This is a genomic window from Flavobacterium panici (genome assembly GCF_024499525.1).
GTDB lineage: Bacteria > Bacteroidota > Bacteroidia > Flavobacteriales > Flavobacteriaceae > Flavobacterium > Flavobacterium panici.
The window spans coordinates 5,190,429-5,248,099 of record NZ_CP100437.1 but is presented as its reverse complement, the minus strand read 5'-3'; the positions used below and the strand labels follow the sequence as shown (position 1 = coordinate 5,248,099).

Sequence of the window (57,671 nt, the reverse complement as noted above, 5' to 3'; positions counted from 1 at the left end):
AATTTGCGCATCCTTCAGAAGCGATGAATTGTCCGCTTACTTTAGTGATATTCGAAACATCGGTATCACATAAATCAGAAGCAGTTGGGAATAAGGCTTGTGCTGATGTCAAAGCTTCAGCATTACTGCATTCGATAGTTTGGTTTAAAGAGCCAGCTTGTGTTGTCCAAGCTGGAGCAGTTGTATCCTGAATGGTAATGATTTGTGTGAAAGTATCAGAAGTATTTCCGCAGTCATCTTTTACCGTCCAGGTATTGGTGTAAGTTCCAGAATTTGCGCATCCTTCAGAAGCGATGAATTGTCCGCTTACTTTAGTGATATTCGAAACATCGGTATCACATAAATCAGAAGCAATAGGGAATAAAGTCTGAGCTGTTGCTAAAGCTTCCGCATTACTGCATTCAATAGTTTGGTTTAAAGAGCCAGCTTGTGTTGTCCAAGTTGGTGCGGTTATATCTTGTACAATAATAGTTTGACTTACGGGAAGCGAAACATTTCCACAAGAATCAGTTGCTGTCCAAGTTCTGGTTTTTGTATACGAACCAGTACAATTTCCCGGAACAATAGCATCTTCATAAGTTAAAGAAGCAATAGTTCCAATGTCATCTGTTGCAGTCGCTTGTTCAAAAACTGGCTCTGCAGGACAATTGATAGTTGAGGTTTCTGGTAAAGGATCAATTATTGGTTTAACCGAATCTCCATCAATAATAGTAACAGATTTTGTAACAGTACACAAATTCGCATCGGTTACAATAACAGAATAATTACCTGCTGCTAGTGTAGTAGCCGTAGTCGTAGTTTGCGCAGGATTTGTATTCCATGAATAAGTATATGGACTTGTCCCTCCAGTAGCAAAAACTGTTGCAGATCCTGTATTTCCTCCACCGCAAACAACATCAACTTGTGTCGTTGTGGCGCTAAGAGCTTCTTGAGGCTGAGTAATTGTAACACTGCAAGTTGTAGTATAACCCAATTTATCAGTAACAGTAACAGTATGTAATCCTGCATTTAAAGAAACTGCCAGAGCTGTCGTTTCATTATTGTCCCATAAATAAGTATAGTCACCGTTTCCGCCAATTGCAGTTACAGTAGCTTGACCGTTACTTTCTCCAAAACATTTAACGGCACTATCCTGAGTAATACTGCAAGATAAAACGTTAGGTTCTGTAATTGTTATACTGCAAGTTGTTGTACAGCCTTTTTCATCAGTTACGGTTACAGTATGTAATCCAGCATTAAGTCCAATAGCTTTTTGTGTAGTTTCATTATTATCCCATAAGTAAGTATAATTTCCGTTTCCACCAATTGGAGTTACAGTAGCCTCTCCGTTGCTTAAACCATTTGCCGTTACAGCTTTATTTTGTGTAATTGAGCAAGTTAAAGCTGCGCCCGGTTGAGAAATTGTAACGGAATTTGACTGACTGGAGCAATCATCAGAAACGGTCAAAGTATAAGTTCCCGCAGGAAGATTCGGAACAGAAGCGGTATTTCCAACAACAGTATTTGAAGAGTTTGTCCATGAATAGGTTATTGCTCCAACTGCATTGGTAACGGTTCCTGATGTTACTGTCCCAGTACTTTCTCCAAAACAAGAAGCATCAGTTTTAGAAGAAGCAGAAAGTGCTAAAGCTGCACTAGGCTGCGTAATCGTAACAGAATTAGATTGAGAAGAACAGTTATCAGAAACCGTTAAAGTATAAGTTCCTGCTGGAAGATTGGATACAGAAGCAGTATTTCCAACAACAGCATTTGAAGAATTTATCCAAGTGTAAGTTACAGTTCCAACAGAATTGGTTACTGCACCCGCAGTCACAGTTCCAGTACTCGCGCTATAACAAGTTACATCAGTTTTGGATGAAGCTGCCAAAGCCAAAGCTGCACTCGGCTGTGTAATCGTAACTGAATTAGTTTGTGAAGAACAATTATCAGAAACCGTCAAAGTATAAGTTCCTGCTGGAAGATTGGATACAGAAGCAGTATTTCCAACAACAGCATTTGAAGAATTTATCCAAGTGTAAGTTACAGTTCCAACAGAATTGGTTACTGCACCCGCAGTCACAGTTCCAGTACTCGCGCTATAACAAGTTACATCAGTTTTGGATGAAGCTGCCAAAGCCAAAGCTGCACTCGGCTGCGTGATCGTAACAGAGTTAGATTGAGAAGAACAATCATCAGAAACGGTCAAAGTATAAGTTCCCGCTGGAAGATTTGATACAGAAGCTGTACTTCCAACTATAGTATTTGAACCATTTGTCCATGAATAAATTACAGTTCCAACAGAATTGGTTACAGTGCCCGCAGTTACCGTTCCAGTACTTTCTCCAAAACAAGAAACATCAGTTTTAGAAGAAACAGAAAGTGCTAAAGCTGCACTAGGCTGTGTAATTGTAACAGAGTTAGATTGAGAAGAACAATCATCTGAAACCGTCAAAGTATAAGTTCCTGCTGGAAGATTGGATACAGAAGCAGTATTTCCAACAACAGCATTTGAAGAATTCGTCCATGAATAAGTTACAGTTCCAACGGAATTTGTTACAACGCCCGCAGTCACAGTTCCAGTACTCGCGCTATAACAAGTTACATCAGTTTTGGATGAAGCTGCCAAAGCCAAAGCTGCACTCGGCTGCGTAATCGTAACTGAATTAGTTTGTGAAGAACAGTTATCAGAAACGGTCAAAGTATAAGTTCCCGCTGGAAGATTCGAAACAGAAGCTGTAGTTCCAACAGTCACATTTGAAGCATTTTTCCATGAATAAGTCACCGTTCCCACAGAATTTGTAACCGTTCCCGCTGTTACCGTTCCGGTACTTGCACTATAACAAATTACATCAGTTTTAGAAGAAGCTGCCAAAGCTAAAGCCGCACTAGGCTGAGTGATAATAACAGAATTAGATTGTGAAGAACAACTGTCAGTAACATTCAAAGTATAAGTTCCCGCTGGAAGATTCGAAACAGAAGCCGTAGTTCCAACTGTAGTATTTGAAGCGTTTTTCCAAGTATAAGTTAGAGTTCCAACGGAATTGGTTACAACACCCGCCGTTACACTTCCGGTACTTGCTCCAAAACAAGTTACATCAGTTTTAGAAGAAGCTGCCAAAGCTAAAGCCGCACTCGGCTGTGTAATCGTAACCGAATTAGATTGTGAAGAACAATTATCAGAAACAGTCAAAGTATAAGTTCCCGCCGGAAGATTCGAAACTGAAGCTGTAGTTCCTACAGTCACATTTGAAGCGTTTTTCCAAGTATAAGTTACTGTTCCAACGGAATTACTTACCGTTCCCGCAGTTACCGTTCCGGTACTTGCACCAAAACAAATTACATCCGTTTTAGAAGAAGCTGCCAAAGCTAAAGCTGCACTAGGCTGCGTGATCGTAACAGAGTTAGTTTGAGAAGAACAGCTGTCAGTAACAGTTAAAGTGTAAGTTCCCGCCGGAAGATTCGAAACCAAAGCTGTAGTTCCAACAGTAACATTTGAAGCATTTTTCCAGGTATAAGTAACCGTTCCCACAGAATTGGTTACAACACCCGCTGTTACTGTTCCAGTACTTTTTCCAAAACAAGAAACATCAGTTTTAGATGAAGCAGCAAGAACCAGCGCCGCACTTGGCTGTGTTATTTCAACGGTCAAAATCCCAGTAGCACATCCATTACTATCTGTAGCTGTTACTCTGTAAGTTCCAAAACTTAAATTCGTTAAATCTTTTGTAGTGGCAAAATCGACATTGTTTTTTGTCCATTTATAAGTATATGGCGCTTGTCCGCCCGTAGGAGTGTTTAAAGTAATAGCCCCGTTGTTTCCTCCAAAACAAGTTACATTTGTTTGTGATGCCAATGTTATAACAGGACAAGGAACATTAGTAGTAGGAGAATTTATATTCTGAAATGTGGTGACACAAGCAGCATTTTGAAAATCTAGTCTTGATGTACTTACTAATTGATTTCCGCAAGTATTTGGTTTTGGAGTTAATCGGTATTTTAAAGTGATAGTTTCAACATTCAAAAAGTCAATATTCCAGTTAATTTGCTGTCCCACAATTGTTACCGTACCTTTTGATGGAGTTACCGTTCCAATTATAAAATTACTGTCAACGGTCTCTTTTTCAAAAGCTGTTGAAGGTATTTGTTTCGCAACCCATGATAATTGCGTAAAAATCTGGCCATAAATTCCAGTTAAGTCAGCTGCATTTTCTGTGAAAAAAGAACCTCCAGACTGAATCTGATTTAAAGCATATTGCGCATTAGTCTGTTCGCTGCCGGAAATAGCACCGAATAAACCAACAGAAAAAATTTGATTATTATAGCTCGTACCAGAAACCGTTACCGTTTTTGCAGCCGTGGCTGCTGTTATAGCACTTTGAATACAGGTTCCCTGCTGACCATCAGAGCAGCTTGAACCATTCGTTCCTGTTGCGTTAGCAACTCCGTCAGTTAATAAAACAATACTTCTTGCAGTAGCGCAGTCATAAGTAGCGCCGTCTAAAACTGTTTTTGCTTTTACAAGTCCGTCCTGAATATTGGTGCTTCCATTTGCAGAAAGCCCATTTATAACAGATATTAAATCCGCCTGTCCAGAAGCCAGCGTTAAATTTCTTCGTATTGACGCTGTAGTACTATAAGTTACAATAGCTACTCTGTTTTTGTTGGTTGTATTATTTGCAGGCAAAAACATTTTGTTGATAAAATCAATAGCAGCATCTTGCGCTCGGGATAATGGTTTAGGATTGTTTCCATCTCCCATACTTCCTGATACGTCAATTACTAAAACAACTTCTAAAGGTCTTGCCACCGGGTTTGATCCCTGAATTTTTAGTTCGACATCTAATGCACCGCAGACTCCCGGAGCTACAGTAACAATTTTTGTTGGTGTAATGGTTTGTGCAAAGCCTATTATAGAAAAAAGCAAAAACAACAACAGATAAAATGCTTTGTTAATCTTTTTTGTAAACTTGAAAGAGAGTAAAGTTTTTTTCATTTTATGCAAGTTTAAATTGAAAAACGCCTAAATATTTTTTCAGGATATTTAATTTTCAGAAGGATTGTTTACAATCGTATGTACCACAGTGTTAACTGTGTAGTTAGAGCAGTTTGTAGACACAGCATTTATTTGCGTGCAATTCCATTTATTGAATGACGTACCTTGTGGAACTGTCAGATGAATTGAAAAAAATGTAGTTTGATGTGATGGAACTGTAATAGAAGTTATCAGAGATGAATTGTTATCTAAAAAAGTACTATTTAGGTTAACATTATCAGATGTACCGGTTCCATCGTTATTGGAGCAGGACGAATTTACATTAATGGCATTCAAGTTATAAACATCTGTTGAATTACCTTCATTTGTTAAAACAAGAGTAAAGTAAGCACCATCTTCGCCAGCATTACTATAGTTTCTGTTTTTCTCAACTTCTAAAGTCGTTTTGCATGCACCTGATTGTGCGAATGAGATGCTGGAGATCAGTAAGAGTGTTAATGAAAAAATGCTTTTTTGGAAGATATTTTTAGACAGTAAAAAAATATACTTACAATTGCTCACAAATTTTACAGCCTTTTTAAGAGTAGATTTACTTTTCATAACTTAAAGAATTTAGTTTGTGATATTCTTGAAATTTTAACATAATCAAAATTATATTAGAGTTTTTCTAATTGATTTTTTTTATCTGTAACTAACCTAAAAACTCGTTTAACTACTCTTTTTTTATTAAAAATTGCCTCAAAAAAAGATTTTTTTGATTAGTTCGGTAAAAATTTATTACTGATTTTTCTTTCTTTTTTATCAAAAACCACGTTACTTGATCGATGTTAAATGGTTAATAATCAATTATTTGGTTAATTTATTGTCAATATCAAAATCTCGACTAAGTGCAGTTTTACTAGACGAAGAACATTTTTTTAAGAATAGAAAAATCAAAAAAGTGGATTGTTAACGTTTTGAGGATTATTTATTCTTGTTAAAATTTCCATTTAATGTTAACAGAAATAAAAAAAAGGGGAGTATTAAAATATCTTTTGTAAATTAGAACTTAAATAAAATCGTAGTCATTTTTTGCGGTTTTTTAAACCTCCTGTTTATGAAAAATTTAATTTTAATACGTCATGCTAAATCAAGCTGGGAAGCCCCTTTAAAAGATTTTGACAGACCTTTAATGAAGAGAGGGATTTTAGATGCTCATGAAGTTTCGACAAATATTTCAAAATATCTTCCTAAGACTTATATTATATGGAGCAGTACAGCAGCACGTGCTTCAGAAACAGCTTTAATTTTTGCACAAAATATTTCGTATCCCATAGAAAGTATCATTTATAAAGACGATCTGTATACTTTTGATGAGAGACAACTCGAAAAAGTTATCAAATCGTGTGATAATAGTTTAGAAAGCGTTATTCTTTTTGGACATAACGAGGCTATTACAAATTTTGTTAATAAATTTGGGGATGTTTTTATCGATAATGTACCAACTTCAGGCTTTGTTTCATTACAATTTGACTCAGAAAGCTGGGAATCAATCAATAAAGGCAAAACCCATAAAACATTATTCCCCAAAGACCTAAAATAAATCAAGTGTACGAACAGAAATATATCGATAGAGAAAAAAGCTGGTTAGCGTTTAATGCAAGAGTACTTCAGGAAGCCGCAGATAATACGGTTCCACTTTTAGACAGATTGCGTTTTGTTGGAATTTTTTCAAACAATTTAGATGAATTTTTTAGAGTTCGATATGCCGCAATTCGCAGATTAAGCCTTTCAGGAATTTCCGGCGAAAAATATTTAGGCGGAGTTTCTGCCCATCAATTAATTAAAGATATTACAGAAATTGTAATTCAGCAGCAATCAGAAAGTTTACGTATTCTTGGAAATATCGAAGCAGAACTTGAAGCAGAAAATATATTCATAATAAACGAAGATCAGATTACGCCAAAACAGGAATGTTTTCTAAAGGATTTTTTCATGCAGAAATTAAGTCCGGAGTTAGTTACCATTATCTTAAATGACCTTGCTGTATTTCCGGTATTAAAAGATACTTTAGGATATTTAGCCGTTCGCCTCGAATTAAAAAATGATGAGGTTCGTTACGCTTTAATAGAAATTCCTAAAACCATAAACAGGTTTGTTGTACTTCCTTCAGAAGATGATAAACAATACGTAATTCTAATTGATGATGTTATTCGTTACAAACTAAAAAACATCTTTAATATATTCGATTACAAAAGTGTTTCGGCACACATGATCAAGATTACGCGTGATGCACAGTTAGATATAGACAGCGATTTGAGCAAAAGTATGCTCGAGAAAATCGCTACATCTGTAAAAGACCGTCGTATAGGAGAACCAGTTCGTTTTATTTACGACAGTTTAATTGAAGATGATACACTGCGTTTCTTTTTGGATAAAATGAAAATCGTAGAAACAGATAGTATAATTCCCGGAGGAAGATATCACAACCGTCGCGATTATATGGATTTTCCAAACTTAGGCCGTTACGATTTACTTTATAAACCAAACGAACCTTTACCAGTTCCGGGTTTAAGTCTTGACGGAAGTATTCTGGAAAAAATCAATAAAAAAGATTATCTGATACATACTCCATATCAGTCATTTTCATATTTGACAAAATTTTTGAGAGAAGCGGCCCTGGATCCAAAAGTAACAAGTATAAAAATTACGTTATATCGTTTGGCGAAGAACTCACAAATTATAAGTTCGTTGATTAATGCCGCTAAAAATGGTAAAAAAGTAGTCGTTCAAATTGAACTTCAGGCACGTTTTGATGAAGCTTCGAATATTTCCTATGCCGAGCAAATGCAAACAGAAGGAATTGAACTTATTTTTGGAATAAAAGGACTAAAAGTACACAGTAAAATATGTGTAATCGAAAGAACCGAAGACGGAAAAAATCGTCGTTACGGATTTATTTCAACAGGAAACTTTAACGAGTCGACCGCTAAAATTTATACCGATGTAACACTTTTTACCTGCCATCAGGGAATTTTAAAAGACGTTTCGAAAATATTTGAATTCTTCGATATCAATTACAGAATTCACAGATACAAACATTTAATAGTTTCGCCGCATTATACAAGAACAAAGTTTATAAAACTGATAGACCGTGAAATTCTCCATGCATTAGCAGGAAGAAAAACATTTATCAAGTTAAAAATGAATAGTTTATCTGATTTTAAAATGATCGATAAGCTATACGAAGCAAGTAATGCCGGAGTTAAAATTCAATTGAATGTAAGAGGAATTTGCTGCCTGATTCCGGGGATCCCGGGAATGAGTGAAAACATTGAAGCCATAAGTATTGTAGATAATTATTTAGAACATACAAGAGTATATATTTTTGGAAATGCAGGTCTAAACGAAGTATACATTTCTTCGGCAGATTTTATGACCAGAAACCTTGACGGAAGAGTAGAAGTAACTTGTCCGGTTTACGATCACGAAATCAAAAAAGAATTAATCGACAATTTCAATATTGCCTGGAAAGGAAACGTAAAAGTAAGATATCATTCCTATAAATTAGATAATAAATATAAGCCTAGAAATCATCATGCCCCATTTAGAGCACAATTTGAAACCTATAAATATTATCAAGACAAGATTGCGGTACTAGAAGAGGTTCCTCAAAAAGTAGACTAAATAATTACAATTCAATTACAAAAATCATAGAGTGAGCATGATTAATATAAGGAAATTTGCAGCAATAGATATCGGTTCAAATGCCATGAGGCTTCTGATATCGAATGTTGTGGAACAAGATGGAAAAGAACCGCAGTTTAATAAAAGTTCACTTGTTCGTGTGCCAATTCGTTTGGGACAAGACGCCTTTACCGTAGGCGAAATTTCAGAAGAAAATATAGATCGAATGGTGGATGCCATGAAAGCATTTAACCTTTTGATGAAAGTACATAAAGTAGAGCGCTATATGGCATTTGCAACTTCTGCAATGCGCGAAGCTTATAATGCAAAAGAAGTCGTGGCTTTAATCAAGAAAAAAGCCGACATTAAAATCGAAATTATTGATGGTAAAAAAGAAGCAGCAATTATTGCTTCTACAGATTTGCATCATTTATTAAAAAGAGACGAAACCTATCTTTTTGTTGATGTTGGAGGCGGAAGTACAGAATTTACTTTGTTCTCTGACGGAAAAATGATTACTTCAAGATCATTCAAAGCCGGAACTGTTCGTTTACTGAATAATATGGTTCACGATGTGGTTTGGGATGAAATCGAAAAATGGATTAAGGCCAATACAGCAGATTACGATGAAGTTACCTTGATTGGTTCTGGAGGAAACATCAACAAGTTGTTTAAAATGTCTGGAAAACAGCAGGAAAAACCGCTTTCGTATATTTACATCAATTCACAATACGCCTTTTTAAATTCATTGACTTACGAACAAAGAATTGCTGAATTAGGTTTAAACTCTGACCGTGCCGACGTTATTATCCATGCAACGCGTATTTATTTAAATGCGATGAAATGGAGTGGAGCACGTCAGATTTATGTTCCAAAAATTGGACTTTCTGACGGAATCGTAAAAGCAATGTATTACGGTAAAATTTAAGATTTTTAAGCCACTAATTACACGAATTTTCACTAATTTTTTTATTCAAAAGTGTAAAAATAATTCGTGGAAATTCGTGTAATTCGTGGCAAAACCTTCATAAATGAAATCAATTTTTCAGGCCATACAGGATTTCTCCGCAGAAGAATTATCACTTTTAGATGATTTAATAACTTTTCGTACACTGAAAAAAGGAGAGCTTTTATTGACAGAAGATCAGGTTTGCAATGAAATTGTATTTATAAAGAAAGGAATTTTGCGTTCCTTTTTTTTGAATCATAAAGGTGACGAAATTACCAATTGTTTTGCTTTCGAAAATGAATTCATGGCCTCATTCGCCAGTTTTATAACAGAAGAAAAAGCAGAAGAAAGCATTCAGGCTTTAGCCGAAACAGAACTACAGATTTTAGATCGTAAAGGTCTGGAGAAACTCTATCAATCAAGTATTAACTGGCAGGAAACAGGAAGAAAATTAACAGAATTAGAGTTTGTAAATCTGCATAAAAGAATGGTTTCTTTTCAAAAATTATCCGGAGCCCAGCGTTATGAAGAATTGTATAAAAATCATCAAAAATACATACAGTTAATTCCGTTACAATATTTAGCATCTTATTTAGGCGTTACCCCAAGACATTTAAGCCGAATCAGAAAAGCAGTTATAAGTCTTTAATTTTAAAGATCTAAAAAGAAAAATTCTAATGTTTTACAGATAAAAAACAGTCATTCAGATTAAAAAAAATCATTAAAATCCTTTTAATCTGTGGCAAAAAAATCAGGACATTTGTCCAGTAAAATAAATAACCCGAATAGTATTTTTGAAAAAACATTAATATGAAAAAAATACTGATTATAAACGGACATCCAAATCCTGACAGCTTTAATTTTGCTATTGCCGATGAATATAAAGAAGGAGCACTTGCTTCTGGAGCAGTTGTAGAAACCATTACCGTTGATGATTTAAACTTCAGCCCAAATCTAAAATTCGGTTACCAAAAGCGAACCGAATTAGAACCAGATTTATTAGAATCCTGGGAGAAAATCAAAAGAGCTGATCATTTGGTTTGGGTACATCCCGTTTGGTGGGGCGGACTTCCGGCAATTACAAAAGGATTTATAGATCGATTATTTTTACCAGGAATGGCTTTTCAATACAGAGAAAATTCAGTTTGGTGGGATAAATTGCTAAAAGGGAAAACAGCACATATTATAACTACTTTAGATCAGCCAAGCTGGTATTACAGATTGTTTTTTGGAAGACCCAGCGTAAATCAATTAAAAAAATCAACTCTGGAATTCTGCGGAGTAAAACCCGTAAAAGTAAGCTACGTTGGAATCATAAAAGGATCTAACGATCTCCAAAGAGCAAAATGGCTCGATAAAATCTACGATTTCGGATTGAAAAATAAATAGTTTTTAGCCACTAATTTCACGAATTTCCACGAATTATTTTTTAGAATTTCAGCATAAAGAAATTAGTGAAAATTAGTGTAATTGCTTCGCCTGTTCACTATCGCTCGAGTCGTGGCAAAAAAAAACATATTAAGAAGGTAATTCCAATCCAAATGTAGAACGCAAAAGTTCAATGTTTGGATTGATTTCATGCAAACGATTGTATCTGTCCTGATCGTTTAAATTTCTTTTAGTTTCAACTTTTTCATTTACTATTACTTCAATAGTAATATCATGATTGTGCAGGTGGCCTCTTAAATGCCCTAAAAGCGCATTCATCTGACTTTCAAATTCCAGTTTAGAACCTTCGTTAGGAAGTTCGTAAGTAATGTTAGTTCCGTTTAAAACAGGATCATTGATTAATAAGATAGACTCCATGATTTTCAAACCTTTCTGACCTAAACGTTCGGCATATTTATTCCATTGCACTAACATTTCTGTTTCTGTAAACTCTTCAGTAGGCAAAACAGATGAAGATGATGGTTTAACGTAAGATTTACTGCTTAATTCTAATTCTTTCTTCTTGCGAATACTCGCCAAAGAAAACGCAGAAACTTTAGGTTCACCGCCTATTTCAACTCTTGGAGTTGGAGTTTCAACTTTTGGAGTTTCAGCAGCAGGAGTTTGCGTGGTAGTATTTACAGCAGAATTGCCATTGTCATTTTGATTGACATTGACTTTTTCTTCAGTTTGACTTTCGACTTTCGACTTTGGACTTTGGACTTCAACAATAGAAAAACTTCCGTTTTTAAAATAAGTAGGCGGAATTATGAATTGCTCAACTTTTTTTTTTCTCCATCAAAGTTGATAGAGGCCAATTGCATCAAACATAATTCGACTAAAAGACGTTGATTTTGACTCAGTTTGTATTTTAAATCGCAGTCGTTTGCAATGTCAATTCCTTTCAGTAAAAAATCCTGAGAACATTTTTGAGACTGAACGCCATACATTTGCTGTGCCTGTTCTCCAACTTCTAATAAAGCAATAGTTGCAGGAGTTTTACTCACTAACAAATCTCTAAAATGAGACGCTAATCCGGCAATAAAATGATGTCCGTCAAAACCTTTAGAAAGGATGTCGTTGTATGCAATTAAAAGATCCGGAATTTTATTTTCCAGAATCAAATCTGTAACACTAATGTAAGTTTCGTAATCTAAAACGTTTAGATTTTCAGTTACAGCCTGACGCGTTAAGTTAGTTCCGCAATACGAAACCACACGGTCAAAAATAGATAAAGCATCACGCATTGCACCATCAGCTTTTTGAGCAATAATGTGCAAAGCATCATCTTCAAAATTGATTCCCTGACTTGTTGCAACTTCTGCTAAATGTTCTTTAGCATCTTTTACCGTAATTCTTTTGAAATCAAATATCTGACAACGAGATAAAATCGTTGGAATGATTTTGTGTTTTTCTGTTGTAGCTAAAATAAAAATAGCATGTTTTGGCGGTTCTTCTAATGTTTTAAGAAAAGCATTAAAAGCAGCCGAAGACAACATATGAACCTCGTCAATAATATATACTTTGTATTGTCCGGTTTGAGGCGGGATTCGAACCTGATCAATAAGGTTACGAATATCATCAACCGAGTTGTTTGAAGCAGCATCTAACTCAAAAACGTTAAAAGCAAAATCTTCAGTTGGATCATCATATCCGGGCTGATTTATTTTACGAGCCAAGATACGTGCACAGGTAGTTTTTCCAACTCCACGCGGTCCGGTGAATAAAAGAGCAGAAGCAAGGTGGTTGCTGTCAATAGCATTCAACAATGTGTTGGTAATGGCTTTCTGTCCCACAACATCCTTAAAGGTCTGCGGGCGGTATTTACGAGCCGATACTACAAATTGTTCCATATTCTTTTTTATTCGATAGCAAATATAGGCTGAAAATTACCAAATCACAAATATGAAAATCATAAATATTAGAGAAGATTTTGAGTGGTTTGAATGTGAGGAAGTAACAATATATTTATGTCCAATATGATTTTTTGTTATATGATTTTTGGATGTTTTTTTTAATGCAAACTTGATAAATGCCCATTTTGTAATCTAAAAAGGATTATTTTAGCATCAAGAAAAATCTAACTTCAATGGATTACTACTGTTTTAGGATATGGTTTTTAGAATTTATTCTTTATCTTTTTTAAAAATTATTATATGAAGCCAAGAGTGTTTGTGAGTTCTACTTATTTTGATTTAAAACATGTTAGAGAAAGACTTGAAAGATTTATTGAAAATTATTATTTTGATCCTGTTTTATTTGAAAGTGATACAGTAACATTTGAGCATAATAAGCCATTAGATATTTCTTGTTATAATGAAGTAAAACTTTGTCACATGATGATTCTAATTGTTGGTGGAAGATATGGATCAATAATTTCAGGAGAAAATATCAAGGAAAAGAAAGATTTTTATAACAATGACTACATCTCTATCACTAGAAAAGAATTTGAAACAGCTGCTAAACTAAATATCCCCATTTTTATTTTTATTGAAAAAAATGTTTATGCGGAATATCATACTTACAATAAAAATAAAAATCTTTTTGATAAAGAAAATAAAGAATTAGAATCCTTTGCTTTTGCTCATGTAGATGATATAAATGTTTTTAAATTTATAAATATAATCAAAGGTAATGCTATTAAGACATTTGAAAAAATTGAAGATATTGAAAATTATTTAGGTAATCAAATTGCTGGGATGCTTTATTTATATTTAGAAAAATTGCAAGATAATAAAGAAGAAGAAACTTTACTTGATTCTGTTTCAGAATTGAAAAGTATTTCTAAAAGAATGAATGAAATGTTACTTGCTGTAGGTAAAAACGTAATTCAGGATGATTCTTCTTTCGCAAAAGTTATCTTTGAGCAAAATAAAATTTTAATAGAGTTTTTTGTTGATCAAGTAATTGATAATATTGGTGCTAAAAGTGATTTAGATATTAGCTCAGAAAAAACTTTAAAGGTATATGAGATATTTAAGGATGTAATATTAAATTTTGAAACAATTTCTTCAATAGAAAGAGAGAGTGATTATTTCAAAAAACAAATAAAGAGAACAGAGATTGAAGAAAAGTTTAAAAAAGAAATACTTACAGTGGACAGTCGTCTTCAAATAGAATACTTAAACTATTTTAAAATATGTGACAGTTATAGAAAAAAAATCTACCCTATTATATTAAATAATCCAGAGCTTCAAAACTTTCTTGATTCGAAATTATCTTATGAGCTCGAATTGTTAATTACCGGCTTACCTTTTTAAATAACCCAGTTAATCGATTTAATAACGACACATTTTGGTTAGTGAATATAAATAAAATTAATCTCTTAAGATTCGAGTAAACCTATATGAAACAATACACTCTAGAATTTAATACTCTAAACTTAAAAGTAAAAAAATCGCCTTTTATAATTCGGCTAATTATGTTTTTTTTGGCTTTTTTGTTTTTTGTCGTTCCCGTATTAGGAGTTATTTTAAGTATTGCCAGCGGAAGCGGATTACATATAGGTTATTTCATTGGAATTGGTGTATTTGGACTTATAGGATTTTATCTTTTGCGAGTTTCATTATGGAATACATACGGAGAAGAAATTATAGATTTTTTACCCAATAAAATTATTTATGAAGCCAATTACGGCTGGTTTAAAGATGCTAAAAAAGAAATAGAATTAATTCTTCCTCAATATTCATTTAAGTCCGTTGGTTATGAAGAAGATAATGAAGCTGTTTTAGTTATAACTTGTGAAAACGCAGAAATTGAAACCGCTGTAAAAATGCCAATGGCTCAAGTTGAAGAATTGATTTTGATTTTAAAAAACAGTAAAATTTCAGTTGGAGTTGAAACTGTAATTATATAATTTCAAAATTAACCTATGAAATCTTTTAGTATTTCAAAACCAATTATTCTTCTGATGATATTATTCAGTTTTGTAAAATCAATATCCCAAACGATGACTTCCAATCAAACTAATTTCTTGAAAATTACAAGTCAATTCTCAATAGAAGATTTTGAAAAAGTCAAAGAATTTATTTTAGAAAAAGGAAGCAGAAAAACCTATCGAAACTTCGATAACAATAATCCGTTTTATAATTTCGGAAAATTTCAAGGTTATTTAGGAGCCGACATTGGACAGCAAAATATTTACAATGACCCTAAAATATCTGATTTTAATGAATTGACCTTAAAAGATAATGATCATTATTATAAAATTTTGATCGTCAGAAAAGGAGATATTCAGGCTTCTAAGAAAGGAATTCAAAACGGAATGCTGGAAAATGAAATATATCTTGTGGATGTTTACCAGACAGGGTCCAGTAAAATTTCAGGTCTTTTTTTAGATTATTTAAAAACTCTTAAAAAGATAAATTAATTACTTTACTGGAAAAGATATAAAATCTACAAGAACATCCTATAATGTTTTGGTAGTTAATCTGTTTAATTTTAAATAGTTAATTATTAAAATGTAGTGTTATGAAAATTCAGTCAATTTTATTGGGAATGGGATTTGCATTTTCTTTATTCGCTTGTACTCCAAAAGATGCAGATATCGAAAAACAAATCAATGAAAAATTAAGCGATACACCAGGAATACATGTCACAGTGCACGAAGGTGTTGCTACTATAGTTGGGACTTGTGATGATGAAGCTTTCAAGAAAAATATTGAGAAATCTGTTAAATCAGTTCAAGGAGTAAAAACAGTAGTAAACAATTGCCAGATTCCTGAACCAAATGTAGAGCCTGCTGCGGCAGCGGTTATAATTAATTCAGATGCAGATTTAGATGCCTCAGTTGCTAAAGTAGTTAAAGCTTATGATGGAGTAAGTGCTACTGTCGTTGGCGGGGTAGTAACGCTTTCGGGAGAAATCAAAAGAGATCAGCTACAATCTTTAATTCAAAGAGTCCAGGAATTAAAGCCTAAAAAAGTTGATAACAAATTAACTATTAAATAAGCAGTTATGAGTTTACAAGATAAATACAGAGAAGTAACTGATCTAGCAAGCGAATTACAAATAGATAATTTGCAAGTTAGAGAACAGGATAATGTTTTATATATTGACGGAACAGCAAAATCTGCAGCAGACAAAGAAAAACTTTGGAACGCTTATAATAAAATTGATCCGGATTATAGATCAGCAGATGTGGTGATGAATATTGAAGTCGAAGAAAGTGTTTCAAGAGAATATACGGTTGAAGTAGGAGATTCTCTTTCGAAGATTGGAAAAGCTTACGGAGTTTCATGGCAGGATATCTATGAAGCCAATAAAGATATAATTACAAACCCCGACTTAATTCAGCCCGGCTGGAAATTAAAAATACCAACAGTATAATTTTACTGTTTTGAAAAGCCTGTCTTAATTGATGGGCTTTTTTGTTAGTTATTGCGGGGAACGAATCAATTTCAGGAAGAAATTTTCCACATTTTATGTCATTTCGACGAAAGGAGAATCGCACTAGAAATTCCGTACAGTTGATCTTCAATCTTCGTCGAAATGACAAAACTGGATGTAATCATAATTACCTTCCCCTAATACTTAAATCAAATAAAAATTTGGCAGTTTCCTGATCTGAATCGGCGGAAAAACCTGCTACATAAACGCCCTTTTTACCGTTAACGGACTTAATTCCGTATACAACTGCCTCATCGCCAGGGTCAGATTCCCCTTCGTATCGATACACATGAACAATTTCAAATTTCTCAGGATTCTTTTTAATCGCGTCTGCATTTCGATTAAAATCACAAGTAAATCCTTTCTCATTCAATTGATCTAAAGCCTTTGAAACAGTTGCGTAGTGATACATTCTTTTCATAATAGACTTAATTTAAAATTACGGAATTTTAAAGATAACTATTTTAAAATTAAAATTTTACGAAAAAAGAATGAAAATGATTTTAGTAAATCAATGCGCTCAAAAAAATGTATTAATTGCAATATCGAATAGCTCTCTCGCTATTAATAATTATGCTGTTTATTTTACCAAATGTAAAACTGATAGGCACAGCTCTTACTGCAATAATTGATTTCGAACTTTCGCCTACATTAAAATTATGCAAGTCACTTGTTAATCTTACATACACCATACCGTTATCGACAATTTCTTTTCTTGAAAAACGTGAATGTTTTTCTCTCGAATAGTATTCCTCGCAATCTAAAGTTTTCAGACTGTTATAATCGTAAACAGGTAAATTCAAATAATAATTGAGTGAATATCCATCAGATTTTACAAAACTAAAGAATCCTGTGCTTTTTGCTATCAAACGTTCCTTTTGTTAAACCAAAAAAATCATCAACTTTTTCATCTGGAATATTTGGATAGATATTTACAACAGCTTCAGTATCTAGTAAATAGTTTTCATGATAAAATTTATAAACATGTCGGGATATAAAAAGCAGACCTAAAATTATTAAAATGGTGGATAAAAATTTTTTCAACTTGGGTAGAGGTTTTAAAAGGTTAAGTTTTTGAAAGTAAGTATAAGTAACTTTTTCAAAAAACTAAAATACTATAATTTTCGAATTCTTCATTCATAAAGTGTTACTTTTGCAGCGCAGACCGCCTTATCGCCGTTCCAATTAGGGAGGGAGGAAAGTCCGGACACCACAGAGAAGCATAGCGGGTAACGCCCGTCGGTTCTCTCGTTTTTTGGAACGAGAGGATTAGGACAAGTGCAGCAGAAAGTATGTACAGGTAATGCTGTAGTGAAACCAGGTAAACTCTATGCGGTGAAATACCAAGTATATCAGCATTTAAGGGCTTCTCGTCCGTTGTTGAAGGGTAGGTAGCTTGAGTTCCGCAGTAATGCGGAATCTAGATAAATGATAAGGCCTTGATTTATCAGGGACAGAATCCGGCTTATAGGTCTGCTTTTTTTATATATTTGTGAAAGACTCTAATCTATCTTCATGAATATAACCACTCCAAATCCTGCTTCAAAAGCAAACAAAAGCCTTTTTAAAACTATAATTACCAATCTTACATTTTGGGTTTTAATAGCCATTATTGCAGGCGTTTTACTCGGACATTTTTCACCGGATAATGGTGTGAAAATGAAAATTGTAGGCGAAAGATTTGTCGACATTATCAAACTATTTATTGGTCCAATTATCTTTTTGACGATTGTTTTAGGAATTTCCGGAATGGGAAACCTAAAAAAAGTCGGCCGAATTGGCGTAAAAGCTTTAGGGTATTTTGAAGTAGTTTCGACTGTTGCATTAGCAATTGGCGTTGCAGTTGCTTATTTATTTCAACCAGGAAAAATAGATAAATCGGGATTGACTCTTGGCGATGCAAGTCAGTATACCAACGGAAGCGCAAAAGATTTTTCGTGGCTTCAGTTCTTCTTTTCCAATTTTACTTTGCAGGTTTTACTGGCAGCAATTGTCTGCGGAATTGCGTTGAATTTTTATCAAAAAAGAGAGCAGACCATTTTAGTATTAGAACGAATTTCAAAAGTCGTTTTCCTCGGTTTAAAATACGTAATGTACCTCGCTCCAATTGGTGCTTTTGGCGGAATGGCCTATACAATTGGAAAATTTGGATTAGAAACTTTGATTCCGCTGGGAAAATTAATGCTTTGTGTTTATCTCACAATGGCATTGTTTGTTTTCCTAATTTTAGGAACCATTCTGCGCTATTATAAAATTAGTATACTTTCGATTTTAAAATATATTAAAGAAGAACTTTTACTGGTTTTAGGAACTTCCTCTTCAGAAGCTGCTCTGCCAAGTATTATGGTTAAACTCGAAAGAATGGGCTGCAGTAAATCGGTTGTGGGATTGGTGATTCCAACAGGATATTCCTTTAATCTCGACGGAACTTCGATTTACTTGTCGATGTCGGTAATATTTTTGGCGCAGTTGTACGATGTGCATTTGAGTTTCTTCGAAATTCTTACCGTTATTGGTATTTTGATGATTACGTCAAAAGGTGCAGCAGGCGTAACCGGAAGCGGATTTATTGTTTTAGCGTCAACTTTAACAGCACTGCATAAAATTCCTGTAGAAGGTTTGGCTTTTTTATTAGGAGTTGATAAATTTATGAGCGAAGCGAGAGCTATTACAAACTTGATTGGAAATACAGTCGCAACGATTATAATTTCGAAAACAGAACACGATTTTACAGAACTTGATTTGAATCCTGTTTTGGAGGAATAATTTGTTTAGTCGCTAAGACACAAAGGCACTAAGTTTTTGTTTTTCTTTTTGGCTTAAAATAACTTTGTGACTTAGCGCCTTTGTGGCATTAATTTGTAGCATTAAATTGATTTATTATGAAAAGAATTGGAATTTTAGGACTTGGAGGCGTTGGAGGTTATTTCGGCGGACTTTTGGCGAAAGCCTATCAAAAATCTGATGATGTTGAAATCATTTTTATCGCACGCGGCGAAACTCAAAAAGCGATTGCCGAAAACGGATTAAAGATTGTAACTGATGATTCTGAAATGATTGTTCGCCCGAATTTAGTTTCGAATGATCCGTCAGAAATTGGTGTTTTGGATTATTTAATCTGTGCAACAAAAACGTATGATATTGAAGAAAGTTTCACCTCGTTAAAAAGCTGCATTAAAAAAGAAACTATAATTCTTCCGTTATACAATGGCGTTGACGCGCAGGAAAGAATTAAAAAAATACTACCCGATAATGAGGTTTTACAAGGTTGCGTTTACATTGTTTCGATGATTTTTTCACCGGGAACTATACGTAGAATCGGATTTTATGAAAAGCTGTTTTTTGGATCTAAAACAGCTTCGTTTTTAAAAATGGAAGAATTGCAAAACATCCTTCAAAAAGCAAAAATCGAAAGTTATTTAGTAGAGAATATAGAGGAAACCGTTTGGGAAAAATTCATTTTTATTTCAGCTTTAGCGTCTGCGACTTCTTATTTAAACCAAAATATTGGTGAAATTTTAAGTAATTCAGAATCCAAAGTAACATACATAGAACTGCTTCATGAAATTGAAGATGTGGCGCAGGCAAAAGGTTTAAAATTACCGCATGATATTGTAGCACAGAGCATTCAGAAATTAGAAAAATCGCCAAAAGAAGCGACTTCGTCTATGCACAGGGATTTACTGGCAGGAAAAAATACCGAAGCACTGTCACTCACACAATTTGTGGTAAATGAAGGAAAAAAATACGGTGTAAAAACGCCGCTTTATGAAAAGATTGCCGCTGTTTTGGTAAAATAGATTTCTTTTAAACACATAGAAATAAAGTTTAATTAAAACTAAAGAGAACGATGTTTCTATGTGTTTAAAAAAAATATTACGCTTCGTCCTTTGTAGTACGAACTAAACTAATTCCTGACATAAAGAAAACAATTCCTAATATGCCATAAATAATTAATGATTTAACATCTCTGGTTTCTCCAGAAGTACCTGCAAAAATAACGGCAGTATAAATAAGTCCTACAATTCCGAGGATTGTCAACAACCCTCCGAAAAATCTTTTTAGGTTCATGATTTTAGATTTTAAGTTCCTAACAAATGTATTATTATAACTATTAATTGTTGTTATACAATTGTTTAAGAAACTTATATGATTTGCAGGATTACTTTTGAATCTTAAACTCTAAACCAATATTTCGAACACTTTCGATCCTTATGTTTGGATCTGAATTAAAATATTTTCTAAGCCTGCTGATAAAAACATCCATGCTTCGGCCAGAGAAATAATCATCTTTTTTCCAAACAGACATTAAAATTTCATCTCTCTTTAATAACTGATTATGGTTGAGATATAAATATTCAATAAGAGCGGCTTCTTTCTCTGTGAGCTGCTGCACGTGATTTTTATTATTGAGCGTTAAACGTTCGTTGTCAAAAACATATGAACCAATTTCAATACTATTATTTCCGTCCAAACTTCTCTTTTGTTCGATTCTCTTTAATATATTCTGCAAGCGCAATACCAGTTCATCGACTTCAAAAGGTTTCACGATATAATCGTCTGCACCAAGTTTTAATCCAATGATTTTGTCTTCTTTTAACTTTCTTGCCGTTAAAAAAATGAATGGAATTTCGGGATTGATTGTAATTATTTTTTCGGCCAGTGAAAAACCGTCTAGTTTGGGCATCATTACATCAAAAACACAAATATCAAAAGTCTGGTTTTTAAAATAATCCAAAGCTATTTCGCCATTTTCTGCCCAGATTACTTCAAATTGATGAAGTTCTAAATATTGTTTTAAAATTGCTGCAAAATCGTGATCGTCTTCAGCTAAAAGTAATTTTTTCAAAATAGGGTAATTAAACTTTTAATAAAATAGTAAACTGAGTTCCTTTTCCTAAATCACTAATCACGTTAACAGAACCCTGATGCGCTTTTACGATTTGGGCAACATAATACAATCCTAAACCTAAACCTTTTGTGTTGTGAAGATTTCCTTGTTCAACACGATAAAATTTCTCAAAAAGAAGTGATTGTTTGTTTTTTGCAATTCCAATTCCGTTATCTTCAATACTAATCGAAAATTGATTTTCAATTTGTTTCGTTTTTACAATAATTGTGTTTGAACCATATTTTACAGCATTTTCCAAAACATTTAAAAGAGCCGTTGTCAGATGAAATTTATCCAGAATCAAATTCGTTTTTTGAGTTTGAAAATCGGTTTTAAGATTGATTTTTGGGAAAGTAATTTTAAAATCATTTACAATAGAAAGCAGGAATTCTTCTGTTTCGATTTTTTCCTTTTGAAGTTCAATTTCGTTTTCTGCCAATGAATTTGCCATAACTTGATCAATCAAACTTTGAAGACGATTGTTTTGGCGAGAAATCGTATTGACAATTGCATTGAAATTTTCGTCGTTTTCACGAATGTTTTTCTGCTCCAGAATTTTGGTCGAAATCCCTAAAGTTGCTAAAGGCGTTTTAAGTTCGTGCGTAATATTATTGATAAAATCGGTTTTTACATCGCTTACTTTTTTCTGTTTTATTAAAGCTTTAAGCGCAATTACAAAAAGCGTTATAAGCGTGAGAATCGAGAATAAAGACAAAACCAGAATAAAAGCCATTCGTCTTAAAATAATCATTTCCCAATCGATAACCGAAACATACATCGAATCTTCCGTCAGTAATTGATATTCCTGATTTTCAAAAGTTCCGTTTGTAGTTCCAACATAATTGCGGACTAAAAAAGCATGATTTAACGACGCCAGATTTCCGTATAATTTGTTTCGAATAAAAGGCTTTTCAGAGAAAATTGTGTCGGCTTTTTTGGTGTTTTTGTACAAAATGAATTTGTTGAGAACAATCGCAAAATCAATTTTGAAATTAGGTAAATCTCTTTCGAATTTTCGCTGAATTTGTGCCGTTAATGCACTTCGGTATTCATTTTCTAAAATCCCTTTTTTAATGTCGATTTTGGAATTTTTTCCCTGAATGTATTTCTCGGATAATTGAGTATAAAGTGCTTCTTTTCTGGAAACTAAAACCGAATCAATATCGCTGTAATTATTAGAAATTTGGGCAATTTCATTTTTAATCTGCGTATGAAACTGCGCCACTTTATAATCGTAAGTGGTTTTTACCAAATAGCATTGCACAGTCGACAAAACGATCAACGCCACAACCGAAAATGCTATTAATAAATTGATTCTTTGTTTCATTTTTTTTTGGCCCGCGGATGACACGGATTAAACTGGTTTGCACAGATTTTATTTTGTTTTTCTCGCAGATTTTGCGGATTAAGCAAATTAAAAATTATCTGCTTAATCTGTAAAATCTGCGGGAGAAATTATAGCACACTAATAACACGGATTAAACAGGTTTGCACAGATTATATTTAAACTAAATCTTAAAAAATAAACCAGCGTAAACCCGTTTAATCCGTAAAATCCGCGGTCAATTTTCTCCACCCAAAAATAATGCTTTTATGAATCAAAAATGACATTAACTCCGCATTAACCTTCAATTAACCTACGCAGCGCTTTTTTAGAAGCATTTTTGCATCATCACAAAATCAAAAAACTTTTAAAAATGAATCTTTATCTGCCCTTAAAACTTCTTCTTGCGCTTTTACTTTTTGGTCTTTCATTTACTGTAAAGGCCCAAAATGAAACGCCAAAAGATTCGATTTCAAATGAACAATTAAAAGAAGTTGTTATCACTCAAAATAAAAAAACATTTACCAATACAAACGGAAACATTAAAGTTGATGTTGCTAATTCTGTTTATAATGCAATTCCAAATACTGTTGACTTATTGGCAAAACTGCCAACCGTTCAGGTTAGTTCAGACAAAGAAAATATTACTGTTGTTGGTAAAGGAAATCCGCTTATTTATATCGATAATCAAAAAGTGGGAATAAACGATTTAAATGCTTTGGCTCCCGCCGATATTAAAACGATAGAAATCATCCAGAATCCATCTGCAAAATATGAAGCCGAAGGGCGTTCGGTAATTTTGATTACCCGAAAATTCAGCAAAAAAGACAGTTTTAGAACTGAAATTTCTGAAGTTGCTTCTTTCAAGAAAAACTACAACAATTACCTCGGGTTGAATACAAGTTTCAAGAAAAACAAATTCGAATGGAAAGCTAATTTTAATTATAACCGACTCAATCCGTGGGAAAGTCATAGTATTGATTATCAAATTCAAAATGCTGATATTGCTTCGAAATATGATGTTATGGCCGAAACAAAACGAAAGCAATATATTTTTGGCGGCGGCTTATTTTATAAAATAAATGACGACGATTATTTTTCGTTTAATATTAGTTCCAGACTTCGAACAGACACTTTTCCCATTAATACTTTTACATACAATAAAAATCAAAATGTAGAAAACAACGTTTTAACCTCGAGCGATAATTCGAGTAAAAAGAATTTTGTAAACTCATTTCTGAATTATTCAAAAAAGATTAAAGCAATTAATACACAGCTTTTTGCAGGTTTTCAATATTCAAATTTTCAGCAGAATTTAGCAACTGTGGTCGAAAATAATTATAACGACACTGAATTTGCTTTGTCTCAAAACCGAAATCAAAAGTTTAATGTTGATGTTTATTCGGGAAGAATTGATTTCGAAAAAAAGTTTAAAAACGAAATGAATCTGGAATATGGCGGACTTTATTCTGCAGCAAAATCCAAATCAAATACCACTATTTTGGACTTCGAAGAAAATAAAAACACAGCTTTAGATTATGATTTTAAAGAAGAGAATTCAGCGGCTTATACACAGCTTTCCGGAAAAATTAAAAAGATCAGTTTTTCTGCCGGACTTAGGGTTGAGAATACAAATGTAATAGGAAAATATAAAACAGATGCTTCGGCTTTGATTGATAAAAATTACACGAATCTTTTCCCGAAAGTGCTGTTTTCTATGGCAATAGACAGCACTAAAAATATTAGTTTGAATTATACCAAAAGTATTTCACGTCCCAATTATTCTTCGTTAAGTAATATTGCGACTTATATAAATCCGTATTTTATATATGCGAGTAATATCAATTTGGGGCCAACATTTAATAATGAAATTTCGTCGACTTTTCAATACAATAACAAATCGGTTAAAGTGAGTTATTGGCAAAATAAAAATCCGGTTTATAATAGTTTTCTCTATGATAAAAGTCAAAATATAATGACTTTTAAAGATATAAATTTTGATAAAGAAGCAGGTTTAAGCCTTGATTTTGAATTGCCTTTTACGTATAAATTTTGGACAACAACTAATTCGTTGGTTTTTATTCTCGAAAAAATAGAAGATCCATCGGCTGAATTTTTAGACTCAAAACCGTATTTGTATTATTACTCCAACAACGAATTTAAGCTTCCAAAAGAATATACTTTCGTTTTAAGTTTTTGGGGATTAACGGAACAGAAGAAAGGTGTTTTTGAAACAAATCCCAGATTTGTGGTTAATATGGCGCTTTCTAAAACATTCTTAAAAAAATGGAACTGTACTTTGAGCTGGAATAATGTATTTAAAAATGTAATTGAAACAGAAGAATTTACAATTAATGATACCAGTTCAAGAGCTAGATATATAGTTGATGCTCATGAAATTTCGATCTCGGTTAAATATTCTTTTGGGAAAGTGAAAGAAACCGAATTTAAGGAAAAGAATGTGAATGAAAACGAAAACAGGATTAGATAAAATGAAAAAATCCAAAATGAAAATCCCAAATTCCAATTGAAGCTTGGAATTTGGGATTTTAAAAATTTGTAAATTGATATAGATTATCCTTCGTCTTCTTCAACAATTTTTAAAGGAGATTCTCCCGGAAGTTCTTCATCATCATCTGTAGAATTCAATTCGAAGAAACTAAAAAATGAGCCGCCGTAACTTTTCTGGAATGAAAAATTACTTAAATGATCCATTTTGGTATATTTTGAATGTTCGATAATCATCATTCCATCTTCAGAAAGTAATTCTTTTTCAAAAACAGTAAGAACAATTTTCTCAAACGCAGCCTGATCTAATCCGTAAGGCGGATCGGCAAAAATTATATCATACGAAGTTTTGCAGTTTTCCAGAAACTTGTAAACGTCGCTTTTAGTAGCTGCAATGTCAAAATCGTATTCTGATGAAACTTGTTTGATGAATTTAACGCATCCAAAATCACCGTCGATTGAGGTAATGGGTGCGCTTCCGCGTGAAGCGAATTCATAACTGATATTGCCGGTTCCCGAAAATAAATCTAAAACCTTTAAGCCGTCAAAACTAAAATGATTATTCAAAACATTAAACAATGCTTCTTTACTCATATCAGTCGTAGGTCTTACAGGAAGGTTTTTTGGAGGGAATATCCTACGCCCTTTGTATTTTCCTGAAATGATTCTCATGATTGAAATAAGATATAATGTTTTTGATTCTGAGCTGTTGTGTAGTTGTTTTTTTCCTTTAAAGCGCTAACGTCAAGAAAAGAAATATTACGGATGTATTTGTAAGCGATGTCGTAAAACGGATCGTTTTGGTGTATTGTTCCAAGCAGTTCCAATTGAAAAATCTCAGGATTTAAATTTAATTGCTCGGCTGTAAAAAGGATGTAATAAATAAAATCCTCAGGAGTTTGATATTCAAAAGAGTTGAATAACAATAGCTTTTGATTTTGTACCACGATAATTTCAAAATGCTCCGGATTGAAATTAACCACCATTTTTTTCTCGTCATTGTTTTTTGAGCCTTCCAAAATTTTTTCGACCAAAATACTGTTAACATGTTTGTAATCGAAAGAACCAACGTTATCAATTAAAAAATTATTGATATTGATATACGGAATGTAAACCGAATGCATGTCGTAATTGGTGATTTGATCGAAAGTAAAAAAGTCAGTTTCAAACACTTTTGTAGTATACTGCAGGTAACTTCCTAAATAATCTTCATCAAATAATGGCGTTGGTACAAAAGTCGAAAGATTATTATTGTGAATGACTAAAATGTCGTCGTAAGTTTCTTTTAATTCAGAATAATTTTTAAAAGCTGAAGCGTATAAATCTTCAATTTTATTCTGTTTTTGAGCAGCATCAAACTGAACTTCATTAAAAGCAGTAATCGTATTATTTAAGGTATCAAAACAACAAAAAGAGAATCCGTTCAGCGAAACCTGAATCGAAAGTTTTTTGTAATTTTTTGATGTAATATTAGTATTGTGTATTGACATAATTGATTTACAATTCGTTACCTGTTTTGTTTCAATAAAGAATTTAGGTGACCACAAACTTACAAATTTAAAAGCAACTAATATAATTGCAATTTTAAAAAACAATATTACAAGAAGGTTAGCAGAGCATTATCGTTGCGTTATTTTTTTCTTTTTCTAAACCATATAAGTGATATAAGTAAATTTAAGCTTACTGGATGTTTGTTTTGATTTTTTTAGATCATGTAAGCAATTATAAGTTCGTGGAATTAAGCGCAAAGCCTAAAACTTAAATTTACTTATATCACTTATATGGTTTAAAATTGCCATTGCCATTAAAAAGAACGAACTTTGTGTTTCAAATTTACCTTATGAATTCAGCATCGTTTTACGGCGTTTTGCAAAAAAGATTTCCTTTTGCACCCACTTATAAACAGGATATTTTTTTTCAAAAAATCGCCATTTTTTTGACCGAACCAGCAAACAACACCATTTTTGTACTAAAAGGATATGCCGGAACCGGAAAAACAACGGTGATTTCGACAATCGTAAACAATCTTGGCGATATTAATAAAAAGTTTGTTCTGCTCGCACCAACCGGACGTGCGGCAAAAGTAATAGCGAATTATTCCAATACATCTGCTTTTACGATTCACAAAAAAATCTATTTCCCTAAAAAGTCATCGGGTGGAGGAGTGGCTTTTACCAGACAAGTTAACAAACATAAAAACACGATTTTTATAGTAGATGAGGCTTCGATGATCTCCGACAGTACTTTAGACAGCGGTTCGCTTCTGGATGATTTGATTAATTATGTGTATTCTGGAACCAATTGCAAAATGATTCTTTTAGGAGATACAGCGCAGCTTCCTCCGGTAAATTTAGATATTAGCCCGGCTTTAGATACGCATACTTTGGGCGTACATTATGATAAAGAAATCGAACATATTGAACTTGATGAAGTAATGCGTCAGGAAGAAAGTTCGGGGATTTTATTCAATGCAACCGAATTACGCGAACTTTTGAAAGAAAGCTTTATTACGGAGTTTAAATTCAATGTAAAAAAGTTTAAAGACATTGTTCGGTTAACCGATGGATATGATATTCAGGATGCCATAAATACGGCTTATAGCAATTATAGTATTGAGGACACGGCGTTTATTGTCCGTTCCAATAAAAGAGCAAATCAATACAATGAACAAATCAGAACCAGGATTTTGTTTAAAGAAAGTGAGCTTTCTGTAGGCGATTTTTTAATGGTTGTAAAGAACAATTATTTCTGGCTGAAAGAAACCGATGAAGCCGGATTTATTGCCAACGGTGATATTATTGAGGTTCTGGAAATGTTCGGGATCAAAGAATTATACGGTTTTACTTTTGCAAGAGTAAAAATAAGAATGGTCGATTATCCGGATCAAAAACCTTTTGAAACGGTATTGATTTTAGATACAATAAAAAGTGAATCTCCGTCATTAACCTACGAAGAATCAAATCGTTTGTATGAAGAAGTAATGAAGGATTATGAAGATGAATCGACTAAATATAAGAAGTTTCAAAAGGTAAAAGAAAACGAATATTTTAATGGTTTACAGGTAAAATTCTCGTACGCCATAACCTGTCATAAATCGCAGGGAGGGCAGTGGAATACGGTTTTTGTAGAACAGCCGTATTTACCAAACGGAATCGATCATGATTATATAAGATGGCTTTACACAGCAATGACGCGTGCCAAAAATAAATTATATTTGATAGGATTTAAAGACGAGAGTTTTGAAGAATAGTTTTTTTGCCACAGATTAAAAAGATTCTCACTGATTTTAAAAGCAAACTTAAAAATCTTTTTAATCCTTTTAATCTGTGGCAACAAAAAATAATTCGTGCTAATTCGTGAAATTGCTTCGCCTGTTCGCTATCGCTCGGGTCGTGGCGAAAAAAAACTTTAGAAAATGACAACACTAAACGACTTACATTCGATTTCGTCTACGTTTTCGAATACAGATAAAATGCCGGTTTTGTTTTTAGGACACGGTAGTCCAATGAATGCAATTGAAGAAAATCAGTTTGTAGCCGGTTTCCGAAATCTGGCAAAAACACTACCACAGCCCAATGCTATTTTATGTATTTCGGCGCATTGGTTTACAAAAGGCACAAAAGTAACTTCAATGGAAATGCCGAGAACCATTCATGATTTTGGAGGATTTCCGCAGGCACTTTTTGATGTGCAGTATCCCGCAAAAGGAAGTCCCGAACTGGCATTAGAAACTCAAAAAATATTAGATCCCGTTCAGGTTGATTTAGATGAACATTGGGGTTTAGATCATGGTGCGTGGAGCGTAATTAAACATTTATATCCTAATGCAGATGTTCCCGTAATTCAGTTAAGTATTGATTATACAAAATCAGGACAATATCATTTTGAATTGGCTCAGAAATTACAATCGCTGCGTCATAAAGGTGTTTTAATTATTGGCAGCGGCAATATTGTGCATAATCTTCGTTTAGTTGATTTCAGGAATTTTGATAAAGATAATTACGGTTACGATTGGGCAATTGAAGCCAGAGAAACCGTAAATAATTATTTATTAGATGGAAATTTTCAGCCGTTAATTGAGTACGAAAAAATGAGTAAAGCGGTTCAAATTGCAATTCCAACTCCGGATCATTATCTGCCTTTGCTATATACTTTGGGTTTAAAAGAAAAATCAGAAGAAGTGAGTTTGTTTAATGATAAACTTTTAGCAGGTTCATTGAGTATGACCTCAGTGAAAATAATGTAAAAATTTTGCGAATCTCTGTGAAACCTTTGTGCATCTTTGCGTTATAACTTTCACAGAGATTCGCTAAGATTTGCACAGAGATTCATAAAAATATAAATTAATAATGAGGATGAGATTGCTTCGTTCCTCGCAATGACATAAAAAATGAAAATAATAGCGGTAATTCCGGCGCGATATGCATCAACACGTTTTCCTGCAAAACTAATGCAGGATTTGGGAGGTAAAACAGTAATTTTAAGAACATACGAAGCTGCGGTTTCAACAAATTTATTCGACGATGTTTTTGTTGTAACCGATTCTGATTTAATTTTTGACGAAATTGTTTCTAACGGCGGAAAAGCCATAATGAGCATCAAAGAACACGAATCTGGAAGCGACCGAATCGCCGAAGCCGTTGCTAATCTTGATGTTGATATTGTGGTAAATGTACAAGGCGATGAACCTTTTACAGAAGCCGGGCCTTTAGAACAGGTTTTATCTGTTTTTAAAAATGATCAAGATAAAAAGATCGATTTGGCTTCGTTAATGCGTGAAATTAAAAATGAAGACGAAATCAATAATCCGAATAATGTAAAAGTGGTGGTTGATCAATCGCAGTTTGCTTTGTACTTTTCAAGATCTGTAATTCCGTATCCGAGAGATGCAGCTGCTGGAGTTCGTTATTTTCAGCACATCGGGATTTATGCTTTTAGAAAACAGGCTTTATTAGATTTTTATAGCCTTCCTATGAAATCTCTAGAAGCATCTGAGAAATTGGAGCAGTTAAGGTATTTAGAGTTCGGAAAACGTATAAAAATGGTCGAAACGACTCATGTTGGAATTGGGATTGATACGGCAGAGGATTTAGAAAGAGCGAGAACCATGTTGAGAGATATTTAATTAATTTGGTAATTTAAATATCCATAATCTTGTCATTTCGACGAAGGAGAAATCTCCGTAAGTAGCTCGACAAAGATTGATTAACATTGCGGAGTTTCTCGCGGAGATTTCTCCTTCGTCGAAATGACAAAACAGTGTGGTCACTTTCGGTAAAAACATAAAAAAAGCTCCAAAATATTGGAGCTTTTTTTATTATCTAAAACATTCTAAATCCTTAGTATAAACTAGGAAATTTAGAAGGATTAACTTCATTCATCATGCTGTAAATTTTCTCGAAAATATCTTCTGCTGAAGGTTTAGAGAAATAATCGCCATCAGTTCCGTAAGCTGGTCTGTGCGCTTTTGCAGCAAGTGTTTGCGGTTTACTGTCAAGATATTTGTAAGCATCTTGCTCTTCCAGAATCTGCTGTAAAATATAAGCCGAAGCTCCGCCCGGAACATCTTCGTCAATTACTAAAAGACGATTTGTTTTAGCGACACTTTTTACAATATCTTTATTAACATCAAACGGAAGTAAAGACTGAATATCAATAATTTCGCAGTCAATTCCTAAAACTAATAATTCCTCAGCGGCTTGTTGAACCAATCTTAAAGTCGATCCGTAAGAAACTAAAGTAATATCTGCACCTTCTTTTAATGTTTCAACAACACCAATTGGCGTTTTGAATTCACCAAAGTTTAAAGGCGTTTTTTCTTTTAAACGGTATCCGTTCAAACATTCAATTACTAAAGCAGGTTCATCGCACTCTAAAAGAGTGTTGTAAAATCCTGCAGCCTGAGTCATATCTCTCGGAACCAAAACATGGATTCCACGAATAGCATTTATAATCATTCCCATTGGAGAACCAGAATGCCAGATACCTTCTAAACGGTGTCCGCGGGTTCTGATAATTAATGGTGCTTTTTGTTTTCCAACAGTTCTGTATTGTAAAGTAGCCAAATCATCACTCATGATTTGAATAGCATACAATAAATAATCAAGATATTGAATTTCAGCAATAGGGCGTAAACCTCTCAATGCCATTCCAATTCCCTGACCAATAATAGTCGCTTCACGAATCCCGACATCGGCAACACGAAGTTCTCCGTATTTTTCCTGCATGCCTTCAAGACCTTGATTTACGTCGCCAATGTTTCCAACATCTTCTCCAAAAATCAATGTTTCAGGATATTTGCTAAACAAAGCGTCGAAATTATCACGAAGAATCATTCTTCCGTCTAAATCCGGTTTTGCATTTTCGGCATATTCAGGAAGTACTTTTTCTACAGAAAATACATTTTGTGCCGATTCTGAATGCAGGTTACTGCTGAATTTTCCCTGAGTCTCTCCAATAAAATTCGTAATCCAGTTTGATAAAAGAACTTTACTGTTTGGAACTTCTATAAAACGAAGAATCTTTCTTGCGTAAACCAGAATTTCTTTCTTTAAAGGCGCTTTTATCGCACTTAATTCTGAAATATATTTTCTGATTCTATCTTTATGGTTGATGCTTGCTTCTGCAATTTGCTCCAGTAAATCCAAAAGATTTTTTTGATCTTCGATAATTGGATTGATAAAATCATTCCACGCTTCTTTTTTAGCTTCAAGAACTTCTTTCTTTAATTCAAAATCAAGATCTGCTAATTCTTCCGGAGATGCAATATTAATAGCGATCATCCATAAACGCATCTGACGAATACAATCAAAATCTCTTTCCCAGGCTAATCTTTCTGCATTTTTATAACGTTCGTGAGAACCAGAAGTAGAGTGGCCTTGCGGCTGTGTTAATTCGTTTACGTGAATTAAAACCGGAATATGCTCTTCACGTGCAATTGCGCCCGCTCTTTCGTAAGTCGAAACCAACTCCGCATAATCCCATCCTTTTACTCTAAAAATTTCATAACCTTTAGAATCTTCATCTCTTTGATATCCTTTTAGGATTTCAGAAATGTTTTCTTTTGTAGTTTGATGTTTGGCGTGAACCGAGATTCCGTATTCATCATCCCAAACACTCATTACCATCGGAACTTGTAAAACTCCGGCAGCATTTATAGTTTCAAAAAATAAACCTTCAGATGTACTTGCGTTTCCTATTGTTCCCCAGGCAACTTCATTTCCATCTACAGAAAATTTATCTTTAATGGTAATTCCATTAACATTTCTATAAATTTTAGAAGCCTGAGCTAATCCCAATAATCTTGGCATTTGTCCTGCTGTAGGCGATATATCTGAGCTTGAATTTTTTTGTTTTGTTAAGTCTTTCCACGATCCGTCTTCGTTTAAACTGTGCGTTACAAAGTGTCCGCCCATTTGCCTTCCGGCAGACATTGGATCATGAGCTAAATCAGTATGACCGTATAAACCTGCGAAAAACTGCTTCGGAGTTAATTCGCCAATCGCCATCATAAAAGTCTGATCGCGATAATAACCAGAGCGGAAATCCCCATTTTTAAAGGCTTTAGCCATTGCAAGCTGCGGTACTTCTTTCCCGTCACCAAATATTCCAAATTTGGCTTTTCCTGTCAATACTTCTTTACGACCTAAAAGACTACACTCACGGCTAGTTACTGCAATTCTGTAGTCGTTCAATACCTCTGTTTTGAAATCTTCAAAAGTTAAAGTAGTATTGCTTTTTTCTGTTATCATAATCTTGTGGGTCATGTTAAGACTGCGAAATTACTTAAAAACAATCAATAATCATAATTCTTTAAAATAAATATAATTTAATTATTTGTATTTAAAAACAGAAAACTACGTACTTTAATTGTGTTATTTTTATGATTTTTATCTTTTTTGTGATAATAATTTATGTTTTTGATTAAAATTTATTTAATTAAAACCATTTTCGGGTAAAAAGAGTGACTAATGCTTTTGGTGACAAAGTAATAACAAATCTGATTTTTTCGTTGTAATTCTTTTGAGAAATTTCCCACCCGTTATTAGAATAGACAGGAAAATAAAGTTCAAAGTAGTCTGGAACAAGATTTAACCGCACTCCGCTATCATATGCAAAAAAGGCATCTTGATGTTTATTTTTCAAAAGTCCAACATCGCCATAAACTTCAACCCAGTCCCATAAAGCATAACTGGCGTTTAAAGTTGTCATCCATTGATTACCAAATGAAGGATCTATTTTTGATTTAAAACCTCCCTCGGCAATTACATATTGCTGGCTGAAAATCCCACTAGTTTCAGACCTTCCTAAAATATTATAGTCAAATAAATAATCTGTAGGCTTATCAAGACCAAAACTAAAATAATCAGAATTGGTTTTATTGTACAAAAAACTTCCGGCAAACAATCTTAAATTTATTTTGCGATTATTTTCAAATAACCTTCTGTATTCAACTTCTCCCGAAACTTTTCCAAAGCCTCCGCCAAACTGAACATCGGTCATAAAATTGAAATGATTAACCAGTTCTGTTTTTGTGTTTACATAACGGGCGTCAAAAACTGAATAATTAGGTTTAGAATTATCTGTAATAAATGTGCTTGCTTCTCTGTTTACAATTACCTGACGAAACAAAATAAGCTGTTTTCTATTGTCCCTAAAATTCTCTTCGCGAATGCGCAGCTGCACCATAGGATTTAATCGCAGGTAAGTAGCATCTGGCGCATAATGAAAATAGTTTTGACTTATAGAATATCGCACATTATATAAAGTGCTGTTTCGATAAAATTGATTCAGAGAAAAAGCAGACGAACCAGAAATTGTTCCCGCTTTTATGGAATAGGCTGGATTAATATCAAAAGTAAAGGGTTTATCTAATATCGTTTTATTATGAAAACGAATTCCCGGTGTTAATCCGTCATAATAATTATACGTCAACGTTGGAATATATAAAATCTGGTTGTAATAAGGATCTTCAAGATCTTTGGCAAAATTAAATTTTATAGGACGATTGGTAATTACCAGACTTTTTAATGATTTCCAGTTGTTTCTCTGATTGAATTCAGGAACTTCATTGTTGTAATTAATAACTAATTTATCTGCATTTTTTCGATCAAATTGATAAACAGAATCTGCTTTTTTAGGCTCAATCCATTCCTTAAAAACAACTTCATTTTTCTTTAAACCATAAACCGGAATCGGAGCATAAATATCGGTTTTGTTTTTTATCGAGAATTGTACACTATCTGCGGTTTTGGAAACATGCGTAAATTTATAGTCAATAATTTCACGTGAATCGATTATTGTTCTAAAAAACCAGTCGATATTTTTTGGGCTTTTTTCAGTCAGGATTTTTTCAAAGTCATAACGATTTGTCTGCTGCGTTTTATTCAAATTATAAAATTCCTGAATACTCTCCGGAACAATATTATGATTTAAATAATCATCAAGATAACTCAAACTTAAACCCGCGCGGTATTTACTCGCAATCTGTTCATTAAATTTTATCAGCGTATTTTTTGGATCTCCAAGCGGCTGATCCAGATTTTTGCGAGCCATCAGCATATAATAATAACTGTACTGCTCATTAAAAGTAAGATTGGTAATATTGTAACTTTTAAAAAGTTTCATTTTCGAAAGTCTTCCCAGCATTTTTTCATCCAGATGATTTTCTTCCATGTACTTCATCATGGCATAAATCTGGATTCCGTCATAGACCCAATTGTCTTTTCGAGGATCAAGTCGAAGTGAGTTTTTTAAATAATTGTTCAAATAGGTTTTGAAGAACGTTACTTCAAACATAAATTCATCTGAAAACGGACTGATAAAAGAAGGCAGCTGATTCAAACCATAAAAAGGATTTCGCTCATAATCTGCCTGCGAAACCGTAATTTTTTCATTGGGATATTTACCAAGAAATTCATTTGCAAACGCAGCAACTCGGTCAATTATAATTGCTTTTTGAACCTCGCTGATTTTTTTATTTTTTAAATCAGAAAGAACTTCGATTGTTCCATTATCATAACTCTTAAAATTATTTTGTTTCTCAATAAATAAATTAAAGTCAGATCTGTTTTTTCCCGAGAAAGAATAATTGGTAAATGCCGAATTTGAAATATCTTTTGAAACCGAATTTAAATCTGTCGTAATCGAATAATCATTCGGGATTTTTATTTCAACTTCATGATCAACAACCGCATTGGCAATATCGTCAAGATTAAAGTTGTTGTATCTTATAAAACGATGATTTTCAAAACGTGCAGGATTTAAAAACCAGTTTTTCAAATTCATCCCGTTTTGATTAAATCCATAATGCGTGAATTTGTCACTCGGAATTTTGGAAATATAATTGATGTGCAATGTAATTTGTTCACCCGGAAATAATTTTTGGGTTAACTTAACCACGATAAAATCTGGGTTTTTATCTGTTCTTTCCCATTCCAGCGCTGTAAAACCCGAATCGGTTAGATTTAAAATGGTCGTATTTCCTCTTTCAATAGCTTTTGCTAAATGAAAACCACGATAAAATTCATCAGAAAATCGTCTTGCCAAAGGCGTGTTTTTGTCTGCAAAAGCATTATTCCAATCGTTCAAAACAATTGAAACCAATGTATCATTTGAAGTATTAAAATACGTAATATCCTGTTTTACATTCAGCGTTTTTAGCTCAACATTAACCGCCACTTCCATCTTAGACTGATGTTGTGCATACTGTTTTATTGAACTAAATAAAACAAAAATGAGAATTACAATTTTATATATTGATTTCAAGAATTGGCGTAAAAATTATAAATATATCTAAAATTTCGTGCATAAATTTATTCATGGCTTTATGTAAAAATAGCATAAAAAAAGCTGTTTTAAAAAACAGCTTTCAATTTTTATATCGTTATAGGTGTAAATTTAACCTTATAGGTAAAATAAGTGCAGATTTTTTTAAGAATACTTAATCTTACAAAATTTATTTACCCTACAAATGTTTTAGAAATTCGGACTCAAGTCGTATTTCTTGTAGAATTTATCCAGAACATCAACAACTTCATCTTCAGTATCTACGATTTTGAATAAATTCAAATCTTCAGGACTTACAGTCTGCATTTTTTCTACCAAAACTGTTTTTACCCAATCCAATAAACCTGACCAAAATTCAACTCCAACCAAAATAATGGGGAATTTTCCAATTTTCTTAGTCTGAATCAAAGTGATTGCTTCAAACATTTCGTCAAGCGTTCCAAAACCTCCCGGCATAACCACAAAACCTTGCGAATATTTAACGAACATAACTTTTCTCACAAAGAAATAATCGAAATTCAGGTTTTTATCGTGATCTATATAAGGATTAAAATGCTGTTCAAAAGGCAGTTCGATATTTAAACCAACCGAAGTTCCGCCGCCTAAATGCGCACCTTTATTTCCAGCTTCCATAATTCCCGGGCCTCCTCCCGTAATTACGCCATAACCGGCTTTACTAATTTTAAAAGCAATTTTTTCTGCAAGTAAATAATATTTGTCATCTGGTTTTGTTCTCGCCGAACCAAAAATAGATACACACGGACCAATACGCCCCATGCTTTCGTAACCGTTTACAAATTCGGACATGATTTTAAAAATCGCCCAGCTGTCATTTGTTCTAATTTCATTCCAGGTTTTCTGTTTTAAACTGTCCTGGATTACTTTATCCTCATCATTATCAAAATCTTCTAATCTCATTTTAGGTATTTTAATTATTTATATTTTATTAAGCTGTCATTTTAATTATAGTCGAAGGAAGGAGCTCATTCCTGCTGTCCACTATATTTTTTGTGGCAAACCCCGCCACAAAAAGATGCCGTTCCCATCAGGGCTAGGGCATTAGGTTTCAATTAAACAATTGGTTTATTCGAAGAATTCTTTATTAATACGTTTGTTCTTCAATTGATTTTGTAATGTTGCTTTTTACCTTTCCGGTATGTTCTGTAGTTTTAGATTCTATCAGCATTATCAAACATTCTTCTACCGACGAAACTCTATGGTTTACACCTTTCTTTACGACAAATAAATCGCCTTTTTTCATTGCAACGGCTGGTTCATTTTCAATTTCCATTAAAAGTTCACCATCGACAATATAAAATAATTCATCTTCATTTTCATGATTGTGCCACGGAACTTCCTGACCTTTTATTTTTGCCACTTTAATATATTGATCGTTTACTTCGTCAATTATTTTAGGCGAAAAATATTGGTCTACATTATTGAATTTGTCTTTTAGATTCATAGATTATATCTTAGTCTTTTCGTCAAAATGAAAAAGCGTTGACAAAAAGGGCGTACTAAATTAGTGCTTTTTTTAAGAATTGTTATAAAAATGTAGATTTATTAATTGAAATGTAACATTTCTTTGTTGGTTCTTTTGCTTGAAGATTAATAATCAAGAGATTAAAAATTGCAAAGAAATAGAAAATGTTTTCTTGGGATTAAATTGAGATGTATCTTAAAATTGTCAACTGATTAAAATCCTTTGCTACAATATGTATCGTTCCTACGGAACTCTATTCTAGGGGCGTATCGATATTTTCAACGGATTAAAATCCGTTGCTACCGATCTGTCGTTCCTACGGAACTAAATTGTGATACATTAAGCTTTTGGCAGATTTGAAGTTATTTATGTTTGGATTATTTCCTCTGAAACTTCATCCCAATCTAACATTCTTTTGGGTGAAGCTTTACTGTTTTTAATTCTACTCAGAACTATTTTTTGATGCTCAATAGGAATTTCAATTTCATCGGACATAATTCTTAAAATGATTTTGCTTTTAAGTTTTAAATAAAAGTTCCGTAGGAACGACATATCGGTAGCAACGGATTTCAATCCGTTAGAGGTTTCAATATAACGAATTTCAATCCGTTAGAGATTTCGATATAATGGTTTAAAATCAGTTATTGATTTTACACAACGGATTTTAAACCATTCCATTAATAACAATATTTTATTCCAACTCTTTTTTCAAAAACTTAGCCGTATAACTTTTTTTATTTTTCGCTACTTCTTCAGGAGTACCTTTTGCGATTAATTGTCCGCCGCCTTTTCCGCCTTCAGGACCGATATCAATAATATAATCGGCAAGTTTAATAACGTCCATATTATGTTCGATAACTAAGATCGTATTTCCTTTATCAACCAGTTTATTGATAACATCCATTAAAACGCGAATATCTTCAAAGTGCAATCCAGTTGTAGGTTCGTCCAGAATATAGAAAGTATTTCCTGTATCTTTTTTAGATAATTCTCCAGCCAGTTTGATACGCTGTGCTTCACCACCGGAAAGTGTTGTACTTTGCTGACCAAGCGTAATATAACCTAAACCAACATCCTGAATTGTTTTTACTTTTCTGTAAATTTTCGGAATGTTTTCAAAAAACGGAACCGCTTCATCAACCGTCATATCCAAAACATCAGAAATTGATTTTCCTTTGTATCTAATTTCCAATGTTTCTCTGTTAAAACGTTTTCCCTGACACGTTTCGCATTCTACATAAACATCTGGTAAAAAGTTCATTTCAATAGTTCTTACACCAGAACCTTCGCAGGTTTCGCAGCGTCCGCCTTTTACATTAAAGCTGAAACGTCCAGCTTTATAACCACGAATCATACTTTCAGAAGTCATGGTAAAAAGATTTCTGATTTCGGTAAAAACTTCTGTATAAGTCGCAGGATTTGAACGCGGTGTTCTTCCAATCGGACTTTGATCAATATCAATTACTTTGTCAATATGTTCTAAACCTTCAATCTTTTTATAAGGCTGTGGTTTTTTTACACCATTAAAATAATAAGCATTCAAAATAGGGTAGAGCGTCTCGTTAATTAAAGTTGATTTTCCACTTCCTGAAACTCCTGTAACGCAGATTAATTGTCCTAAAGGTAGTTCTATCGAAACATTTTTCAGGTTATTTCCTGTTGCTCCGGTTAGTTTTAAAAACTTTCCGTTTCCTTTTCTTCTCTCTTTCGGAATCTCTAATTTCATTTTACCATTCAAATATTGAGCGGTAATGGTATTAGATTTTAAAGTTTCTGCCGGAGTTCCAATGCTGATAATTTCTCCGCCATATTTTCCGGCTTTTGGGCCAATATCAATTACATAATCTGCGGTTTCGATCATGTCTTTATCGTGTTCTACCACAATAACCGAGTTTCCAATATCACGTAATTGTTCCAGAGATTTAATCAGTTTTTCATTATCTCTTTGGTGTAAACCAATACTTGGCTCATCCAAAATATATAAAACACCAACCAGCTGTGAACCAATTTGTGTCGCTAATCGAATACGCTGCGCTTCACCACCCGAAAGTGATTTTGAACTTCGGCTTAAAGCCAAATAATTTAAACCAACATTCATTAAAAAGTTCAAACGGTCTTTGATTTCTTTTACAACTTCAGAAGCAATTAAAAGCTGTTTATCAGTTAAATGCTTATTCAAATCCTGAAACCAAGCCGTTAAATCTGAAATATCCATATCACATAATTCTGTGATATTTTTTTCATTAACCCTGAAAAATAAGGCTTCTTTTTTAAGACGGGAACCATCGCAAACCGGACAGTTAATTTCGTCCATGAAATCTTTTGCCCAGCGTTTTATGCTTGTTGTCGCGCTTTCGTCATATTGATTTTTGATGAAGTTTGAAATTCCTTCAAAATCAATTTTATATTCTCTTGTTACTCCAAGATCTTTTGAGTTGATGGCAAATTTATCTTTTCCGCCATACAAAATCATTTGCATAGCTTCTTCTGGAATTTTCTCAATTGGATCTGTAATCTTAAATCCAAATTTTTCTCCAATAGTTTCTAACTGCTTAAAAATCCATGAAGATTTATATTCGCCAAGCGGAGCAAATCCACCGCTTTTAATTGATAATTTCGGATTTGGAATGATCTTTTTAACATTGATTTCGTGAACCGTTCCTAATCCGTTACAATGCGGACATGCACCTTTTGGAGAGTTGAAAGAAAATAAATTTGGTTCTGGATTTTGATACGAAATTCCGGTTGTTGGACACATTAAATTTCTACTGAAATAACGAACTTCGTTTGTGTCCTGATCTAAAATCATTAATACATTTTCGCCATGATGCATAGCTGTATTAATACTTTCAGCCAATCGTTTTTGATTGTCTTCGGTATTTTCAATCAACATTCTGTCGACTACAATTTCAATATCGTGAGTTTTGTAACGATCCAGTTTCATTCCGGCAACTAAATCCTGAACTTCACCATTTACACGGACTTTTAAAAATCCTTGTTTGGTAATTTGCTGGAATAATTCGGCATAATGCCCTTTTCTGGCTTTAATTACCGGAGCAAGAATATTGATACGTTTACCATTATAATCCTGAATAATCAAATCTTTAATTTGCTCATCAGAATAGGAAACCATTTTTTCTCCGGTGTTGTAACTGTAAGCGTCAGCACCTCGAGCGTATAAAAGTCGAAGGAAATCGTATATTTCAGTAATTGTTCCTACAGTTGAACGCGGACTTTTACTGGTAGTTTTTTGTTCAATCGCGATAACCGGAGAAAGTCCGTCGATTTTATCAACATCCGGACGTTCTAATCCGCCAAGGAACTGCCTCGCATATGCAGAAAAAGTTTCTACATAACGACGCTGACCTTCAGCATAAATCGTATCAAACGCTAATGATGATTTTCCCGAACCCGAAAGACCTGTTATAACAACAAGTTTTTCACGCGGAATAGAAATATCGATATTTTTTAGATTATGAACTCTTGCGCCAAGAACTTCAATAGTATTGTCTTTATCTAGCATAAATTTGAGCAAAACGCAAAGTTACCACTTTGATTTGTTCTTTTAGTACTAGAGTATAGAAGTTTATGTTAAAAATTGTAACAAAATAACGCTAGCCTAAACTAGCGTTTTCTTTTTCTTGTTGCCATATATTCTTCGATAGCTTCTTTGGTAGTGTACCAATTTCGGCCTTCTTTATAAGCGTCAATTTTTCCTGTTCTGGCCAATAAACTTACATATTCCTGACCGTAAGTGGCTTCTGGTTCGCTTACAATATTTATGATAGGCTGATAATCATAACTGCTACCCGGCATTGCGGTTAAATATATATTTAAAGTTCGCTCTAATGCCTGACACATCAAAAGGGTTAGTTTTTGATAATTGCCATTGTTTGCCTGATTTAGTGCTTCGTAATATTTCTTTCTATCGTTTTTAAGAACAATTGCCGGCGGAAAACCGCATCGCATTAATAACAGATTAATGCTTAAACGAACAGTACGCCCGTTTCCATCAAAAAATGGATGTATCCACACTAATTTATGATGATAAATAGTGGCTAGTTCTATATCGTTTAAACCTAAAGGATTTGTATTGACAAACTCAATTAATTCATCCAAAAGATCTGAAACTTTATTGGCGTTTGGAGGCATAAAATTAGCTCCCGAAATTCGAACGCCGCCATTTCGTAAACGACCTGCAAAATCATCTTCGATAGAACGTAAAACTAAACCATGAATGGAAAGAATATCAATGCTTCGAAGTTTGTAAGTATCATCTACAATTGAATATAAATAATCAATTGCTTTAGTGATTATGTGTTTCAAAATGTTCCCGAAGCGATTTTCCTTTTATGGTGATTCCTTCCTGAATTACCATTTGGGTTTCGCGCAAACTCATTGTGTTTCCTTCAATACTGTTTGAATTGTAGGTCCATTCGAGTGATAGGCTTTCGCGAATTTTGTGTAAAGCGATATTGGGCAATGGTCTGCTGTTTTGCAAATCAAGCCTTTTTTGGTACAATCGATCAAATGTTGATTGAAATTCTTCTCTGTATGTTAAGTCAATGTTCCACATAATCCTACAAAAGTACTTCTTAATATCGGATACTCCAAATTTTTAACTTATCCGATATTAAGCTTATTCTATTGTCATGGAACGAAGTTTCATTCTATAAGCTTCAAGCGCAATTGACTTTGAGATCATACCGAAATATTTGTCATTTCGTAAAACGGGAAGAAAAGCAGTTTTAGATCTTTCGAATTTAGTCATTACGATCTCCATGCTGTCATTTGAAGAAATGGTTGCAGGAGGAGTTTTCATTACATCTTTGATTAAAGTATATTTTACACGGTACGCATTAAAGATAATTTCTCTGATATCATTAAAATGCACGACACCAACAAGTTCTCTTTCGTTATCTACAACGGCAAAAATTACCTGATTGGAGTGCGAAATAAGATCTACCAATTTACTTAAATGTTCTTCTGGAGAAACCGTTAAATAATCGGTTTGGATGATGGTATCAATATCTAAAGTTGATAAGATATTCGAATCTTTATTGCTGGTAAATGCATGACCTTTTTTCGCCAGATTTTTTACATCGAGAGAATATTTTTCAAAACGTTTTGAAATTGCAAAACTAATTGATGAAACAATCATAAGCGGAATCATTAATCCGTAACCTCCGGTAATTTCTGCAATAAGGAAAATTGCGGTAAGCGGCGCATGAAATAATCCGCTCAGGATTCCGGCCATTCCAACCATTGTAAAATTACTAATTGGTAATTTTGCTAAACCAGTCAGAATGATAAATTTAGAAAAGAAATATCCCAGATAAGAACCTAAAAATAAGGAAGGAGCAAAGTTTCCACCGTTTCCACCACTTCCAATTGTAAGTCCCGAAGCAAATACTTTTATCATCATGGTACAGCCCACAAAAAGCAGTAAAACCCATTGATTGTTTCTCCAGCTGGCAAATAAAGTATTGTCTAATAATTGCCCGGGATCAGTTTCTGATAGGATTTTGATACTTTCGTAACCTTCACCAAACAATGTTGGGAAGATAAAAATAAGAAGTGCCAAAAGCGAAGAACCAATCAGGGCTTTTTTATAAGGACCCATTTTTAGTTCTGAAAAATAATGTTCTACTTTTTGAAAATTTCTAGAGTAATAAACCGCAATTGCGCCTGTTAAAACACCTAAAATTACATAAAAGGGAATATTATGATAATCAAAAGTTTCTTGTTTTTTGAAAGATAAAAGAATGCTTTCGTCTAACACAATTGCCGAGACCAAAGCTCCGGTCGCTGCCGAAATCATAATTGGCGTAAAAGCCGAAATACTAACATCGACCAGAAGAACTTCTATAGCAAAAAGAACTCCGGCAATTGGTGCATTAAAAGCTGCCGAAATTCCAGCCGCAACCCCGCAGCCAATAAGTAAAGTTCTGTCTTTGTAAGCTAATTTATAATTTTGTGCATAGTTGGAACCAAAAGCAGCTCCCGTAATTACAATTGGGCTTTCTAAACCTGCTGATCCTCCTAAACCTACAGTCAAAGAGCTTGTAACAATCTGCGCATACATTTGCTTTTTCGGAATTATACTTGCCTTTTTGGCAACAGCATATAATATTTGTGAAGTCCCTTTTTGGATAGTTCCGTTTAAAACTTTTTTAACCACCAAAACAGTCAGTAAAATACCAATTATAGGCAGGATACTATTAATGAAACCTAATTTTAAAATTCCGCTTAGGTAAGTTGCAAATGAAAAAACGCTATGCGCAAATGTTTTTAAAATGATTACTGCAAACGCACACGAAATTCCGACCAAAACACTGGATAAAAAAATGAATTGCTTTGGTGTCAAAATAGATTGAGCCAAAGCAATAATGCTTTCTAATCTTCGGAAAAGTTTTTTTATCATTGTATTTTTAAAAAAGTTACGGAGAATGCAAATTTAGCTTTAAACATTCGATTTTGTCAAATTTTTCTACTAAAATCTTTTTGCTTTAAAATCCCGCAGCTTTGTCATCACCACGAAAATCGGCACCTCCTTCAAGAGTATTGTCTGGCAGAACCAAAATAGCATCCACTTTACCAATTACAGGTGTCGTTTTTTCGTTGATCAAATATCCTTTTGCTTTTAAACTTTCAATCGTATTATAATTGAACGTATTTGGCTCAAACGTAATAAGATCCGGAAGCCATTGATGATGAAAGCGTGGTGCATTTACTGCTGCCTGCATACTTAAATTATATTCGTAAACATTCAAAATAGTCTGCAATACAGAAGTTATAATTGTAGATCCGCCCGGAGAACCTACAACCATGAATAATTTTCCGTTTTTCTCTACAATTGTCGGCGTCATAGAGCTTAACATTCTTTTTTGAGGAGCAATGCTGTTTGCTTCGTTTCCAACTAATCCAAACATATTTGGTGATCCCGGTTTTGCGCTAAAATCGTCCATTTCGTTGTTTAAGAAAAAGCCTAATTCCTCACAATAATATTTAGATCCAAAACCGTCATTTATTGTTGTAGTTGCAGAAACAGCGTTTCCAAATTGATCGACAATAGAATAATGCGTTGTTTCGGTACTTTCGTTATACGTAATTTTTCCTTCTTTTATTTCTGATGATAATGAAGCTTTTTCGGAATCAAAATTTGACATTCTTTCTTTTAAATAAGAATCTGATAAAAGACCTTTAATTGGAATTTTTACAAAATCAGGATCTCCTAAAAAATGGCTTCTATCGGCGTAAGCCCTTCTTTCTGCTTCAACAATTACCTGAATTGACTGTTCAGAATTGTGTCCCATTTTTGATAAATAAAACGGAGAAATCATTTTTAGAATCTGTGACAGACAAATACCGCCGCTGCTAGGAGGAGCCATCGAAGTAATTTTTAAATCTTTATAATCAAACTGCAATGGATTTCTCCACTTTGCTTCATAAGATGCTAAATCTTTAAGAGTTATAATACCGCCTTTTTTCTTCAGATAATCAACTAAAACCTGGGCAGTTTTGCCTTTGTAGAATTCATCTTTACCGCCTTTTAAAATTCGTTTAAGCGTGTTGGCAAGCGCAGGATATTTTATTGTGTCACCTTCTTTGAATTTTCCGGCCATTAACGTAGTTGGCCCATTTGCTTTTACAATGGCATCATGATAATTCTCAAGCTGCTTTTGTTGTTTTAGGGTTACAACGACACCCTTTTCTGCAAGTGCTATAACTGGTTTCAGAATTTCTGATATTGGCAGAGAACCAAATTTTTTATGAACGGCAAAAACTCCGGCGATAGTTCCGGGAACACCAATAGCTAAAGGAGTTTCGGTACTTTTTCCGGGAATTACATTTCCGTCTTTGTCCAGAAACATATTTTTTGTAGCGGCAAGCGGTGCTTTTTCGCGATAATCTAAACTTCCAACTTCTCCGTTTGCTTTTCGGTACACCATAAATCCGCCGCCGCCAAGATTTCCGGCATATGGATAGGCAACTGCAAGGGCCAGTTCGGTTGCGGCCATGGCATCAAATGCGTTACCGCCTTTTTTCATTATTTCTACGCCAATTTTTGAAGCTTCAGCACGAGCCGAAACGACCATTGCTTTTGAAGCGGTTAAACCAGTTGGTGAGGCTGTGTGTTGTGCAAAATTGTAAAAGGATATAAAATAAATAAGAAGTGAAATTTTTTTCATAACAAGAACATATTTTATAAAATGGTTAGGTTTATAAGGAAAGTAATTTTTGTTTGGCTTGTTGTTGAATGTCCTCAAAAAAAAGAGTGAATTCCTGTTCAAATTCTGTATAAAATTCTTTTAATTCTTCGCTGGCGAACTGCATTTTTGAAACATTTCTCGAACGTCTGTCCATCTGGGTTAAAATTTGATGGATTCCTTCGACTGTTCTGTAACTCAAAAGCCAGTTTCTTTCTATCATATAAGGCATTAAACCTTGCGTTTTTTCGGTTAAAACAGCGTAATTTTCGTGTAGTGAATTGTAAAAACGATTGATGAAGTCTTCTAATTTTTCATCGGAATAATTCGACCAGTTTTTGGCTAAAAAGTGATCGTAAACAATATCTATAATTACTCCGGAATAATGATGGTATTTTTCGTGAAGACGTCTGGTGCTTTGTCTAAAAATATCGTGAGAGTCTGTGTAAGTGTCTATAAAGCGGTGTAAAAGAATTCCTTTTTGAACATCTTGCGGAAAATGCTCAAACTTTTTTCCGCGAATGCCATCAGCCATAAAATTGCCAATTTTGATTAAATCATTATCACCGGAAAGATATATATGGGCTAAGAAATTCATTTTTTTTAAAGTTGCTAAGGTTCTGAGTTACTCAGTCACTAAGTTATTTTAGTAAATGTATAAAAACTTTTTTAAATCATTTTGTTATAAAATAGTCACTATTTTACTTAAATATTTAAGGTATTAAAAAAACATTAGCATCTTATCATCTAAGAGCCTTGATAATTATGATAAAATAATCAGAGATTTTACCTGAATATTTAAAGTAGAAAAAAAACTTAGCCTCGTAGAACCTCATAAGCTTAGTAACTTTTTTATATTTGTAATAAAATAACCATAACTCACAAAGATGACTTTAATAAAATCGATTTCAGGAATACGAGGAACAATCGGTGGAAAAGTGGGAGATAACCTGACTCCTGTTGACGCTGTAAAATTTGCATCGGCATACGGAACTTTTCTTAAAAATAATACTTCAAAAGAAAAACTAACAGTTGTAATAGGCCGCGATGCTAGAATTTCGGGACCTATGATTCATAATCTTGTTGTAAATACTTTAATAGGTTTAGGAATTAATGTAATTGATTTGGGACTTTCTACAACGCCTACAGTTGAAGTTGCGGTTCCTCTTGAAAAAGCAGATGGAGGAATTATTTTAACGGCATCTCATAATCCAAAACAATGGAATGCTTTGAAATTATTGAATGAAAAAGGAGAATTTTTAAGCGGAGATGATGGTGCTAAAATTCTTGAAATTGCCGAAGCTGAAGCTTTTGATTTCTCTGATGTTGATAATCTTGGAGAAATTACACTGAATGATGCTTATATGGATATTCATATTGATGAAGTATTGAATTTGCCTTTAGTTGATGTTCAGGCTGTAAAAGATGCTAAGTTTAAAGTTGTTGTTGATGGAGTGAATTCTTCTGGCGGAATTATTATTCCAAACTTATTAGAACAAATGGGCGTTGAAGTGGTAAAATTATACTGCGAACCAAATGGACATTTTCCGCATAATCCGGAACCTTTAAAAGAGCATTTAACCGATATTTCTGAATTAGTTGTAAAAGAAAAAGCACATTTAGGAATTGTTGTTGATCCAGATGTTGATCGTTTGGCTTTTATCAGCGAAGATGGTGAAATGTTTGGTGAAGAATATACATTGGTTGCCTGCGCAGATTATGTTTTGAGTAAAACTCCTGGAAATACGGTTTCGAATATGTCTTCGTCCCGTGCATTGCGTGATGTTACAAATGGACATAACGGAAAATATGAAGCAAGTGCAGTAGGAGAGGTGAATGTTGTGGAATTGATGAAAAAGAATAAAGCGGTTATTGGCGGTGAAGGTAACGGCGGAATTATTTATCCTGAATTGCATTACGGACGTGACAGTTTGGTGGGAGTTGCTTTGTTTTTAACGCATTTAGCAAATAAAAAAATAGCAGTTTCGGCATTGAGAGCTTCTTATCCGGAATATTATATGAGCAAAAATAAAATCGAATTAACTCCTCAAATTGATGTTGATGCCATTTTAACGGCTATGACAGAGAAATATAAAAACGAAGATATTTCGACAATTGACGGTGTAAAAATTGATTTTGCTAATGAATGGGTTCATTTAAGAAAATCGAATACGGAACCAATTATTAGAATTTATACAGAAGCGCCTTCGCAAAAAGAAGCTGATACTTTAGCACTTCGTATTATTGATGAAATAAAAGAGATTGCAGGAATTTAATTTTTGCGATACTAAATAAAAAAGCGCCTTTCAAATTTATGAAAGGCGCTTTTTGTATAGTTAAAACTTAGTTCTTTATAATTTTCATTGATTTGTTAATTGAACCATACGAAACGTTTACGATATAAACTCCGGCAGCTAATTTATCGCCAATCTTAATATCTTCGTTTGTAGAGTAATCATTAGAAGAGAAACATACACTTCCTTTCATATCTACAATTTTTAGAGATATAGGTTCTGTTGTAAAAGATTTTATATGAAGTGTAGACTCAACTTTAATAGGATTTGGATAAATCGTAAAAGAATCATTATCTGCTTTTGGATCATTTACACCTAAGTTTCCTGAAGCTACATCAATATAATTAAAATTCATATCGCTTGATTTGAACTTAATTTTTAAATAAACTTCGCCTTTTGGCAATGTAACTCCGTTTACAACTTTATCTGCATATGTTTGATATCCACCAGTTACAGGAAACGTTTCATCTGTTTTTACTATAACATCATTAACCAAAATGTCAAATTTCCCCGGAATAGTTGGCGAAGCAACTCTAAACGTTAAGTTATAAGTTCCTGCATTGGCAACATTAAGCATAAATTCGTTCCAGTCGCCGCTGTCTATAAAACATACATTTTGTCCGGTTCCGGAATCTGTTGTGTTTTGAAGTCCGGTTCCTTTTCTTCTGTAATGTTGATTGGCTGTAATTCTGCCCGGAACATTTAATTTTTTTGTTGTATAACTAACATTAATATATTCTGTTCCTATTGGTTTTAAAACACCACTTGTTGGGCTCAACAATTGTCCTTCCTGCATATCTGTCCAGTCTGCCGGAACGCGGCCTGTAAACCAAGAATATCTGTAAATATCCGGATCGTTTTCAAAACTATTAAGGATTTGTTTCATAAAAGCAATTTTATCTGCTTCAGACTGAATAACTCGATTTGCAAATTCTGTCACCCAAACTGGGCGGTTATACTTTTTTAAAAGACTTGTTACGCCAATAACAGAGCCAGCTGTATTATCATAAGTATGAAAAGCAATATAATCGACTTTACAATCAGGGCACAAAAGAAAAAATTGATCGTGCCATGCAGTAGGACTGCTGTAACCGCCATAATTATCAGGCCCATTAAAAGCCGGTGATGCGCTTACGATTTCTAAGTTTTTTGCAGCAGCAACTTTTTCTACGTTTACCCATGCATTTACAGCTTCCTGAGGAGTTAAACGAGCACCATCATTAAAGTTAGGTTCGTTAAAAGCTAATAAATATTTAGCACCTGGTTTAATTTTATTTATAAAATTTTGTACTTCAGCATCGCTTAATTTTCCCCAAATCATTGGAACATATTCAACTCCAAGAGTTGCATAATTCGCATTAACGTCATTTTCAGGAAGTGATCCCCAATTGTACCACCAGGAAATCCCCGGTTTAAGTGCTAATAAATCAGCCGTTGAATTATTTCCATAAGCAATTCCGCGTTTCGTACTCTGGGCAAATGCTGTAATAGAAACGGTTATTAACAAAAATGTAAAAAGTAACTTTTTAATCATGATTAAAATTTTGGTAAGGTTTTTTTATTCGATTTAGTTAACTTCAAATTTATGTGGTTTGTGTAGTTTTTAAGTCAAAAAAAAATATTACAAAAACCCATCAAAATATATTTCAACACCTTTGTAAATCTTATATGCAAGATTTACAGTTTTGACGATAAAAGAAAATCCAAAAAGTAACGACTGCTTTTTGGATTTTCTTTTGTAAATTATTTAGTAACTCTATGTTTCCATCTTTTGTGTGTCCAAAGATAAAATTCAGGAGCTTCAAGAATTTGTTTTTCTACTTCTTTCAGGTATTTCTCTGTAATGTCAAAATTTTTATAATCATGCGGATTATCAGCAATGGTTAAAAAAGTAGCTTCATAATAACCTCTTGAAACCTTTTTTACTTTTACCATTATTACACTTAAATCATATTTTTTTGCCAGCATTTCGGCTCCTGTATGCACGGGAACTTCAATACCCATAAATTTCATCGAATGAAAAATTCTGTCCAGTTTAGGCGATTGATCACTTGCAAGTCCGTACATGCTTAGTTTTCCGTCACGCTGATTTTGGGCCATTGTTGGAATCGCTTTTCTTGTTTCAACTAATTCGGTATTGTATTTGGAACGAATTTTTCTAATCAATTTATCAAAATAAGGATTAGCAATTTTTTTATATACTGCAATTCCCTGAAAACCCAGTTTTGGATTAATGGTTAAAAGCCATTCGTAACTTGCATAATGTGAAGCAACAAGAATTACACTTTTACCTCGTCTTGCATAATCCTGAACCAATTCAATATTGGTTACATGGAATCGCTTTTCCATTTCTTCTGGTGTAATGCTCAATGTTTTTACCATCTCTAAAAACATATCACACATATGGTGATAGAATTTTTTTTCAATCACTTTTCTTTCAGCTTTGCTTAAATTAGGAAAAGTAAGCGCCAGGTTTTCGCGTACTACACTTTTACGATATCTAATAACTCTGTAAACTAAAAAGTATACAAAATCTGAAAACAAATAAAATAAGCGAAATGGGAGTATAGAGATTAGCCAAAGTAAAGGGAAGGCTATTATATAAACAATAAATTGCATCTAAAATTTTTTTCTACAAATATAATGTAAAAATGAATAAGCTCGATATTTTGGATTCTCATCAACTTATGTTTGATATTGTTTATCTTTACCCTTCACATTAAATATTATTTATGAATACCATTTTAATTGGAATTATAGTGGCCAATGTACTGATTAGTTATAAAGGTTTTAATGATCTTTATTTTTTTAGAAAATACGAATTTCATGTTGGGAGTATACGTGCAGGAGAACAAATCAGAATGCTTTCGTCTGGTTTTCTGCATGTAGATATTATACATTTGGTTTTTAATATGTATACACTTTGGATGTTTGCACCGGTGGTTATAGACTGGATGGGAACTTTTTCTTTTGTTCTGGTTTATTTTGGAAGTTTAATTTTTGGAAGTCTTCTTACCATGATCTTTCATAAAAATGATTACAGCTATCGTGCTGTTGGAGCTTCAGGAGCCGTGACCGGGGTTTTATACTCTTCAATTTTACTTCATCCTGATATGACACTTGGAATTTTTGGTATAATTCCAATTCCCGCTTATCTTTTCGGAATTTTATATTTATTATATTCTATTTATGGAATGAAAGCTAAAAATGATAATATTGGACATACAGCGCATTTTGGAGGCGCAATAGGCGGATACTTAATTACTTTAATAAAAGAGCCTTCATTAGTTTATGATAATACTTTCATCGTTGTTTTACTTTTAGTCCCAATTTTGATTCTTTTCGGCATGGCTAAATTGGGAAAATTATAATGCTGGCATAACTTTTGAAATGCTTTAATCAATAACTTAAAATATCACAGAAATGAGAAAACTAGTATTATTTTTAACAATCATGTTTATGACTATGTCTTACGGCCAGGAAACCAAACAAATTCCTCAAATTAATGTAAATGGGGAAGGAAAAGTAAAAGTAGCACCTGATCAGGTTTGTATTTCAGCTACGGTTGAAACAAAAGGGAATAATGCTAAAGATGTCAAAAAGCAAAATGACGAAAAAATTGACGCAGTTTTAAAATTCATCAAAAAAATGAATCTTCCTGCAGCAGATTTTAAAACAAAACAAGTTGCACTTAATCCGCAATACGATTACGAGAAAAAGAAAACAAGCTACAATGCAACACAAACTGTAGAAATCGTTTTAAAAGATTTATCTAAATATGATGAATTGATGGAAGGTTTGGTTCAACAAGGAATTAATCGTATTGACAAAGTTTCTTTTGAATCTTCTAAATTGACATCATTACAGTCTGAAGCCAGAAAATTAGCGATGAAAGATGCTAAAGCAAAAGCAGAAGATTACGTTTCAGTTTTAGGTCAAAAAGTAGGTAAAGCTTATGTTATTTCAGATAACTCACAAATTTATCACCCGCAGCCAATGTATGCGGCTATGAAGTCAATGGCTGCTGATAATGCAGGAGCTGAAAATGAAACATTAGCAGTTGGTGAAATCGAAATTACAGCAAATGTTAGTGTAAGTTTTATTCTGGACTAAATAGTTTAAATTCTAAATAATAAAAAATCCAAATTCCAATTTTACGATTGGGATTTGGATTTTTTTTTTGATCAATACTAATTAATCTTTCTAACTTTGATAAAGTCAAAATATACTGAAAATGCTAAAAGAAGATTGTAATAATATGCTGGAACAGTTTTGTAATCATTTAGATCTTTTTCATAAAATTTCTTTAGAAGATAAAAATAGTATTGCGCAATATTTAGAATATAGATCTGTAAAAGAAGGAGAGATTTTAATTGAAGAAAATAAAATTGCCAATGAAATCTTTTTTGTCTGCAATGGCGTATTGAAAATTGCGAGCGTTAGCGATAAAGGAAATGATGTTATTCATTTCTTTTTCGGCGAAAATCACTTTTGCACTATTTTAAAAAGTTTTACTGAAAATATAGTTTCTCAAGATATTGTTCAGGCTGCTTGCGACACTGAAATAATTGTTTTGGAAAGAAATAAATTAGATTCTTTGATTAAAGATTTGCCTTATTTTAAACCAATGCTCGATACAATTTTTCAGCAAGCGCTGCTTAATAAAGTAGAACTACGTAATTTTTATCTTGGTACTGATGCAACATCGCGTTATCAAAAATTTATAGAGCGACAACCCAATATTGCCTCCAGAGTATCACAAACTGATATTGCCTCTTATCTCGGCATTGCCAAACAATCCTTAAGCAGAATTAAAAAGAATGCATTCTAAATTTCCTTTTTAACATTTGTTAAATCCATTCCGTAAGTGACTTTCTACTTTTGTTCGACTAAAAAATAGTGAATAATAGTAAACAAGAAACAATGGAAAATTTAAAAGACAAAAAAGTAGTTATAATAGGCGGAAGCGCCGGAATTGGTTTGGCAACTGCAAAATCAATTGCGTTAAAAGGAGCAAATGTAATTATTGCTTCAAGTAATCAAGAACGCATAAATAAAGCTTTACAAGAAATAAAAGGTCAGGCGCATGGGCAAGTTATTGATGTGACTGATGAATTGCAAGTCAAAAGTTTTTTTGAAAAAATTGGCACATTCGATCATTTGATTTTTACTGCTGGTGAAAATATTATGCTTTCAAATGTGGAAGATACTGCTTTAGAAACTGCCAAAAATTATTTTAATATTCGTTATTGGGGCGCTTTTACAGCCGTAAAATATGCAGCGCCATTTATCAATTCTACAGGTTCAATTGTACTAACCAGCGGAATTGCAAGCAACAGACCTAATAAAGGTTGGGCTTTAGGCGCCAGTATTTGTGCAGCTATGGAAGGTTTTTCAAGAGCATTAGCAATGGAATTAGCACCAATAAGAGTTAATATTGTTTCTCCTGGAGTAGTAAAAACAGAACTTTGGGGCGGTATGTCTGAAAATGAAAGAAATGAAATGTATACCAATATTGGAAACGCTTTGCCTGTAAAAAGAGTAGGCGAGGCCGAAGATATTGCTAAAACATTTGTCTATTTATTGGAGCAGGAATATGGCACAGGACAGACTTTAATTATTGATGGAGGAACTTCATTAGTATAAAATCAATCCAAATCAATTATAAGATAAAGGAGCCAATGAATATTTTCAAAGGCTCCTTTACCAATATTTGTGCATCCACTTTCAGCTTTGCATTAAAAAAGTTTCAGGTTCAGAATCATCTTCATTGTCTAGTTCTTCCCAGTCATTTTCATCATATTCAGATTCCATATCATCATCTAGGAATTCATCTTCAAGATCATCCAGTTCAAGATTGAAATGCTTATGCGATGTTAATGTGTTCGAAAGATTTCCTTGCAGATAATCATCATAATTTAAAAGCAGCTGCTCTTCGTAAGAAGTCATGTCGCCTGTAGATTCTTCTGGTATATAATAGTAATCGTTAAAAATCATAATAGAGAGGTTTAAATTTATAGTTTAAGCTTTATCTAACTTTTCAATTAGCATAACTTAAAATTAAATTTTTTTACTGCTATTTATTTTATACAATTTTGAGAATGAGTTACTAAATTCTCATCTTACTATTTGTAAATTAATTTTTATTACTCTTTCCATGGAGAATGCAAAATACAGTCGCAAAAGTTTTTGCGATGAAAATTCGGAATCATGTAAGCACAGACATCGGCTTTTATGTTTCCAAAAGTAGTTTCTGTTTTGTGTTCAAATCCGCTGAAAAAAGTTGGAATAATTTTGTTCTTAAAATCATCACGAGGAAAAGCGTCCAGAATTTCAATTCTGTTTTGATGGCTTAAATGTTCATAGCCTTCACCCATAACATCCAGACCAACTCCAGAATACATAAGGGCGACTTCTGGTTCTTTATGTTCTGGAATTCCTATTGTTGTATGCAGTGCGATAGTATCCCAAACTAATTGAAGTGATTCTTTTGGTAAATTATGGCTTTTGAGGAAATCTCTCGCCGCATTTGCACCGTCTACTTCAAAACGTAAATCTGTACTGCTGTAGTGTTTTGTTAAACCCAAATCGTGAAAAACGGAAGCCACATACAATAATTCTTCATCATATTTAAGTTGTCTTCTTTTTCCGTTTAAAGAAGAAAACAGAAATACACGCAGCGAATGATTGTAGATAAATTCTGTGCCGTGTTCTAATAAAAGTTCTGTAGCCTGCTGTGCAATAGAACTGTCCGGAATAACTATTCCTGCAATTGTTTTTAGTTTGTTTACTGACATGATAATTTGTTTTTTTCAAAGGTATCTTGAGAGACTTGTTTGAGGAATGTCAAATTACGTCAAGCGCATGTCAAAAATTACGTGAGTATTACTAAAGATTTAATTTCCAATATTTAGAAAAAGTAATCTGTATTCATGAGGAGAAACCTGAGCATTCTTTTTAAAGAAATGGCTGAATTGCTCTGCGGTAGTAAAATTGAGTTGAAAAGCAATTTCTTTTATTGGGTTAGAAGTAAATTGCAGTGCTCTTTTGGCTTCGGCAATAATTTGTCCGTTTATTAATTCTTTTGCGCCTCTGTTACTGCAGCGTTTGCATAAATCTGTTAGCTTTCGTGCCGAAATTCCTAAAAGATCTGCATAATCTGCCACTTCTCTGGACGTTTTATAGTTCTTGCTGATTAATTCTAAAAACTGTGCATAGGTTTGATTTTCGTAGCTGTCAAAGCCTTTTGAAAGCGAATGATTTACGTTTGCAATCTTAATCATTATAATTTTTAAATACGCAGCCAAAGCATCTAATTGATTGATGTATTCCTCTTTTTGGTATTCATACCATAAAGATTTAAAAATTGAAATAAGTTCAATATTGTCCTGATGATTTAACGGAATGGTTTGATTGGCAGAAGCATTATTAAACAAAACAGCTTTACAGTTGTTGGCGCTGGAAGGCGTTCTTTCCCAAAAACAATCGCCAAAACTAAGTTCGTATCCAGTAAATTTTGTTTCAGCATTAAAACTTATAAATTGTCCTTTTGCGATTAAAAATAGTTGTGAAGATGAAATTTGAAAAATCTGGTCGTCAATAATTATTTCTCCTTCGCCGGATTCAATTAGTAAGATTCGGTTATAAACAAGTCTGTACGTTGATTTTTGCTCGTATTTCTTGTCTTCAAGAAAGCGTATCGAGAATGAATTTTTAATCTCTTCTTCTACAACCAAATTTGATATAGAAAGCATAATTTTTGACAGAATTGTTTATGAAAGTGATAACAAAGATAGTTAGAAAAACCAACAACTTCGATGTGTTATTAGTATATAATAAACAATATCGAAGTTGTGATTTTTATTTATTCCGGCTAAAATGTTTTAAACCGTATAAGTATTATAGAGCATCCCAAGATGCACTTGGATAATAAATAGAACTTGTTACCGGAGCTTTCCAATATTCCTGACTACCACCACGGAAAGTGTGTAAACTTACTGCATTAACATTTCGTTTTGCATCGTTAGTCACCCAGCGAATAGTTTGATTCAATATCTCTGTACCATTTACATAATATTTTACGTATCCGTTAGTGTTCGATCCAGTATTTAACTTAACAGATATTTGACAGTTATATGTAACGTTTTCCTGGATATAGTATTTTTTTCCAAAATCATTACCAAATTGTCCCGGCTGATCTTTGTAATAAACGTAAGGCTGCAAATAAGCTCCGCTTCCTTTAGCAGAATTTGATCCATTTGGGCAATACCACATAAATCTGGCACTTCCGCCATTACCATCCCATCCCGGATCTCCGCCAGTATTTTGATCACCAATTAGGATACCATATCCGCATTTTCCGCCTCGGCTCCAATAAAATCCGGAATTAAATCTCATCTGGAACCAAACGGTATAAACGCCCGTTGACCAAACACCATATGATGTACATAAACCACCCGGACACGATAGTGTATTGGTTTGTAATGTAATTGTTCTGGCTCCGGCGCTGCCTGCTAATGCTTCAGCAAGAGGATCTGCCGCTGCAGTGCTTGAAGAAACTTCTTTGTTATTGGTTTGCTGTACGTCTTTGTTCACGCTTTGCGGTTCATTTAAATCTTGCTCCTTGTCGCAGGAATTAAATACTAATACTGTAATAAATAGGAAACTTGTTAATTTTAGGAATTTTTTCATTTTTAAATAATTAAAGGTTAGTAATAATTAATTTAATGGTTAGTAAAAATTGATATTTAAAATAGCATTGGCTGCTGAAACAAAAACTTTTACAGTTCGTGAAATCGGCATCAATGTATACGTAAGTAAAAATGTTTTTATTTGCGTATGGGTCATGCAATTTGTCTAGACATTGCCTTACATTCAAATCACATTTGTGGTGGTTACACAATTAGTAATTTGACAATGTAAAGTTGATTAAAAACAATTCGAAAGGGGAGTAATAAAGTACGTAATTGGGTACAAAAAAATCTTATGTATGTATTTTGTGTATTTTTTTCAGGTTAAAAAAACAATATCAATAAAAAAAGTATGAGAAAAATTGACAAAGTTTAAATAATTAAGGATTTAGTATTTTTTGTCTTTTGAAAAATATTCATCTAATTGATTTGTAGAAGTTTAATCTTAATTCAGGGAATGTTTTTAGGTTTATAATTATTTCAAAATAAAAACATTCATTTTTAACCAAAGAATTACAGTGAACTTAATTATTAAATTCTACTTGGGAAAATAGAGAAACAATATCTCTGCTGAAATAAAAAAAGCGAGTTAAATATATTAACTCGCTTTTACTTTAGCTTTCTTTTGAATAAAGCTATTTATAATCTATTCTTTTCTAAATCATTAATTTAAGATAAATAAAAGAGGTTTAAATTTTGCTTTCGTCTTCAACAGCATCCTGCCATTTATCCCAGACTTTAACTCCTGCATTGTAACCATCATAACCAAAGTTCTGACTTACCTGACCTTTGATATTAGGCTCTATAGCAAGTCTAAATGGAATTGGCCAGTAATTATTACGTTTGTCCATAGTATAAAACTTAACACCTGGTTTAAGAGAAATACCAGCCGGATATTTGTTGTAAAGGGTATAATGCACAATACGCTGATACCAATAACTACCTCCGGCTGCATCTGTTCCAGATTGTTTGTCCCAATTTGTTAAACTGTAAGTATGGCCCCATTCATCTGGTTTACCGCTCATTGCTAAACAGTGTGAAATACGTTTTAATTCAACATTTCGCCATTCTTCCATATAA

49 protein-coding genes, 1 other RNA gene and 1 pseudogene (2 of these 51 cut by a window edge) are annotated in these 57,671 nt (G+C 33.4%); 23 read left to right on the top strand and 28 right to left on the bottom strand.

The window, feature by feature from the left end; all coding sequences use genetic code 11:
* Together NLJ00_RS21880 and NLJ00_RS21875 are read right to left on the bottom strand one after the other, a co-directional pair.
* Window positions 1–4,972, bottom strand: the 5' portion of a protein-coding gene (locus NLJ00_RS21880; RefSeq protein WP_256635408.1) for an HYR-like domain-containing protein. 6,536 nt of this gene lie to the left of the window's left edge; 4,972 of the gene's 11,508 nt are visible here — the first part of the coding sequence; its start codon is at window positions 4,970–4,972; its stop codon lies beyond the left edge, outside the window.
* Between the two features lie 48 nt (window positions 4,973–5,020).
* Window positions 5,021–5,572: a hypothetical protein gene (locus tag NLJ00_RS21875; protein WP_256635407.1), complete on the bottom strand. Its 552-nt coding sequence runs from the start codon at window positions 5,570–5,572 to the stop codon at window positions 5,021–5,023.
* A gap of 496 nt (window positions 5,573–6,068) precedes the next feature.
* Between NLJ00_RS21875 and NLJ00_RS21870 the strand changes: the two genes are divergently transcribed.
* The 5 genes from NLJ00_RS21870 (at window position 6,069) to NLJ00_RS21850 (ending at window position 10,976) form a co-directional block, all read left to right on the top strand.
* Window positions 6,069–6,554 (top strand): SixA phosphatase family protein, encoded by a 486-nt coding sequence (locus NLJ00_RS21870; RefSeq protein WP_256635406.1) that lies wholly within the window; start codon window positions 6,069–6,071, stop codon window positions 6,552–6,554.
* Between the two features lie 5 nt (window positions 6,555–6,559).
* Window positions 6,560–8,638, top strand: a complete 2,079-nt coding sequence (gene ppk1, locus NLJ00_RS21865; RefSeq protein WP_256635405.1) for a polyphosphate kinase 1 — start codon at window positions 6,560–6,562, stop codon at window positions 8,636–8,638.
* A 37-nt stretch (window positions 8,639–8,675) separates the two neighbouring features.
* Window positions 8,676–9,566, top strand: coding sequence for a Ppx/GppA phosphatase family protein (locus NLJ00_RS21860; RefSeq protein WP_053470650.1), 891 nt, complete (start codon window positions 8,676–8,678; stop codon window positions 9,564–9,566).
* Window positions 9,567–9,669: 103 nt separating this feature from the next.
* Complete coding sequence (locus NLJ00_RS21855; RefSeq protein WP_256635404.1) at window positions 9,670–10,236, top strand: Crp/Fnr family transcriptional regulator; 567 nt, start codon at window positions 9,670–9,672, stop codon at window positions 10,234–10,236.
* Window positions 10,237–10,397: 161 nt separating this feature from the next.
* Entirely contained in the window at window positions 10,398–10,976 is a 579-nt protein-coding gene (locus tag NLJ00_RS21850; RefSeq protein ID WP_256635403.1) for an NAD(P)H-dependent oxidoreductase, read from the top strand.
* Window positions 10,977–11,105: 129 nt separating this feature from the next.
* Here NLJ00_RS21850 and NLJ00_RS21845 read toward each other — a convergent pair whose 3' ends face one another.
* Complete coding sequence (locus NLJ00_RS21845) at window positions 11,106–11,555, bottom strand: hypothetical protein (RefSeq protein WP_053470653.1); 450 nt, start codon at window positions 11,553–11,555, stop codon at window positions 11,106–11,108.
* Here NLJ00_RS21845 and NLJ00_RS21840 point away from each other — a divergent pair.
* Window positions 11,539–11,682 carry a hypothetical protein gene (locus NLJ00_RS21840; protein ID WP_256635402.1) on the top strand — a complete coding sequence of 48 codons (144 nt, stop codon included), beginning with the start codon at window positions 11,539–11,541 and terminating at the stop codon, window positions 11,680–11,682. The two genes, NLJ00_RS21845 and NLJ00_RS21840, sit on opposite strands and share 17 nt — an antisense overlap.
* A gap of 100 nt (window positions 11,683–11,782) precedes the next feature.
* Here NLJ00_RS21840 and dnaX read toward each other — a convergent pair whose 3' ends face one another.
* The gene (gene dnaX, locus NLJ00_RS21835; RefSeq protein ID WP_053470654.1) at window positions 11,783–12,868 is read right to left on the bottom strand and encodes a DNA polymerase III subunit gamma/tau; all 1,086 of its coding nucleotides are present in this window, start codon (window positions 12,866–12,868) and stop codon (window positions 11,783–11,785) included.
* 303 nt (window positions 12,869–13,171) lie between these two features.
* Here dnaX and NLJ00_RS21830 point away from each other — a divergent pair, with 303 nt between their 5' ends.
* The 5 genes from NLJ00_RS21830 to NLJ00_RS21810 all read left to right on the top strand — a co-directional run bounded on the left by NLJ00_RS21830 (window position 13,172) and on the right by NLJ00_RS21810 (window position 16,343).
* On the top strand, window positions 13,172–14,275 hold the full coding sequence (locus tag NLJ00_RS21830; RefSeq protein WP_256635401.1) for a DUF4062 domain-containing protein: 1,104 nt from the start codon (window positions 13,172–13,174) through the stop codon (window positions 14,273–14,275).
* Window positions 14,276–14,361: 86 nt separating this feature from the next.
* Window positions 14,362–14,871 (top strand): hypothetical protein, encoded by a 510-nt coding sequence (locus tag NLJ00_RS21825; RefSeq protein ID WP_256635400.1) that lies wholly within the window; start codon window positions 14,362–14,364, stop codon window positions 14,869–14,871.
* 15 nt (window positions 14,872–14,886) lie between these two features.
* Complete coding sequence (locus tag NLJ00_RS21820; protein ID WP_256635399.1) at window positions 14,887–15,384, top strand: hypothetical protein; 498 nt, start codon at window positions 14,887–14,889, stop codon at window positions 15,382–15,384.
* 101 nt (window positions 15,385–15,485) lie between these two features.
* Entirely contained in the window at window positions 15,486–15,965 is a 480-nt protein-coding gene (locus NLJ00_RS21815) for a BON domain-containing protein (RefSeq protein ID WP_053470659.1), read from the top strand.
* 6 nt (window positions 15,966–15,971) lie between these two features.
* Entirely contained in the window at window positions 15,972–16,343 is a 372-nt protein-coding gene (locus NLJ00_RS21810; protein ID WP_053470660.1) for a LysM peptidoglycan-binding domain-containing protein, read from the top strand.
* 187 nt (window positions 16,344–16,530) lie between these two features.
* Here the strand turns inward: NLJ00_RS21810 and NLJ00_RS21805 are convergent, their stop codons facing one another.
* The 3 genes from NLJ00_RS21805 to NLJ00_RS21795 form a co-directional block, all read right to left on the bottom strand.
* Window positions 16,531–16,824 (bottom strand): SH3 domain-containing protein, encoded by a 294-nt coding sequence (locus NLJ00_RS21805; RefSeq protein ID WP_053470661.1) that lies wholly within the window; start codon window positions 16,822–16,824, stop codon window positions 16,531–16,533.
* A 112-nt stretch (window positions 16,825–16,936) separates the two neighbouring features.
* The gene (locus NLJ00_RS21800) at window positions 16,937–17,272 is read right to left on the bottom strand and encodes a hypothetical protein (protein ID WP_256635398.1); all 336 of its coding nucleotides are present in this window, start codon (window positions 17,270–17,272) and stop codon (window positions 16,937–16,939) included.
* A complete protein-coding gene (locus NLJ00_RS21795) occupies window positions 17,244–17,447 on the bottom strand; it encodes a hypothetical protein (protein ID WP_256635397.1) in 204 nt (67 codons plus the stop codon). Before NLJ00_RS21795 ends, NLJ00_RS21800 begins: the two co-directional genes overlap by 29 nt.
* Window positions 17,448–17,560: 113 nt before the next feature.
* On the opposite strand from NLJ00_RS21795, the gene rnpB reads away from it, so the two are divergent.
* The 3 genes from rnpB to NLJ00_RS21780 all read left to right on the top strand — a co-directional run bounded on the left by rnpB (window position 17,561) and on the right by NLJ00_RS21780 (window position 20,203).
* Window positions 17,561–17,887, top strand: an RNA gene (rnpB, locus tag NLJ00_RS21790) — RNase P RNA component class A.
* Window positions 17,888–17,918: 31 nt separating this feature from the next.
* Window positions 17,919–19,169, top strand: a complete 1,251-nt coding sequence (locus NLJ00_RS21785) for a cation:dicarboxylate symporter family transporter (RefSeq protein WP_256635396.1) — start codon at window positions 17,919–17,921, stop codon at window positions 19,167–19,169.
* Window positions 19,170–19,285: 116 nt separating this feature from the next.
* Window positions 19,286–20,203 (top strand): ketopantoate reductase family protein, encoded by a 918-nt coding sequence (locus NLJ00_RS21780; protein WP_256635395.1) that lies wholly within the window; start codon window positions 19,286–19,288, stop codon window positions 20,201–20,203.
* A 76-nt stretch (window positions 20,204–20,279) separates the two neighbouring features.
* Here the strand turns inward: NLJ00_RS21780 and NLJ00_RS21775 are convergent, their stop codons facing one another.
* From NLJ00_RS21775 to NLJ00_RS21765, 3 genes are all read right to left on the bottom strand, one after another.
* Window positions 20,280–20,474, bottom strand: a complete 195-nt coding sequence (locus NLJ00_RS21775; protein ID WP_053470664.1) for a hypothetical protein — start codon at window positions 20,472–20,474, stop codon at window positions 20,280–20,282.
* Window positions 20,475–20,565: 91 nt separating this feature from the next.
* The gene (locus NLJ00_RS21770; protein WP_256635394.1) at window positions 20,566–21,252 is read right to left on the bottom strand and encodes a response regulator transcription factor; all 687 of its coding nucleotides are present in this window, start codon (window positions 21,250–21,252) and stop codon (window positions 20,566–20,568) included.
* 10 nt (window positions 21,253–21,262) lie between these two features.
* Entirely contained in the window at window positions 21,263–22,621 is a 1,359-nt protein-coding gene (locus NLJ00_RS21765; RefSeq protein ID WP_256635393.1) for a sensor histidine kinase, read from the bottom strand.
* A 370-nt stretch (window positions 22,622–22,991) separates the two neighbouring features.
* Here NLJ00_RS21765 and NLJ00_RS21760 point away from each other — a divergent pair, with 370 nt between their 5' ends.
* A complete protein-coding gene (locus tag NLJ00_RS21760; protein ID WP_256635392.1) occupies window positions 22,992–25,109 on the top strand; it encodes an outer membrane beta-barrel family protein in 2,118 nt (705 codons plus the stop codon).
* Window positions 25,110–25,192: 83 nt separating this feature from the next.
* Here NLJ00_RS21760 and NLJ00_RS21755 read toward each other — a convergent pair whose 3' ends face one another.
* Window positions 25,193–25,798: an RsmD family RNA methyltransferase gene (locus NLJ00_RS21755; RefSeq protein ID WP_053470668.1), complete on the bottom strand. Its 606-nt coding sequence runs from the start codon at window positions 25,796–25,798 to the stop codon at window positions 25,193–25,195.
* Window positions 25,795–26,616 (bottom strand): DUF3822 family protein, encoded by an 822-nt coding sequence (locus NLJ00_RS21750; RefSeq protein WP_256635391.1) that lies wholly within the window; start codon window positions 26,614–26,616, stop codon window positions 25,795–25,797. Before NLJ00_RS21750 ends, NLJ00_RS21755 begins: the two co-directional genes overlap by 4 nt.
* 350 nt (window positions 26,617–26,966) lie before the next feature.
* Between NLJ00_RS21750 and NLJ00_RS21745 the strand changes: the two genes are divergently transcribed.
* The 3 genes from NLJ00_RS21745 to kdsB all read left to right on the top strand — a co-directional run bounded on the left by NLJ00_RS21745 (window position 26,967) and on the right by kdsB (window position 30,251).
* A complete protein-coding gene (locus NLJ00_RS21745) occupies window positions 26,967–28,376 on the top strand; it encodes an ATP-dependent DNA helicase (protein ID WP_180858851.1) in 1,410 nt (469 codons plus the stop codon).
* Window positions 28,377–28,541: 165 nt separating this feature from the next.
* Window positions 28,542–29,372, top strand: coding sequence for a 4,5-DOPA-extradiol-dioxygenase (gene ygiD, locus NLJ00_RS21740; RefSeq protein ID WP_256635390.1), 831 nt, complete (start codon window positions 28,542–28,544; stop codon window positions 29,370–29,372).
* A gap of 144 nt (window positions 29,373–29,516) precedes the next feature.
* On the top strand, window positions 29,517–30,251 hold the full coding sequence (gene kdsB / locus NLJ00_RS21735; protein ID WP_256635389.1) for a 3-deoxy-manno-octulosonate cytidylyltransferase: 735 nt from the start codon (window positions 29,517–29,519) through the stop codon (window positions 30,249–30,251).
* Window positions 30,252–30,465: 214 nt separating this feature from the next.
* On the opposite strand, the gene NLJ00_RS21730 is transcribed toward kdsB, so the two are convergent.
* The 9 genes and pseudogenes from NLJ00_RS21730 to NLJ00_RS21685 form a co-directional block, all read right to left on the bottom strand.
* Complete coding sequence (locus tag NLJ00_RS21730; RefSeq protein WP_256635388.1) at window positions 30,466–32,877, bottom strand: alpha-ketoacid dehydrogenase subunit alpha/beta; 2,412 nt, start codon at window positions 32,875–32,877, stop codon at window positions 30,466–30,468.
* 187 nt (window positions 32,878–33,064) lie between these two features.
* Window positions 33,065–35,812, bottom strand: coding sequence for a gluzincin family metallopeptidase (locus NLJ00_RS21725; RefSeq protein WP_256637489.1), 2,748 nt, complete (start codon window positions 35,810–35,812; stop codon window positions 33,065–33,067).
* A gap of 291 nt (window positions 35,813–36,103) precedes the next feature.
* Window positions 36,104–36,832 (bottom strand): LOG family protein, encoded by a 729-nt coding sequence (locus NLJ00_RS21720; RefSeq protein ID WP_053470674.1) that lies wholly within the window; start codon window positions 36,830–36,832, stop codon window positions 36,104–36,106.
* A gap of 184 nt (window positions 36,833–37,016) precedes the next feature.
* Window positions 37,017–37,376, bottom strand: a complete 360-nt coding sequence (locus NLJ00_RS21715) for a cupin domain-containing protein (RefSeq protein WP_256635387.1) — start codon at window positions 37,374–37,376, stop codon at window positions 37,017–37,019.
* A gap of 712 nt (window positions 37,377–38,088) precedes the next feature.
* Window positions 38,089–40,920 (bottom strand): excinuclease ABC subunit UvrA, encoded by a 2,832-nt coding sequence (gene uvrA, locus NLJ00_RS21710; RefSeq protein ID WP_256635386.1) that lies wholly within the window; start codon window positions 40,918–40,920, stop codon window positions 38,089–38,091.
* Between the two features lie 101 nt (window positions 40,921–41,021).
* Window positions 41,022–41,973 (bottom strand): annotated as a pseudogene (locus NLJ00_RS21705) (Fic family protein).
* Window positions 41,974–42,036: 63 nt separating this feature from the next.
* The gene (locus NLJ00_RS21695) at window positions 42,037–43,821 is read right to left on the bottom strand and encodes a chloride channel protein (protein ID WP_256635383.1); all 1,785 of its coding nucleotides are present in this window, start codon (window positions 43,819–43,821) and stop codon (window positions 42,037–42,039) included.
* Window positions 43,822–43,906: 85 nt separating this feature from the next.
* Window positions 43,907–45,589 (bottom strand): gamma-glutamyltransferase, encoded by a 1,683-nt coding sequence (gene ggt, locus NLJ00_RS21690; protein WP_256635382.1) that lies wholly within the window; start codon window positions 45,587–45,589, stop codon window positions 43,907–43,909.
* Window positions 45,590–45,620: 31 nt separating this feature from the next.
* Window positions 45,621–46,205: an acyl carrier protein phosphodiesterase gene (locus NLJ00_RS21685; RefSeq protein ID WP_053470680.1), complete on the bottom strand. Its 585-nt coding sequence runs from the start codon at window positions 46,203–46,205 to the stop codon at window positions 45,621–45,623.
* Window positions 46,206–46,494: 289 nt separating this feature from the next.
* Here NLJ00_RS21685 and glmM point away from each other — a divergent pair, with 289 nt between their 5' ends.
* On the top strand, window positions 46,495–47,883 hold the full coding sequence (gene glmM, locus NLJ00_RS21680; protein ID WP_256635381.1) for a phosphoglucosamine mutase: 1,389 nt from the start codon (window positions 46,495–46,497) through the stop codon (window positions 47,881–47,883).
* A 67-nt stretch (window positions 47,884–47,950) separates the two neighbouring features.
* Here glmM and NLJ00_RS21675 read toward each other — a convergent pair whose 3' ends face one another.
* Both NLJ00_RS21675 and NLJ00_RS21670 read right to left on the bottom strand, forming a co-directional pair.
* On the bottom strand, window positions 47,951–49,435 hold the full coding sequence (locus NLJ00_RS21675; RefSeq protein WP_256635380.1) for a glycosyl hydrolase: 1,485 nt from the start codon (window positions 49,433–49,435) through the stop codon (window positions 47,951–47,953).
* A 209-nt stretch (window positions 49,436–49,644) separates the two neighbouring features.
* The gene (locus NLJ00_RS21670; protein WP_180858862.1) at window positions 49,645–50,520 is read right to left on the bottom strand and encodes a lysophospholipid acyltransferase family protein; all 876 of its coding nucleotides are present in this window, start codon (window positions 50,518–50,520) and stop codon (window positions 49,645–49,647) included.
* A 113-nt stretch (window positions 50,521–50,633) separates the two neighbouring features.
* Between NLJ00_RS21670 and NLJ00_RS21665 the strand changes: the two genes are divergently transcribed.
* From NLJ00_RS21665 to NLJ00_RS21650, 4 genes are all read left to right on the top strand, one after another.
* Window positions 50,634–51,272: a rhomboid family intramembrane serine protease gene (locus NLJ00_RS21665; protein ID WP_180858863.1), complete on the top strand. Its 639-nt coding sequence runs from the start codon at window positions 50,634–50,636 to the stop codon at window positions 51,270–51,272.
* A gap of 52 nt (window positions 51,273–51,324) precedes the next feature.
* The gene (locus NLJ00_RS21660; protein WP_256635379.1) at window positions 51,325–52,014 is read left to right on the top strand and encodes an SIMPL domain-containing protein; all 690 of its coding nucleotides are present in this window, start codon (window positions 51,325–51,327) and stop codon (window positions 52,012–52,014) included.
* Window positions 52,015–52,135: 121 nt separating this feature from the next.
* On the top strand, window positions 52,136–52,732 hold the full coding sequence (locus NLJ00_RS21655; protein WP_256635378.1) for a Crp/Fnr family transcriptional regulator: 597 nt from the start codon (window positions 52,136–52,138) through the stop codon (window positions 52,730–52,732).
* Window positions 52,733–52,824: 92 nt separating this feature from the next.
* Entirely contained in the window at window positions 52,825–53,547 is a 723-nt protein-coding gene (locus tag NLJ00_RS21650) for an SDR family oxidoreductase (RefSeq protein WP_256635377.1), read from the top strand.
* A gap of 81 nt (window positions 53,548–53,628) precedes the next feature.
* Here NLJ00_RS21650 and NLJ00_RS21645 read toward each other — a convergent pair whose 3' ends face one another.
* The 5 genes from NLJ00_RS21645 to NLJ00_RS21625 all read right to left on the bottom strand — a co-directional run.
* The gene (locus NLJ00_RS21645; protein WP_256635376.1) at window positions 53,629–53,898 is read right to left on the bottom strand and encodes a hypothetical protein; all 270 of its coding nucleotides are present in this window, start codon (window positions 53,896–53,898) and stop codon (window positions 53,629–53,631) included.
* A gap of 149 nt (window positions 53,899–54,047) precedes the next feature.
* A complete protein-coding gene (locus NLJ00_RS21640) occupies window positions 54,048–54,698 on the bottom strand; it encodes an HD domain-containing protein (RefSeq protein WP_256635375.1) in 651 nt (216 codons plus the stop codon).
* 99 nt (window positions 54,699–54,797) lie between these two features.
* The gene (locus NLJ00_RS21635) at window positions 54,798–55,655 is read right to left on the bottom strand and encodes a helix-turn-helix domain-containing protein (RefSeq protein ID WP_256635374.1); all 858 of its coding nucleotides are present in this window, start codon (window positions 55,653–55,655) and stop codon (window positions 54,798–54,800) included.
* Between the two features lie 145 nt (window positions 55,656–55,800).
* The gene (locus NLJ00_RS21630; RefSeq protein ID WP_256635373.1) at window positions 55,801–56,592 is read right to left on the bottom strand and encodes a polysaccharide lyase; all 792 of its coding nucleotides are present in this window, start codon (window positions 56,590–56,592) and stop codon (window positions 55,801–55,803) included.
* A 688-nt stretch (window positions 56,593–57,280) separates the two neighbouring features.
* Window positions 57,281–57,671: the 3' end of a RagB/SusD family nutrient uptake outer membrane protein gene (locus tag NLJ00_RS21625; protein WP_256635372.1), read on the bottom strand. 1,610 nt of this gene lie beyond the right edge of the window; 391 of the gene's 2,001 nt are visible here — the last part of the coding sequence; its start codon lies beyond the right edge, outside the window; its stop codon occupies window positions 57,281–57,283.

What these genes read in the sequence shown, in the direction of transcription:
- NLJ00_RS21745 (WP_180858851.1), top strand. Translation starts at nt 26,967, where the DNA reads ATGAATTCAGCATCGTTTTACGGCGTTTTGCAAAAAAGATTTCCTTTT.
- NLJ00_RS21815 (WP_053470659.1), top strand. Translation starts at nt 15,486, where the DNA reads ATGAAAATTCAGTCAATTTTATTGGGAATGGGATTTGCATTTTCTTTA.
- glmM (WP_256635381.1), top strand. Translation starts at nt 46,495, where the DNA reads ATGACTTTAATAAAATCGATTTCAGGAATACGAGGAACAATCGGTGGA.
- NLJ00_RS21775 (WP_053470664.1), bottom strand. Translation starts at nt 20,474, where the DNA reads ATGAACCTAAAAAGATTTTTCGGAGGGTTGTTGACAATCCTCGGAATT.
- NLJ00_RS21650 (WP_256635377.1), top strand. Translation starts at nt 52,825, where the DNA reads ATGGAAAATTTAAAAGACAAAAAAGTAGTTATAATAGGCGGAAGCGCC.
- NLJ00_RS21665 (WP_180858863.1), top strand. Translation starts at nt 50,634, where the DNA reads ATGAATACCATTTTAATTGGAATTATAGTGGCCAATGTACTGATTAGT.
- NLJ00_RS21825 (WP_256635400.1), top strand. Translation starts at nt 14,362, where the DNA reads ATGAAACAATACACTCTAGAATTTAATACTCTAAACTTAAAAGTAAAA.
- NLJ00_RS21720 (WP_053470674.1), bottom strand. Translation starts at nt 36,832, where the DNA reads ATGAGATTAGAAGATTTTGATAATGATGAGGATAAAGTAATCCAGGAC.
- uvrA (WP_256635386.1), bottom strand. Translation starts at nt 40,920, where the DNA reads ATGCTAGATAAAGACAATACTATTGAAGTTCTTGGCGCAAGAGTTCAT.
- NLJ00_RS21875 (WP_256635407.1), bottom strand. Translation starts at nt 5,572, where the DNA reads ATGAAAAGTAAATCTACTCTTAAAAAGGCTGTAAAATTTGTGAGCAAT.
- ygiD (WP_256635390.1), top strand. Translation starts at nt 28,542, where the DNA reads ATGACAACACTAAACGACTTACATTCGATTTCGTCTACGTTTTCGAAT.
- NLJ00_RS21810 (WP_053470660.1), top strand. Translation starts at nt 15,972, where the DNA reads ATGAGTTTACAAGATAAATACAGAGAAGTAACTGATCTAGCAAGCGAA.
- NLJ00_RS21715 (WP_256635387.1), bottom strand. Translation starts at nt 37,376, where the DNA reads ATGAATCTAAAAGACAAATTCAATAATGTAGACCAATATTTTTCGCCT.
- NLJ00_RS21850 (WP_256635403.1), top strand. Translation starts at nt 10,398, where the DNA reads ATGAAAAAAATACTGATTATAAACGGACATCCAAATCCTGACAGCTTT.
- NLJ00_RS21855 (WP_256635404.1), top strand. Translation starts at nt 9,670, where the DNA reads ATGAAATCAATTTTTCAGGCCATACAGGATTTCTCCGCAGAAGAATTA.
- NLJ00_RS21870 (WP_256635406.1), top strand. Translation starts at nt 6,069, where the DNA reads ATGAAAAATTTAATTTTAATACGTCATGCTAAATCAAGCTGGGAAGCC.
- dnaX (WP_053470654.1), bottom strand. Translation starts at nt 12,868, where the DNA reads ATGGAACAATTTGTAGTATCGGCTCGTAAATACCGCCCGCAGACCTTT.
- NLJ00_RS21635 (WP_256635374.1), bottom strand. Translation starts at nt 55,655, where the DNA reads ATGCTTTCTATATCAAATTTGGTTGTAGAAGAAGAGATTAAAAATTCA.
- NLJ00_RS21695 (WP_256635383.1), bottom strand. Translation starts at nt 43,821, where the DNA reads ATGATAAAAAAACTTTTCCGAAGATTAGAAAGCATTATTGCTTTGGCT.
- NLJ00_RS21685 (WP_053470680.1), bottom strand. Translation starts at nt 46,205, where the DNA reads ATGAATTTCTTAGCCCATATATATCTTTCCGGTGATAATGATTTAATC.
- NLJ00_RS21630 (WP_256635373.1), bottom strand. Translation starts at nt 56,592, where the DNA reads ATGAAAAAATTCCTAAAATTAACAAGTTTCCTATTTATTACAGTATTA.
- NLJ00_RS21820 (WP_256635399.1), top strand. Translation starts at nt 14,887, where the DNA reads ATGAAATCTTTTAGTATTTCAAAACCAATTATTCTTCTGATGATATTA.
- NLJ00_RS21750 (WP_256635391.1), bottom strand. Translation starts at nt 26,616, where the DNA reads ATGTCAATACACAATACTAATATTACATCAAAAAATTACAAAAAACTT.
- ggt (WP_256635382.1), bottom strand. Translation starts at nt 45,589, where the DNA reads ATGAAAAAAATTTCACTTCTTATTTATTTTATATCCTTTTACAATTTT.
- NLJ00_RS21655 (WP_256635378.1), top strand. Translation starts at nt 52,136, where the DNA reads ATGCTAAAAGAAGATTGTAATAATATGCTGGAACAGTTTTGTAATCAT.
- NLJ00_RS21675 (WP_256635380.1), bottom strand. Translation starts at nt 49,435, where the DNA reads ATGATTAAAAAGTTACTTTTTACATTTTTGTTAATAACCGTTTCTATT.
- kdsB (WP_256635389.1), top strand. Translation starts at nt 29,517, where the DNA reads ATGAAAATAATAGCGGTAATTCCGGCGCGATATGCATCAACACGTTTT.
- NLJ00_RS21660 (WP_256635379.1), top strand. Translation starts at nt 51,325, where the DNA reads ATGAGAAAACTAGTATTATTTTTAACAATCATGTTTATGACTATGTCT.
- NLJ00_RS21860 (WP_053470650.1), top strand. Translation starts at nt 8,676, where the DNA reads ATGATTAATATAAGGAAATTTGCAGCAATAGATATCGGTTCAAATGCC.
- NLJ00_RS21780 (WP_256635395.1), top strand. Translation starts at nt 19,286, where the DNA reads ATGAAAAGAATTGGAATTTTAGGACTTGGAGGCGTTGGAGGTTATTTC.
- NLJ00_RS21730 (WP_256635388.1), bottom strand. Translation starts at nt 32,877, where the DNA reads ATGATAACAGAAAAAAGCAATACTACTTTAACTTTTGAAGATTTCAAA.
- NLJ00_RS21785 (WP_256635396.1), top strand. Translation starts at nt 17,919, where the DNA reads ATGAATATAACCACTCCAAATCCTGCTTCAAAAGCAAACAAAAGCCTT.
- NLJ00_RS21645 (WP_256635376.1), bottom strand. Translation starts at nt 53,898, where the DNA reads ATGATTTTTAACGATTACTATTATATACCAGAAGAATCTACAGGCGAC.
- NLJ00_RS21725 (WP_256637489.1), bottom strand. Translation starts at nt 35,812, where the DNA reads ATGGAAGTGGCGGTTAATGTTGAGCTAAAAACGCTGAATGTAAAACAG.
- NLJ00_RS21805 (WP_053470661.1), bottom strand. Translation starts at nt 16,824, where the DNA reads ATGAAAAGAATGTATCACTACGCAACTGTTTCAAAGGCTTTAGATCAA.
- NLJ00_RS21640 (WP_256635375.1), bottom strand. Translation starts at nt 54,698, where the DNA reads ATGTCAGTAAACAAACTAAAAACAATTGCAGGAATAGTTATTCCGGAC.
- NLJ00_RS21670 (WP_180858862.1), bottom strand. Translation starts at nt 50,520, where the DNA reads ATGCAATTTATTGTTTATATAATAGCCTTCCCTTTACTTTGGCTAATC.
- NLJ00_RS21755 (WP_053470668.1), bottom strand. Translation starts at nt 25,798, where the DNA reads ATGAGAATCATTTCAGGAAAATACAAAGGGCGTAGGATATTCCCTCCA.
- NLJ00_RS21760 (WP_256635392.1), top strand. Translation starts at nt 22,992, where the DNA reads ATGAATCTTTATCTGCCCTTAAAACTTCTTCTTGCGCTTTTACTTTTT.
- NLJ00_RS21765 (WP_256635393.1), bottom strand. Translation starts at nt 22,621, where the DNA reads ATGAAACAAAGAATCAATTTATTAATAGCATTTTCGGTTGTGGCGTTG.
- NLJ00_RS21830 (WP_256635401.1), top strand. Translation starts at nt 13,172, where the DNA reads ATGAAGCCAAGAGTGTTTGTGAGTTCTACTTATTTTGATTTAAAACAT.